Below are 57671 nucleotides of genomic sequence, written 5' to 3' on the forward strand. Positions count from 1 at the left end.
ACTCGTGGAGCGGCATCGAGATGCTGATGGCGCCGGTGATGTCGCCTCCCCGCTGCACGATCGGCGCAGCGACGCAGCAGAAGCCCATCACCGCCTCCTGCTCGTCGCAGGCGAAGCCGTCCCGCTTCGCCTGCTCCACCTGGCGCCTCAGCTCCTCGCGCGCCATTAGCGTGTACGGCGTTAGCTGGAGAAGCGGACTGCCCGGTGGATACAGCCGCTCCCAATCGGCTTCGCTCAACCCGGCCAGCAGGGACTTGCCAAGTCCCGTGGCATGCGCCGGAAAACGCGAGCCCGGCCCCGATACGACGCGGACCGGATTGGGCGCAGTTTCCTTGGCCAAATAGACGACCTCGCTGCCTTCCAATCGGGCGAGCTGTACCGACTCGCCGATTTCATTCATAATCGCGGGCGCTTCTTGTTTGAAACGCTCAATCACGTCAAACTGCTGGAAGTAGACGCTGCCGATCCACCCGAGATACCCGCCGAGCCCGTAGGCATCCGCCCGGTCCTTTTCGATCCAGCCCAGCTCCTCCATCGTTTGCAGCAGGGAGAACATCGTGCTTTTGCTTATTGCGGTTCGCTGGCACAAGTCGCTCAGCCGGAGCCGTCCGGGCTCTCCGGCAATGAGGCGCAGAACGTCATGCGCTCTCTCCAGCGCGGGAACCCAATACTTTTTATCCATCGGTCCGGATGCCTCCACCATATACTAGTTCCATATTTTGAACCATGTTCCAAATATTTTTTCCATATTTTATCACTGTTCGTTTCCGTCGGTCAACCGTTAACCGATCGCAAAAAAATCGACTATTTTTTCCAAATTGTTAACATAATATGTTTGTCAATATGAATTTGTTTTGGTATGATTGACAAAGTATTTAATGATGTGTAATGATAGGGATAGAAAATATCACTTTACCGCTTAAAAGCTAAAAAGCTTAAAAGCCAAAAAGTCATTTTTACCCGATACGGGTGCCGGCTATGTGTTAAACTGCCATATAGGAAAAAGGAGCACTGACTATGACAAGAGATACGAACCACAAAATTTTGGACTGCACGATTCGTGACGGAGGCCTCGTCAACAATTGGGATTTTAGCGTTAAAATGGTACAGGACATGTATGCGGGCTTAAGCGAAGCCGGCGTAGAATATATGGAAATCGGCTATAAAAACTCCGCCAAGCTGCTTAAAGGTGCCGATGCTGGCCCATGGCGCTTTTTGAACGAAGACTTCTTGAAAGAGGTTATCAACCGCAAAACCGATACGAAGCTTTCGGCGCTTGTAGATATCGGCCGTGTGGACGAGAACGACATTTTGCCGCGTGAGCAAAGCCAGCTTGACCTGATCCGCGTTGCGACCTACATCAAAGATGTAGACAAAGCTCTGGAGCTTGTGCGCAAATTCAACAGCTACGGCTATGAAACGAGCATCAACATTATGGCGCTGTCCCATGTTATGGAGAACGAGCTGACCGAAGCTTTCGTGGAAATTAACAAAAGCCCGGTTGACGTAGTGTACATCGTAGACTCCTACGGAAGCATGGATTACAGCGACGTCGACTACCTGGTTGCCAAATTCCAGCGTCTTCTTCCTGAGAAACAGCTTGGCTTGCATATGCACAACAATATGCAGCTTGCTTTCTCCAATACGATTATGGGAGCCAGCAAAGGAGTTCAATTCCTGGATACGTCCGTATACGGTATGGGCCGCGCTGCCGGCAACTGCCCTACGGAGCTGATCGTCAGCCATTTGAAGAACCCTAAATACGACGTACGTCCTGTACTCGATCTGATCGAGAGACACTTGATCCCTATGCGCGAGAAAGTGGAGTGGGGCTACATCATTCCTTACATGATTGCAGGCGTATTGAATGAGCATCCGCGTTCGGCTATGGCTCTTCGTGCCAGCGATAATAAAGACAAATTCGTCGACTTCTATGATCAGCTGACTTCTCCGGAAGTTATGCCTACTAACCATCACTCCGATTAATAAGCTATGACTTTAAGACGGTTGCCGTGCGCAGCCGTCTTTTTTGATATGCTGCCGCTGCCGCCCCCTCCTTCGTGCCGATACTCCCGCTCCCGCTTGCGATTGTTCTTCACAATTATGGGTATCCTATTGCAGGTAAGGAACATTTTGCATGCTGAACAGGCCCAAGGAGGATGCTTGATGAAGAACAAATGGTTACTGGCTGCGATGATTTTGCTGGCTGTGGAAGGAAGTACGGTACATACCGCTGCTCTCGCTTCTCATACCGTATATGCTGCTCCTGAAGACAGCGCGACGGGCGTCTATGAAGCGGAGCAGGCCGAGCTGGAGAAGCAGGTGAAAATTACGAAGGATCAGTGTATAGCCATCGCCATGCAAAAAGTACAGGGCATCGTGCAGGAGATCGAGCTCGGTACTGAAGACGGCACGATCGTGTACAACGTACTGATCGAGGATAAGAAAGAACGGCTTATGGAGGTTAAGGTGGATGCGGTCACCGGCCATATCATTGATGTAGGCCGCAGCGACGATGTGTTCGAGACTCCCGAGGATCCCGAGTGAGACTGCAGCTGGTTAAAAATTCTGTCGTAAAAGCCTTCCGTGCTCCATGGTCGCGGTAGGCTTTTTCCATTATGGCCATGAAGCGTTTCGATTCCCGTTTCTTCCGCTGGCAGCGTTTGGTATAATAGGGAATCAAACAGGAATTCGATCGGAAGAAGCTCCACTATGAGACCGAGGTGAACACTAACCATGAAACCGACCATCGTGCATAAGACGCCGAAAACGCTGCTGAATCCGGCAAGCGGCTATTTGACCGGCTACAGCCATACGTTGAATCCGTATACCGGCTGCGCTTTTTCCTGCACGTACTGCTACGTGCGCGAGATGCCCGTCGCCAAGTTCCGGGGCGAGCCGTGGGGCACCTGGGTCGACGTCAAGGAAGGCGCGGCGTCGATCCTCGCTAAGGAGCTCGTCAAAGCAAAGCGCAAAGGACGAGTGACGATCTTCATGTCTTCAAGTACAGACCCATACCAGCCCGCCGAGTATAACGAGCGGCTTACCCGGTCTTTGCTCGAAGCGATGGTTGCCGAGCAGCCGGACTTCCTGCTCGTGCAAACGCGCAGTCCGCTCGTGACTCGCGACATCGATTTGCTGCTCCGGCTGAAGGATCGCGTCCGGATCAGCGTGACGGTCGAGACCGACCTGGAGCCGGTCCGGCGGGCCTTCACCCCGGCTGCGCCTCCGATTGCGGCGCGGCTTGGGGCCTTGCAGCGGCTCACCGCGGCGGGGCTTGATACGCAGGCGGCGATCTCGCCGGTGCTGCCGTCCTCGCAGCGGTTCGCTGCGCGGTTGGCCGAAGTCGTCGGGCGCGTATGCATCGACGACTTCTTCATGGGCGACGGCAGCCTCGGGAAGCGCACGGAGCGGCTCGGCATCCGCCGCATTTACGAGCAGCTCGGCTTAAGCGACTGGTACGACCGCGAAGCGTATCAGCGGGTCGTCACCGAGCTCCGCCATCACTTCCCCGAGGACCGCTTGTTTATAAGCCAAGCCGGCTTTCTCCCATGAACGGCAGCGGCGGACTACCCGGTTGCGTGGCCCCTGTACCGCCTCTCCTTAGTCTCTGCCAAACGCCATAACACGCGAATCGGATTCGCCGCGCGCTGGAAAGGTTCATCACTGCTCGATCCGCAGGAAATATACCGGATCGGCCGTTCTCCCCAGCCGGTATTCGTTCGGGGTCGCCCCGACAAACGTCCGAAACACTTTGATAAAGTAGTTCGTGTATTCAAACCCGGCTTCTTTGGCAATCGCCTCCACGGTTTTGTCCGTATGCCGCAGCAGCCATGCGGCCTGCTCGATGCGGATTTTGCGCAAATACTGATTCGGCTTGAGGCCGGTTTTCTTCAAAAACTGCCGGCAGAAATGATATTTGCTAAGCCCCGCCGCCTCGGCGATCTGCTCCACGGACAAGTCCTGCGCGTACCGCGACTTCATGTATTTAATGGCGGCCCGAATCGCGGCGGGCATGTCCTCAGTCGCTTTGACACTCCCCCTCCCCTCTACATACCGGTGAAGCGCCATCAGCAGCTCATAAAGCCGGGCCGATATCGTATATTTATCCAGCTGCGGATCGTGATATACATCTGCATAAAGGCGGCTGAGCAGAACAAGCGGCTCTTTATAGTCGCGGAACGTCAGCACCGGTCCCGTCGTTTTCGCAATCGCTTTAAAATGGTTCAACGCATCCATCCCGTTCACGACAATGTATAGAAACTCCCACTCTTCGCCGTCCTCCGGAAAGTAGTACTCCTGATCGCTAGGAATGACCGTCATAAATCCGGTATCTTTAGTCAGCGGATATACTGTCTCCCCATCTCTCAGCAGCCCTTTTCCCGCCAACGTATATTGAAACACAACGAACCCGCCGCCTCTTTCCAGCCCGTTCCATCGATAGGCCGGGGAAGTTACCCGATCCCACCCGATATTAATAAGCCGAATCGGCTGCTCCGCCGGGCTTAAATATTTAAAGCCGAAGCTCGTACGCTCGCACATTTCATGAGGCATGAGCAATATAGTCTCATCCTTTCGAAAATATGTTATCATTGTAAGCCTTTTCCTTATGTTTTATTATGGAACTGTCCAAGAGGGAAGTCAATGGAGCTCAGGCGCGTCTGTACCTTGATCATTCAGCGAAAGGGGTATTTGTATTATGTTGAAAATCGCCATGATTGGCGCAGGAAGCATCGGTTTTACCCGCAGGCTCGTAATGGATATTTTGGCTGTTGAAGAATTTCGGAATGCGCAATTTCGTTTCATGGATATTGACGAGGAAAACCTTCGAATGGCGACGAATCTGTGCCGCCATATGATCGAGAGCCACTCGCTTCCGGCGACGATTGTTCCGACGACCAATCAGAGAGAAGCGATTGCCGGAGCGGACTACGTGTTCTGTACCGCCCGCGTAGGCGGACTTGAGGCGTTTCGCCACGACATTGAAATCCCGCTCCGCTACGGCGTCGACCAATGCGTAGGGGATACATTGGGACCTGGCGGCGTTTTCTTCGCGCTGCGCACGATCCCTGTGCTGCTCGACATCGCTCGCGACATGCGTGAGACAGCGCCCGATGCGCTGCTGCTCAACTACTCGAACCCGATGGCGATGAATACGTGGGCTGTCCGCCGCGCCGGCGGCATCCGCGTCGTAGGCTTGTGCCACGGCGTACAGCACAGCCATTCGCTGATCGCCAAGGCACTCGGCCTGCCTAAGGCAGAGGTCGATTATACGGCTGCGGGCATCAATCATCAAACCTGGTTCGTCCAAGTCTCGCATAAGGGACGCAGCGTGCTGCAGGATATTCTCCCTGCGATGGAGAAGCACACGGATATCGCTGCCAAGGAGCCGTGCCGTATCGATGTGCTTCGCCGTTTCGGTTATTTTTCTACCGAGTCGAACGGTCATTTAAGCGAATATTTACCATGGTACCGCAAGCTGCCGGAACAGACAGCAAAGTGGATTTATCCCAATACATGGATCGGCGGGGAGACCGGAGGCTACCTGAACCATTGCCTCAGCCGAGGAGATGAATACAAGGAGAACTATCCGAAGTGGTTGAACGGCGAACTTGAATCGATCCGGCTCGGTGAACGCTCCGAGGAGCACGGATCGTATATCTTGGAGGCGCTGGAAACCGGACGGGTGTACCGGGGGCATTTCAATATCGAAAATCGCGGCTTGATCACGAATCTGCCGGACGAGTGCACGATTGAGATCCCTTGCTACGTCGACCGCAACGGAATACAGCCGACCTTCGTCGGCGCGCTGCCGTTGGCTTGCGCCGCCACGTGCCGAGCCAGCATCAGCGTGCAGGAAATGGCTGTCGAGGCGGCGCTGACCGGCAATCGCGAGCTGGTGAAGCAAGCGATTTTACACGACCCTCTCACGGCCGCCGTCTGCACGACGGATCAGGTATGGCGCATGTGCGACGACATGTTCGAGGCTCTCAGCCCTTGGCTGCCGCAGTTCAACGGCGGCAGCCGGACGTGGAACGATATCCCGCAGCCTGTCTAATGCTGTAATTGCAGCTTCCAATGGAAATGGACGGCTCAAGGAAATACAACGACCGAAAGAAGGCTCCTCCGCAATGGTGCGGGAGAGCCTTCTTCCTCATGAACCCGTCCCTTCACCTGAAGCTGTGGGACAAGGCGATCATTGTCAGCAGACCGGCGATAAAAGCGAACGTGGCAGGTCTCTCATGCCCGTCGCCGTGACTCTCGGGAATAAGCTCTTTGTATACGATGAACAGCATCGCTCCCGCCGCAAAGGCAAGCCCGTACGGGACGATCCCGGAGACGCGGGAGGTGAAATGATAGCCGGCCATGCAAGCTATCAGCTCCACAAGCGCCGTACCGAAGGAGAACGCGATTGCCTTCCATCTCCCGACTCCATGAGAAAGGAGGAACAGAGCGATAAGAAACCCTTCCGGCACATTTTGCAGGCCGATGGCAAACGATACGAGCGGACCTAGATCCGGATGATCGCTTGCGTAGCTGACCCCGACCGACAAGCCTTCCGGCAGATTGTGCAGCCCCATCGCTATGAGAAAAAACAACGACTTCTCATTCATCCTGTCCGTTCTGGGAGTATGGGACGGCTCTGCGTGCGGAATCCACTTTTCCATGACGGTCAAGACGGCGGTTCCCGCCAATATCCCGATCGTTAGCACCGGCAAGCTGGACAGCTTCAAGGCGGATGGTATGAGGCTGTAGGTGGAAGCAGCCACCATAATGCCGGCAGTATAGGCAAGCAAGCTGTCGCGCCCCCGGTGCGATACATGCTTGAACAGCAGCGCCGGAATAGCCCCGAGCAGCGTGCATAACGATGCGATAAGACAACTAAAGGCTATGTCATTCATAGGACCTCCATAGGACTGAGAAGTATACGCCTCTTTACCATCCTATGTACAAGCCCGTAAAAAATGACCCTTCAGCAGCGGGCGACTCGGCTATCTGAGAGTCTGGAGTCGAACGTCAGTCGACAGTCTAGTTTCACGCATCAAAGCCGTCTTACTTCCACCGCGTGATCAGAAAGCCTCCGGCGATAACGGCAAGGCCGAGGAAGGTTTTCCATGTCGGAATTTCTTTCAAAAAAATATACCCTATCACCACGCACACCAGCATCTCCAAGCATTTGGACATCAGCAGCGTGATGGTCAAATTGCCGAGCGCACGGTAACCGTTCTGAATGCCGAAGCCGATCATAAGGTTAGCGGCGAATATTAATGGAAGCAGCTTCAGCTGATACCAGAATGTAGGCCAAAATACAGGCTCGATATATTTGCCTTGATAGGAAAATATCCCGTTGATAAGAAACAGTCCGCCAAGCAGCAGCCCTGCTGCATATACAGCTACCATCCCTACTCCTCCTTATGTCATCTGCATGTTTCCTTTCTTGCACATTAATGTTTCCCAAATCCAACTTTTTAAAAAGGCTCCGCTTACCGTTCACATGCACAATCCTCTTTTGTGGCTGTTCAAAGCCGAGCGTTTTTATGATAAAAAAAGGGACCGACCCGTTAAGGGCGATCCCATTGTAAGCAGCTATGAACATGTCTTTCATGCGAACCCGTAATACCGCAATCGGTATCCGAGACCGTTTCTTAACGGAAATCCGGTGGAATACGGCGGGCAACGTCCGTTGCGATAGCAGCCTCAATCACTGCATGGCGCACGTTTTTCACGACCTGATCGTTAAAAATACTCGGAATGATGTACGATTCGTTCAGCTCGGCGTCGGTAACTACCGATGCGATAGCCCGTGCAGCCGCGAGCTTCATCTCTTCGTTGATCCGGCGTGCCCGGCAATCCAGCGCTCCGCGGAAAATGCCCGGGAAGCACAGCACGTTGTTGATCTGGTTCGGGAAGTCGCTTCGTCCTGTCGCCATCACTCGAACGTACGGCTGAGCTACTTCCGGATCGATCTCCGGCTGCGGATTGGCAAGGGCGAACACGATAGGGTCTTCCGCCATCGCTTGAACATGATGCACCTTCAACAGTCCGGCACGGGATACGCCGATGAATACGTCCGCTCCGTGAATGACCGTATCCAGCGTCCCCGGCGTATCTTCCACTTGCGGCTGCTGAGCAAGCCATTGCCACATCGGCTGCTCGTAAGTTCCGCCGCGGACAATCGCTCCGTCACGGTCTACAGGTACAAGGCGGCCGACTCCTGCAGCAAGCAGCATTTTGCAGACGGATACTCCCGCAGCGCCAATGCCGTTTACGACAACGCGGATCGATTCGATCGGCTTGTTTACGACTTTCAGCGCGTTCAGCAAGCCTGCCATCATCACTACCGCGGTTCCGTGCTGGTCATCGTGGAATACCGGAATGTCGAGCTCCTTCTCCAGTCTCGTTTCAATCTCGAAGCAGCGAGGGGAGCTGATATCCTCCAGATTAATGCCTCCGAACACAGGGCTTATCGCCTTGATCGTACGAATAATTTCTTCCGTATCCTTCGTATCGAGGCAGATCGGGAAAGCATCGACATCCGCCAGCTGCTTGAACAGCATAGCCTTCCCTTCCATAACCGGTGCGGATGCCAAAGCGCCAATGTCGCCAAGGCCCAGTACAGCGGTTCCGTCCGATATAACTGCTACCGTGTTACGCTTAATTGTAAGGGAGTACGCTTTGTTCGGATTCTCATGAATCGCCGTGCACACGCGCGCAACACCCGGTGTATAGACGCGGGACAAGTCGTCCCGGTTTTTGATCGGCATGCTTGGAGTGACAGAGATTTTTCCTCCGAGATGGGCGAGGAACGTCCGGTCGGATACGTTGATCAGCTTGGTTCCCGCCAATTCCTTAATTCCTTCCACCACTTGCGCTTCGGCGGAATCCTGCACGTCGACGGTGATATCGCGGACAGACGTTTCCTTGCCGACGCGGATTACGTCGATGGAGGTAACATCCCCCCCGGCACGGCTGATAGCCGCCGCTACATCACCGAAAGTGACTTGTCCATTGGTCAATTCTACCCTGAGGATGATACTTGTATTTGCCATTGAATGAACCTCCTAATAAGTTCGATATGATGAACTTGTTTCCAAATTCTGAACCCCAATGTATTTCACATCATATCACGCACCGTTTTGCAATTGCAATAACGATTTTTTATCCGCTTTCATATACCTAACATGACAATCACATGCAATTCTTGGCGATTCGTCGCTAACGAATCGCCTTTTTTAACATTTCCTCGTCCATTGCACCTTGATGCTTTTTCCGAATAATTCCATTCTCATCCAACGTATAGGTGGCCGGATAGGCTGCTACTTGATAGGTTTTCCCGACCTGCCCATCCGCATCCAGTACAACAGGAAACGTGAGCCCCCAATGGTTCACGAACGATTCCACTATCGAACTGTTCAGCTCCGTATGAGTAGCGTCCACGGACAGAATGACCACATTGTTGTCCTTTTGCTGGCTGTAGAACTGCTGCATGATCGGCATTTCAATCCGGCATGGGGGACACCAGGTCGCCCAGAAGTTGATCAGCACTTTTTTGCCGCGGAAGTCCGACAGCTTCACCTTCTGTCCATCCAAGGTAAGCAATTCAAAGTCCGGAGCGCGCTGGCCGATCCCAATACCGACAGGAGTCCCTTCGGCATCCTGCGCCACCGCGCCGGCCGATTTCTCCCATGTACTCATCGCCAAGGAACTAAGCAGCGCATGCGCGATCACGAATGATATGAATACAGCGTGCATCGTTTTGCGTCCCGCCTGAGGCTCGCGGATCCACCAAAGCACTATCGTCGCAATACCGATGGCAACAGCGGCTCCATTGGTTACAGCATGACCGTCCTGAACGACAGCAGCGAGCAACCGATACGTTGTATAACCGGCTATTATAGAGATAAGCCATGCATCTATATAAACGGCTTTGTAAGGGGATTTGCGATCCTTATACCAGACATAGCCTGCCGCCAGCAGAACGGCAATCCAGGCTCCCTTGCTTCCGCCGCTATAATACAAGAGCGTCATCGGGTTATCGATAACCCCTTGCGGATTAAACAAGACTATACTAAGCTTCCAAACCAGCAGCCAGATCAGCACCACTTCAAATGCCCTGTCATAGCTTGACCCGGCGGGTAATGCATTTTGCAGACGAAATCTCATCACAGCGTATCCGACAGCGATTGCCGCCACGATAATTAGCATGCTGCTTGTCAAAACAAACGGACCGAACGTCCATGCATTCATGCGGTACCTCCTACCAACTATCTTATGTTTATTGTGAATCGGTTGCATGGACATGTCAAACTAAGATCTTTTTGCACACCAATAGAACAATCTTATAGGCCTCATAAGCCCGCTACACCTAACATATCGAGTAAGCTATACGCGTATTGTTCGAACTTCGCTCACGAGTATTCTATACCCATGTATGGTATAATGAATCATAATAAAGTTTTTTTCACGGAGGTATACCATGAAATTGCGTCTGGCCCCGCTATTCGGCCTTGTAGCTCTAACGGTTGTTGTTTCGGCCTGCAGCTCCCCTGCCAACCAAGCAGCGTCCTCCTCATCGCACGCAGCTCACCAGCAGCATGCTCCCAACGGCGATTTGCAAGAAACGACTGCAAGCATTACGAAGCTCCCTTCCTTCCTTGACAAGCAGCGTCCGGAGATCAAGCAAGCGTACCAGATCGCGGCATCGGTTGTCGATGTGCTTCAATGGGTTCCATGCTACTGCGGCTGCGGCGAGAGCGCCAATCATCTCAGCAACAAGAACTGTTTTATCAAAGAAGTCAAAGAAGACGGCTCCGTCGTATGGGACGATCATGGAACCCGGTGCGGCGTCTGTATGGAAATTGCGGTGACTGCAGCCAGAATGAAGAAAGACGGCAAATCGAATAAGGAAATTCGCGACTTTGTCGATCAAACCTACAAGAAAGGCTATGCCAAGCCCACCCTCACTCCGATGCCAGCTTGATACGGCTATAGCTTCAAACGACACAAGGCGATGGAAGCCGCTCCGGCTCTCATCGCCTTGTTCTTTTCTTCCCCTTGGCTGCAAGCCAAAGCTCACTCATCTCCCTGTTCATAGTAAGCTGGGCAGGACGATCGTACATACCGTCCCCTTGCCTTCCTCGCTCGTAACAGTAAGATCACCCTTATGCAGATCTACGATCTTCTTTACGATAGCCAAGCCTAGACCGCTGCCGCCTACTTTATCCGTTCTGGACCGGTCCGCTTTATAAAACTGGTGAAAAATCATCGACAGCTCCGCCGCCGGGATTCCAATCCCGGTGTCTTGAATCGTGACGATGACGCGGTTTACTTCCGCTTGCAGTCGGATCGCAATCGTTCCTCCATCCGGTGTGAATTTGATGCTGTTTCCGATCAAATTGACCCATACCTGACTTAGCAGATCCGTGTCGCCCTCTATCACCGTCTTGGGCAGCTCCAAATCCAGCTGCAGCTGCTTGGCGTTCCACTGCGGCTCGCATACGACAACGATATGTCGAATTTGTTCATCCAAACGATACGCTGTTTTACGAAACGGATGATGCTCCGATGTAAGCGAGGCCAGCTTCAGCAAATTATCGCTCAACCGGGACAGCCTTTCGCTTTCCGATTGAATGATGTCCAAATAGTACAGCCGCTCCGCCTCCGGCATCGAATCGGTTCTCAACGCTTTCGTGAAGCCGATGATCGAAGTGAGCGGCGTTTGAATTTCATGCGAGACGTTCGAGACAAAATCCTGCCTCATCTGCTCCAGCTGCTGCAGCTCCACTGTCATTTCATTAAAGCTTTGGGCCAAAATTCCGATCTCATCGTTGCGCTTCATATTCAGCCGAATGTCGAAGTTCCCTTTGGCCAGCTTTCGGGTCGCTTTGGTCAGCTGGTTCAGCGGATTAACCAGGTATCTCGCAGCCACTGCCATAACCAGACCGCCAATCAAAAGAACGACAGACAGATTTATCTGTATCGTGCGCCTGATCTCATTGCTGATTTCCAAATAGTTCGGCTGGATGAACAACGCATACGTGCGGTCTCCCTGTTTCATCGGATAGCCCATGAGCCAGGCGGGAAGCTCGTGATTGTCGTGCTGGACAAACACCTCGTACCGGCCTCCCGCAATGACAAGCGCGATGTTCTCTTGTGTCACCCCTGGAGGGATCAGCGAGCCGGATAGCCGTTGGCCGTCTGCACCGTACAAGCTGATATAAGACGATTTCATCTCGGCAAACCGCCGCAGCATCTCCCCCCACCGAGCCGGATCCGCCTCAGACAGCATAGCCGTTATATGCTCTGCCGAGCTGTTCGTATCCTGCTGCATCCAGTCCTGCATCTGCTGCTCGAACATCCGGTTCGTGAGGATCATTGCTCCCATTAAACCGATGAGAACTGCAAGAATGAAAGTGATTACGAGACGAACATAGAGCGATTTCATCTTGCTTCCTCCAGCCGATAGCCGAGTCCGCGGATTGTGCTGATCTTGAAGCCGGCGGAAGATTCCGGGAATCGTTCGCGAAGTCTTTTAATATGCACATCTACCGTCCGCTCGTCGCCCTCGTAATCGATGCCCCATATTTGCTGAATCAGCTGCTCCCTCGTAAAAATTTGCCCGGGATAGCTCGCCAGCTTGAACAGCAGCTCGAATTCCTTTAGCGGAACATAGACGGTCTCGTCATCCAGCTTCGCCTCATGCCCCGAATGATTCAAATGAACGTTCCCGATCTGCACAAGATGCGAGCTTGCGATCTTATACCGTTTGAGCAGCGCACGAACCCGAAGAACCAGCTCGACCGGATCGAATGGTTTCACCAAATAATCGTCGGTCCCGAGCTGATACCCTTTCACCTTCTGCCCCGTCTCTCCTTTAGCCGTCACCATCAGAACGGGAATATCGTAATGCTGCTTGATCGTCTGGCACAGCTCCCAGCCGTCCATCTCGGGCATCATAATATCGAGTACGACAAGGTCGATGTGGCCGGCCTCCAGCTTCCCCCATGCCTCCTTGCCGTTATAAGCTTCTTCAGTGGCGAAGCCTTCCTTTTGCAAAAATAACGTGATCAGCTTAACGATATGCTTATCGTCGTCTACGACCAGTATTTGGGCCAAGGCAGCAACCCCCTATCGTTTCCTGTCGTGCCTTAGTATACCCGGTTTTGGTAAAATACAGGTCCGATTGCCTTCCTCCCTACACAAAAAAGACTTCGTCTTAAGACGAAGTCTTGCTTGTCGAGAAACTCATATATTCAGATTTCCCATGAGGTCAGGTAGGGGTATCTCTCGGAGGAGCGTGAGCGTCCGCCTTTGAAAATCGTGAAAATACCACTAAATTTGATCAAAATTCACGAGTTTCAACAGCGGCCGGAGAGTGATCCCCTACCGGTGTATTATGGGAAATCTCTGACTCTGGGAGTTCCCCGACAATCTATCTCGGTCTTAAGACGAAGTCTTACAGCCCGAATATGGCATCTATCATAGGCTTTGTATCCCCGCCCGGATACATGATGTACAGCAGGACATAGACTACGACACCGGTTGGTGCCGTCAACAGCCACATCACCGCAGTCCAGCGCCCGATTTTCTTATGCTTCGCAAACCGCTTGTTAAAAGCGTGCAGCAAAGTAACGATCCCAAACACGCCGGCTACCGTTGCCAATGTGATATGGAAAAATAGAAAAATATGATAAGCCAGCTTCAGCGATTCCGGCCCGCCAAACGTCGTATTCCCTACAAAGATCGTCCTCGAAGCGTAAATCAGGAAAAACGCCAGAGCAAAGCCGGCTCCCCATAGCATCAGCTTCTCATGCCCTTTACGGTTCCCTTTCAAGATCTGAGCCCAACCGAAGGCTACAAAGATCGCACTGATGACGATAAAACTAGTGCTGATCGTAGGCAATATATGCATTGTTGCTCCACCCCATTATGAATAGTCAAGCCCGGTTTGCATTGATCTGCGAATGTGCATACTCCAATTCTTCTTCTTCGTCTTTCTTCCGTTCCATGCGATACCACCGGAAGAAGGTGTAAGCCAGTGCAGCACCGTAGACGATTTCTTGAACGATCTTCATGATAACCCCGCCCAGCTGCTGATCGTTCAATACCGACATAAACAAGTACGATTCGGGTACATCCATATAATTGGCGTACAGCGGTTTACCGGCAAAAATAATCAACGCACACGCCGGCGTCAGCAAAATACCGTTAATAAAGATGTAAGCCATCTTCCACAGCTCCGAAATTTTATTAAATTCCGGAAGCGGACAAAATACAGGGAACCACATCTGGAAAGCCGCTATCAGGAAGATGGTATTGTAGACCTCATGCAGCAGCGGGTTAGCCATCAGGGTATCCATAATCATCGGTATATGATAAAAGGAGAAAACCAGGTTAAATACGAACAACGAGCACATAGGAGCTGTCCATATTTTCATGAACATTTGGGCGGCTTTCCCCTTAAACAGCGGTCGGATAAGCCAACCCGGCGTTCCGAGCAGAAACAACGGCGGCATGATAAGATACAGTACCGATTGCTGAAACATATGGGCACTGAAGCTGTAATGGTGCGCGTAGTAGTAGAGAGGGCTTCCCTCCGCCACATAGAACAAAAACAACCCGGTGTAAAAATAAAACTGCTTCTTCAGAGATACAGGCGCCGATTCTGCAAATCGATGCCGATGGCGGTGTATTGCCGCTCCATACAACCACCCGACAACGATAAGAACAAGCACCAGACCCGGACTCCACAACGATGCGAAATCAGCGACTCCCCCGTGTCCCGAATGACCCAATGTTCCCGTTGGATCCGTATTCATGCTGATCTCTCCTTTCTTGGCTACATAAGAATCCTCTATTTGTTACTAATTTGTGAAAAATAGCGCATACATAGATAGACTAAATCCCTGACATTAAGCATAACCTACAATTCCATTCATTAAACAAGCTGTTCCCTTATGGTAAGAAAAAAGAGGGGCTTTCATCTAACAAAAGCCGCCCCTTCTCTCTCTATTACCACCAAACCCAATATACGGCTGCTGCGACTGCAGTCAGGGCGACTAACGCCCCGAAGATCAAACCAGCGATCGGGAAAAGATGACCTTTATCTTTCATGTGCATCCAATATGCAAGCTGGAAAATCGATTGTACCAATGCCAAACCGACCAGGAACATGATCAGGAACGCTCTGTCCAGACCGCCGTACAATACGGCAGCGAACGCCAGAATGGTCAAAAGAATCGAAACGATATAGGACAAGTAATGGTTCCTTGGGCCTTCAAGCTTGTGACGATTGCCCGCAGACGAAGTATGCTGTTGACTGCTCATTTACGGTCCCACCTTCCCCATCAAGTACACTACGGTGAAGATAAATACCCAAACTACGTCGATAAAGTGCCAATACAAACCGGCTACATAAAACTTCGGTGCCGTAACAACCGTGAGTCCTTTTTTCACAGAGCTGATCATCAGCAAGGTGATCCAGAGAACCCCGAACGCAACGTGCGCTCCGTGGAAACCGACTAACGTATAGAATGAAGTGGCAAATGCACTCTTCGAGAACACATGGCCTTCATGTACATACTCGAAAAACTCGTAAACCTCCAAGCCCAAGAAGCCCAAGCCTAGAACAACCGTAACACCCATCCACAAGAGAACCTTGTTAAGCTGGCCACGGTGCAATGCCATGGTTGCAAATACGCTCGTCAATGAGCTTGTGAGCAAGATAAGTGTAGCCAAGCCGACCATGCCAAGCTGGAAAATCTCTTGCCCTGTAGGTCCGTCAGGAACCTGATTGCGAAGGGCGATAAACGAAGCGAACAACGTTCCGAACAACACGCACTCTCCGCCAAGGAAGAGCCAGAAGCCCAAAACTTTATTTTTACCTTCCAGCGTTGCCGTTTCTGCGTGAGGTGGCAAGGCACCGCCTACTTCATGATGTGCACTCATGCCTTAACCCCCTTATCATTAAGCTCTTCCGGTTCGATATGGTAGCCTTTGTCGTCGTATACCGATCTAAGCAGCATACATACCAACATCGCACCCAAACCGATAGCAACTACTACGTACTTATGGTACATAAATCCGTAACCGGCAATGAAGAAGCCGAGGGACATAACAAACGGTAAAATCGATGGAGACGGCATGTGAATCGAACCAACCGGCTCGGCAGGGGTCATCTCCTTGTTGCCTGCCATCTTCTCTTTCCACAATGGATCCAAACCGCGAACCAGTGGAGTTTGTTTAAAGTTGTACTCTGGCGGAGGAGATGGGATAGCCCACTCCAATGTACGTCCATCCCACGGATCCGCAGGAGCAGTCTTAGGCGAACGCGCTGTAGCAATAATATTGATGATAAATACAATCGTACCGACACCCATCAGGAAAGCACCGATGGTACTGATAAAGTTACCTTCTTCCAGTCCAACGTTCGGCTGATATGTAAATACCCGGCGAGGCATCCCCATCAATCCCAAGAAGTGCTGCGGGAAGAATGTCATATGGAAACCGACAAAGAATGTCCAGAAGTGAATTTTACCCAAAGTTTCGTTCAGCATGCGGCCGAACATTTTTGGCCACCAGTAGTAAGCGCCTGCGAAAAGACCAAGTACCAGACCGCCTACGATAACGTAGTGGAAATGCGCAACGACGAAATACGTATCATGATATTGATAGTCCGCTGGAGGTACTGCAAGCATAACCCCTGTCGTACCACCCATAACGAACGTTGGAATAAACGCCGTTGCAAAGGTGTTTGCCGTGGAGAACGTAATTTGACCGCCCCAAAGCGTAAACAGCCAGTTAAAGATTTTAACCCCGGTAGGTACGGCAATCGCCATGGTGGCTATCGAGAATATCGCATTACCTACAGGACCGATACCTGTTGTAAACATGTGGTGAACCCAAACCATGAAGCCCAAGAAACCGATCAACGCTGTTGCAAATACCATGGAGCTGTAACCGAACAGACGCTTTTTGGAGAATGTACTTACAATCTCCGAGATAATACCGAAAGCCGGCAAAATCAAGATATATACTTCAGGGTGACCGAAGATCCAGAAGATGTGCTCCCACAGAACCGGGTTACCGCCTTTGGATACTTCAAAGAATGCCCCTTCGAACAAACGGTCGAACATCAATTGAACCAAACCTACCGTGATGGCAGGGAAAGCGAACAAAATCAATGCGGAAGTGATGAATGCAGTCCATGTAAAGAGCGGCATTCTCATGTAAGTCATACCAGGAGCACGCATGTTGATGATCGTAACCAGGAAGTTAATACCCCCGATCAGCGTACCCAAACCGGCGATCTGCAAGCCTAATACGTAGAAGTCAACTCCATGATACGCAGACGTAGAGTCAACGATCGAGGAAAGCGGTGCATAAGCCGTCCAGCCTGCTGCCGGAGCTCCGCCCAAGAACCAGCTCGTATTCAGGAGAACCCCCCCGAAGAAAAACAGCCAAAAGCCTAACGCATTCACGAAAGGGAATGCAACGTCGCGCGCTCCGATTTGAAGAGGAACAATCGCATTCATGAAAGCAAAGATAATCGGCATCGCCGCCAAGAAAATCATCGTTGTTCCATGCATTGTAGTCAAAGCGTTGAATGTATCGCCGATGAAAATTTTCGAATCAGGATACATCAATTGAATCCGGATCAGGATTGCTTCAAGACCGCCGAGCAGGAAGAACAAACCGCCTGCAAGCATATACAAAATACCGATCTTTTTGTGGTCAACGGTTGTCAACCAATCCATGATTCCACTGTAATGCTTTACTTTGTGAGAGTCAGCCAACGTATTTACCTCCTTGTTCCAAGATGTTCGTTACTTCAGTGCGTTCAAATATTTAATCAAATCGTTGATTTGATCATCTTTCAAAGGAACCTGCGGCATTTTGTTGCCCGGCTTCATCGCTTGCGGATCTTGGATCCATTTCTTCAAGCTTTCATTATCGTGCGGCAAAATACCCGCTACCATTTCACGCGACGCAAATCCGTTCAAGTTCGGCCCGAAACCAAGACCTTGTGCGTTAACCGCGTGACAGGACAGACAGTTTTCTTTAAAGATTTGCTCACCGTTCTTAGCATCTGCCGGAATTGCTGCAGGCGCCTTCATTTTATCTACCCACTTGGAGAAATCCGCTTCGGATTTAGATATTACTTTAAAGTCCATCAACGCATGGGACGCACCGCACAACTCGGCACACTTACCCATAAACGTATCGGCTTCATCAGCCTCAAGGTAGAACACGTTAGTCATACCAACGTTCGTATCTTGTTTACCGCCCAGGGAAGGAACCCAGAACGAGTGGATTACGTCTGCAGACGTAATTTCAAACGCAATCTTTTTACCCGTAGGAATAACCAGATCTTGCGCTGTGGAAATACCCAGGCTTGGATATTCGAACTGCCACCAGAATTGGTGAGCGGTTACTTTTACATGAATTGCATCTTTGTTTTCAATGTGGTTCTCAGACAGCTTGACTGTATAGCTAACGGTAGGAACCGCCAAAATGAGCAGCAATACAATCGGAATAACTGTCCAGATAACCTCCAGTGTGTGGCTGCCTTCCACTTGCTTCGGAATAATATCTTTATCGCCTTTTTTCTTCCGGAAGCGAAACAGTACGTAAATGTAGATTGCAAATACAACCACGACAACCAAGACCATGATTCCCAAGCTCAGCTTCATCAAGAACAGCTGATCTCTGGCAACCGGACCTCTTGGCCTTAAGGCGGAAATCGTATCGTCTCCACACCCCGTCAGAAGCAACATCATCAACCCGAAAAGAGGGATGAAACGCCACAGATTTTGCCATCGATTCATCTTATCAATCCCACCTCTAAAGCTAATATTTTTCGAACAAAAGGTCACATATTGTCAATGAACCTAATCACCATATTAACTATAATTTCGTACCACTTTTTTGTCAATGAATCTAGAGAAGTTCACAAATTGTTCTTAATCCTGTGATTTTATTGACTTTTCCCTTTTGTCTCTCTTGTTTTATTTCCATAAATCAGCGCTTTTATGCATGAAATCACCTTTTGTCGAATACGCATATTTCTTGCGATTTAACGGATTCTATATATATAGAAGAAACACGTCATTAACGACGTCTTATGTCTTTTCAGTTTTCTCAATTGAACCCCAAACTTATGCTTCGTCCGGAATTTTTCTTCAAATCCCTTACAGGGACGCTAGTCGGAAAGTCTAATGGTACCAATCAACAAGGAGGTCACGGCTATCATGGTCAAAATGAAAACTTCATGGGCGATCCTATGTACAAGCTCCATGCTGCTGCTTGGCGGATGCTTTCCTACGTACGATTACAACAGCGCCAATAACTACGGCAGTAAACGCGACGAGCCGAAGCAAGATACATCGAGAGCTTATCAAACGCAGCAGCAGTATGCGATCGTATCCCATAACCATTCGACGCTGGACATGAATCAGTTTTTGTCCGATCAGGTGGCGGCCATGGACGGGGTGAACAGCGCCATAGTCATGATGGCCGACAATACGGCTTATGTCGCGATAACAATTGATAAAACGGCCACAGGCACTAAAAGCGGTGCTGCAAGAAACGAAACGAACAATCAAGGTACGGTTCGCGGCTTGTACAGCCCTCATACGCCATTTACCGACTACAGAGATCCGAAGCAGCTGGCTACCGGAAGCAATTCTTACGACACGGTCATGAAGCACGAGCATATTAGTCACCTGTTCAAGCAAAAAATTGCCGAGAAAATCCGCTCGCTGCAGCCGACCGTGGTCGACGTATATATTTCCGCCAACCGCGTCTATATTAATGAAATGAACCGGTTCGCTCAGGAAGCGTGGAAAGGTCAGGATCTCAAGCAGTATTTGCCGCAGTTCGACGCCTTGTCGGAGCAGGTATTCGGTACTCAGCCGACCCACCCTACAAGCACCGAATAAATACCGTCAAAATGAACCCTGAGAATCGCTTCATATTATATATGAAGAAACTCGGGGTTTTTCTGTTGGTTGTACTGTTGAAACGGTTAGGAAAAATCGGTGCTTTGTTTCTTTTTCCTCCCGCATCCTGTAGAATGCAGGTAACAGCCAGAAGCTGAAACGATACATAATGATGAATGAACTGGAAGATAAGGAGACAATCTATAATGAATTCGAATTTGTTTGCCGCATTAGGCGTGAGTGATGAATTAGCGGAAGCCTTGAACAAGCACGGCTATACGGAACCTACTCCCATCCAGCAGCAGGCCATCCCCGTTGTCATCGCCGGTGAGGACGTCATTGCACAGGCACAAACGGGAACAGGCAAAACGCTGGCTTTTGTCCTGCCGATTTTGGAGCGAATTGATGCCCGGAAAAATTACACGCAAGCTCTCATCGTAACTCCGACCCGTGAGCTGGCTATCCAGATTGCCGGAGAAGTACAGAAATGGGCGCCGATCAAAGGTATCCGCGTTCTTGCCGCTTACGGCGGACAAGATGTGGAACGGCAGCTGAAAAAGCTTGAGGGTACCGTACATATGATCATTGCTACACCCGGCCGTCTTCTGGATCATCTGCGCAGGGAAACGGTACAGCTGCAACGATTGTCCACTCTCGTTCTCGATGAAGCCGATCAAATGCTGCACATGGGCTTTCTTAATGAAGTCGAGGAAATCATTATCCAGACTTCGCCCAAAAGACAAACGCTGCTCTTCTCAGCGACGATGCCGGGCCCGATTCGGAATTTGGCCAAAAGCTACATGAGGAACCCTCAAGAAATCAAGGTGAAATCCAAGCAAGTGACCTTGACGGAAATCGAGCAGATTGCCGTAAAAACAACCGACCGCGGGAAGCAGGATGCGTTGTGCCGGCTGATCGACGAGTATCGGCCGTATCTCGCCATGATCTTTTGCCGGACCAAGCTTCGCGCCTCGAAGCTGAACGAAGCTTTGCAGGATCGCGGTTATGCGTCCGATGAGCTGCACGGCGACTTGACGCAGGCGAAGCGCGAGCAAGTAATGAAAAAATTCCGCGAGGCCAAAATTCAGCTGCTCGTAGCTACGGACATTGCCGCGCGCGGGCTCGACGTTGAAGGAATCACCCATGTGTTCAATTATGATATTCCGCATGATGTCGAAAGCTATATTCACCGGATCGGCCGGACGGGAAGAGCCGGGCAGCGCGGGATGGCCGTCACGATGGTCGCCCAGCGGGATCAAGGCACTCTGGAAGCAATCGAGAGAGGCATTCATGCGGAGCTGCCGCGGAGAACGTTCCGGGCGGACGGCGAGCTGAGCGTAGCGAGAACAAGCGGGCGGAGCAGCGCACGAGATGACGAGCGCAGCCATGATCGCGAGGAACAAGGGCAACGGCAAGCGCGACGCGGAGAGCAGCGCGGTCGGCGTGGCGCCGGACGCGCGGACGTCAAGCAAGTGCGAGGACGTGGAACTGCAAACGCGACGCGGGATGGCGGCGACTGGACTCAAGGGCGTGCTGAGCGCGATGGCGTCAAGCAAGATCGCGGACGCGGTACTGCAAGCGCGACGCGGGATGGCGGCGAATGGACTCAAGGGCGTGCTGAGCGCGATGGCGTCAAGCAAATGCGAGGACGCGGTGCGGCGGGCGCTGCGCGGGATGGCGGCGAATGGACGCAAGAGCGTGCAGGGCGTGTTGGTGCCAAGCAAGATCGCGGGCGCGGTGCGGCTGGCGCTGCGCGGGATGGCGGCGACTGGACGCAAGAGCGTGCAGGACGGGATGGTGCCAAGCAAGTGCGAGGACGCGGTGCGGCGGGCGCTGCTCGGGAAGGCGGCGACTGGACGCAAGAGCGTGCAGGACGGGATGGTGCCAAGCAAGTACGAGGACGCGGTGCGGCGGGCGCTGCTCGAGAGACCGGCGACTGGACGCCGGGGCGTGCGGGACGCGATGCTGCCAAGCCAGCGCGTGGACGCGGTGCGGCGGGCGCTGCTCGGGAAGGCGGCGACTGGACGCCGGGGCGTGCAGGACGCGATGCTGCCAAGCCAGCGCGCGGGCGCAGTGCGGACGGCGCAAGTCGAAGCGGAGGCGGACGCGGCGGTCAGTCGCAGCCTGGCAATCGCAGCGGACGGACGGACAACCGTGCCAAAGGCAACGGGCGCAACGATACCGGCGGGCGCGGGCGGCGCGGGCGATAACATTGCCCGTCCCCTGAATATGGACAAAACAGCTATTACACCACCTGCATGGAGAATCCGTCATAGCTTGCTAGAATCCGGATAACCCTTTACCTCCGCATGGAAAACATGTAAAATAAGGTATACGGTCAACGGCAAGGAACTTCCAAAACCAAGGAGGGGTTTCCATGTACGAACTACGAGACAAGGATTACATATTTGTTTTTACAGGACCTAACGGTGCCGGACGCAAGACAGTAGCCCAAATGTCAGGCGAGACACTTGGAATGAAACAAGTCATATCGTACACGACTCGTCCTCCCCGCTCCGCTGAGTTTAACGGACAGGATTACCATTTCGTTAGCCGGGATACTTTTCTTGAGGCAGAGCGCAACAATGAATTTGTCGAAGTCATTGAAATCGACGGCAACCGTTACGGCGTGAAGGAGAAGGACGTCGCCCATATGCTGCAAAAGTACGGCGCGATCTACCTGGTCTTGAACCGCTTCGGCGCGGAGGCGTTGAAGAAGACTTACGGCAACAAAGCCGTTCGCATCTTTATTCACGCCGACCTGAAGACGATCGTTAAGCGGGAAGAAGACCGCGGTGATTCTCCGGAACTGATCCAACGCTATACTTCCCACTATGATGAGGAAATGGCCTATAAAGATCAGTGCGAGCACGTATTCGAGAATATCGATTTGGCGCACACCGTATTCGATTTAACCAAAACATTGGACGATCATTATTTGCACCGCAATTTGGTGGATAAAGACTAAGCTTTATTCAACTTATAATGAAGCCGGACTTTAATAGAAGCACAAAGAGACCGATCCTCAGCGAGCGCTGAGACGGTCTTTTTTTCACAGCCGCAGCCCATTTACAGCATACAGAAAGGTAAGGTGCCTCACCTATGCATATTGTATCCATCGAACCGACTCCAAGTCCCAACAGCATGAAAGTCAATCTGAGCGAACGGCTGCCGGAAGGCATCCGGACAACCTATACGAGCGCTCAGGCAGCGAAGGCTCCTGCATTCATCCGCGATATCCTCGGCATTGAAGGGGTAAAAAGCGTTTATCACGCAGCTGATTTCATAGCGGTGGATCGTTCGCCCAAAGCCGATTGGCAGCCAATATTGCAAAAAATCGGCGAGCTTCTCGGAGGAGCCCCCGCAGCCGGCGGTGAAGGCGCTGCGGCGGCGAATACAGCCGAAGACGCGGTTCATTTCGGCGAAGTTCAGGTGCTGCTGCAGCACTTCCGCGGCATTCCGCTGCAGGTGCGTGTGCAAGCCGGAACCGAGCAGCAGCGGGCCGCCATGCCGGACCGGTTCAACGAAGCGGCCGTCAGAGCCGCAGCCGCCTCCCCTAACCTGATCAAAGAGCGTTCGCTCGAGGATTGGGGGATCCGGTACGGCGAGCTGAAAGAGGTGCTGGAGGAGGTCGTTCAGGAAGTCGACGCCACCTACGATGCAGCCCGGCTGGAGCAGCTCGTGCAGCAAGCGCAGCAGATGACCGGCTCCGTCCAGGGAGCCGCAGCCGTTCGCACGGCGGGACGCATCGTCTTGTCGCCGGATGAGCTTCACCAGCAGCTGGCCGACCTCGATTGGAAGAAGCGGTATGCGGCGCTGCAGCAGGTTAAGCCGTCAGCCGAAACGATGCCGTTGCTGATTACAGCGCTTCGCGATGAGCAATCATCGGTGCGTCGGCTGGCTTGCGTATACATCGGCGATTTGAAGGAAGAAGCCGATGTGCTCCCTTACCTGTTCGAAGCGATGCAGGACCCGTCGGCCTCTGTCCGTCGAACAGCGGGCGATACGTTATCCGATATCGGCGATCCGCAGGCTACATCGGCTATGGCAAAAGCACTCAAGGATACGAACAAGCTCGTACGTTGGCGCGCAGCCCGTTTCCTCTACGAGGTAGGGCTGGACGAAGCGCTGCCGGAGCTGCGCGCTGCCGAGAACGATCCGGAATTTGAAGTACGGATGCAGATCAAAATGGCGATTGAGCGGATCGAAGGCGGCCATGCCGCCGAAGGCTCCGTCTGGCAGCAAATGACGCGGCGCTCCCAGCAATAACCGGGAGCAAGCGCTTAGTCAGCTCAGCGTCTCGCCGTGCTGCAAAATGCGGAGCGCCTGCTCCGGCAGCTGCCGCCGCGTCCACTCGGCGGTCAGCCGGTCCAGCGCCTCCTTCGGCGTATCGTCGGCGAGGCGGAACGCCCCGTAGTGCATGGGGATGAACATGTCCCCCTGCACGTCCAGGTATGCTTGCACCGCTTCCTCCGGCGTCACGTGCTGCGCGGACATGAACCATTCCGGCTCGTACGCGCCGATGGGCATCAAGGCATAGCGGATCGCGAACCGCTCGCCGATCCGCCGGAAGCCGGGGAAGTAGCCGCTATCCCCGGCAAAATAAACCGCCCAGCGCTCCTCTCCCTGCAGCGCGGGCTGAATAACCCAACCGCCCCAATGGGAGCGGTTGGTGTCAAGCAGCGTCCGGCGCGTCCAATGCTGCGCCGGGACAAAATGCAGCTCGAGTCCGCCGAGCTGCGCGTGCTCCCACCAGCTCAGCTCGGTCACGCGGGCGAAGCCTTTCGCCCGGAGCTTGCCGCTGAGCCCCGCGGGTACGAATAGCTGCGCTTGCCGGAAGGAGCGCAGCGTTCGCATGTCCATATGATCGTAATGACTGTGGGATAAGAGCACGGCATCAATCGGAGGCAGCTCCTCAAGGCGAAGGCCGGGAGCCGCCAGCCTTTTGGCAAAGCCCATCCGATCAGCCCAGACCGGGTCCGTCAGCAGGTTGATCCCGTTCATCTGAATCAGAAACGAGGAATGTCCGATCCATGTAATCGACGTCTCCGTCCGGTTACTGCGCAAAAAATCGATCCGTTTCGTTTCACAAGCCGGAACGGTGTACGATAAGTCCTTTATTTTTGCATTTCGTTCCTTCCTCCATTGGCGAAGCTGCTTGAAGCTTTTTAACGTCTTGACTCCGTCCATATTTTCGAACCTTTTATTGTCCATGCCGTCCCCCGCCTCCTTCCTTCCCTTACTAGACCAGTCACCTGTTCAGCTGGCTGTTCAGCGGTCCATCCATCAATCCATCAGCTATCCGTTCCACGATCCGGCCAGTACAAATCGCTCCCGACACTCAGACACGATCGGTCATAATGCGCTTGTACAGATTCATAGCAATATGCAGGAATCCTTCATCATTCGGGTGCAAATACGCATCGCCAAACAAAGAGGTCATATTCGGGATCAGCCGCTGACCGTCCACGAGCCTAGTATTAGGGTAAGCCGCACATACGTTTCGAATTGTATCGCTCAATGCTTCAAGCGAGCCCAACGGGCGGGACTGTATTTGATCCGCTCTCCAGAACGGCGTCAGAACATACATAGGAATATCAGAGTACAGCTTGTTCGCTTTGGCAAAAAACCGCGCGCACTGCTCCCGGAATGCTTCCATTGTCTGGTAGCGCCCCCAGTCGTTAGTGCCGTAGGCGACCGTAATGAGATCCGGCTTGTAAGGCAGCTCTTCATCCAAGCTGTCGGCGTCGAACACATACCCTCCTACCCCATGATTGAGCAGGTTCATCTCCAACGTCCGGGATAAGAGCACCGGATAAGTCGAGGATGGCTTTCTCGCATCCATTCCTTGCGTAATCGAATCGCCGATACAGAGCAGATTGCGGTCATACGGCTTTGCGGCCTCGACCACCGCTCCTTCAGACAATGTCAAGGAACGCAGAGTCAAGTTAGCGATTTGCGGCAAGTAAATCGTCCATCTCCGCTGCTTTACCGCGCCGTTCTGGTGGCCGTATTCCAAAGTCAGCTTGCCTTCGTCCTCCTCAAGCGATGGCGCGCCTTGGCTCGCGATCAGCACACCGTCGATAAACACGTCAAAAACAACCCATTTGCGGGCCGCCTCTCCCACTGTGTAACCCAGTTCTATCGATGCGGTATCCGATACAAAATCAAGACAAATCCCGGCCGGGCAGCCGCTGCGGATTTGATAGTTTTTTTGCCGCGCATACAGCTCCATTTGACGTTCGGTGAACCGGTGCACTGCGACGCCCTCTCCCGTTTGCTCCCATCGGATCGCGTTGCGAAACAGTTCTCCGTTCGACAGATCGATTGTACTCATTCAACCATTCCCCCAGGTTTCATTTGTGCTACAATAAATCTATTATACACACCATCAGGGAAGGAAAGGAAATGTACGATGGACGCTCCCTGCATTCTTATTTTTTCCGGCGGCAGCTTGGGGAAATGGTCTCTGGAAGCCATTAGCCCCGGAGATATTCTGGTAGGGGCCGACCGTGGGGCCTTGTTTTTGCTGCAGCACGGCTATATCCCTGACTTGGCGCTCGGCGATTTTGATTCGGTGACGGCCGACGAAGTGAAGCAGATTGAGAAAGGAAGCCGCAGCTTCATTAGCTGCGACCCGGTGATGAAGGATTGGACCGATACGGAGATGGCCTTCAACTGGGCGTTGGAGAGGAAGCCCTCAGAGATCGTCATGCTCGGAGTACTGGGATCGAGATGGGATCATTCGCTCGCTAACCTACATCTGCTGCGCAAAGGCTTGGAGGCCGGAGTTCCGTGCCGGATTGTCGATGCGCACAATCAAATCACCCTGCTCGACTCGAATTCGCCTCTAATGCTTGCGCGCAGCCGTTTCGCCAACGTATCGCTTCTGCCTTTAAGCCTGCAGGTGACGGGGATTACCCTCCAAGGCTTTCAATATCCGTTGAACGATGCTACCCTTACGCTAGGCCAATCCTTAGGGATTAGCAATGTGCTCCTTGAACCCCAAGGACGGATTGCGATAACGGACGGACTTTTGCTAGTGGTCCAGAGCAGCGATGCGGAGTAACATAGGTCCCTCATTTGAGGGGCTTTTTTTCATATGGAAAGTTTCCGTTTTATAAGCCCGAACCTTTTGTTAATATATGGTTATTGGTACATTCCAGTAATCGCTGTTAGGGAGGGAGCTTGTTGGAGCAATCAAAACAATCGATTTTAGGGTTATTGCGCGATCCCGTCTTTTTAAATTTTTTGAAATCGGTAAAAAAATACCGCTGGATCTACATCGGCGCCATCGCCACTCAGGTGACCATGACCGTCATCTCTCTGTTGTTTGCAGAGACAGGACGCCGTTTGTTCGACTATGCCCCGAATGTGCCCGCACAAGCTTTGATCCTCTTATTATCCTCTTTCGTCGGCCTCACTGCAGCGCGTATCGGGCTTCAATTCGGGAACGAATGGCTGCGCTCGTATTTGAACGAATCCGTCGTATACGAAATGCGCAGAAACATATTGAACCACCTGCAGCGCCTGCCTCTCGGCTTTCACGAGCAGAACCACAGCTCCAGCTCAGTCAATGTGATGCATCACGAGCTCGAAATTGTAAAGAACTTTCTCGTTGCCGACATCCAAAAGCTAATCGCCCTCCCCATATCGTTTATTATCGTGGGCGTGTACTTGTTGACGGTCCATCCGCTCCTTGGGTTGATAGCGTTTTCCATCGGTCCGCTTCAATTGATAAGCAATTTTGTATTAAAGCAAAAATTCATGGAAGCGACTCGTCTGCAAAACGAAGTGACCCGCAATGTGTTTTTTCAAATCGGCGAGACGCTGCAAGGGATCCGGGAAGTGAAGGCCAATCAATTGGAGCGGCATATTGATGACAGGATGGCGGATATCGAGCGAAAAGGCGTTGAGTACAACGTGTTGCTGACGAAGGTACGGTCAATCCGCAGCATTTGTAAAGATGCTCCCGGACAAATCGGTTATGTTCTCGGCCTTGGTGTCGGTGCCGTTATGATGGCTTCCGGGCATATCGGGGCGGGTGGACTGGTTGCGTTCATTTCCCTGCTCGATAAGGTCGCTGAGCCGTTCACGACGGTTGTTGAGGTCATTAATAATTTACAGCGCTTTATTTCGGGGGCTAGCCGGCTTCATCATGTCATGGGTTTACCTGAGGAGGATTTAGAGACGGGAATCCCTCTAGCGAAAAAGGCTCCGGAGATCACTTTCGACTCCGTCGATTTCTCGTATCAGGAGGAGCATCCGACCTTGCGGCAAATCTCCTTCACGATACCCGCCGGAGCGACCGTCGCCTTGGTAGGGCCGAGCGGTGCCGGGAAGAGCACCCTGCTGAAGCTGTTGTACCGGTTCTACGAGCCCTGGCAAGGTGTCATCAAGATCGACGGCATTCCTTTGCAGCAGTACTCCTTGACTTCTCTGCGCGATTCGATGGCACTCGTGTCACAAGACATCTATTTATTCGACTCCACAGCGGCTGACAATATATCGCTCGGAAGAGACGACATTCCGCGCGAACAGCTGGAACGGGCTGCCCGGCTGGCTCAAGCTCACGATTTTATTAGCAAAATGCCGGAAGGCTACGACACACGTTTGGGTGAGCGCGGCATCAAATTATCCCACGGACAAAAGCAGCGCGTCTCGATAGCTAGAGCCATTCTCCGGAACGCTCCCATCCTCATACTGGACGAACCGACATCCGCTCTCGACGTAGAGACCGAGGAATCGTTCCAGCGCGATTTGGGCGAGTGGGCCGAGCATTGTACGAAAATCATCATCGCCCACCGATTGTCCACCATACGCCAGGCGGATCTTGTTGTTTTTCTGGAGGATGGCACGATTCGGGAAATAGGCTCCCCCTCCGAGCTGCTCCGCCAAAACGGAAGATTCCGCAGCTATTGGGAGAAGCAATCACCGTACGAGTTTCAAGTCCGTTAAAAATAAAAAGCGGGACGGCATGTTATCACATGCTGCCCCGCTTTCTTGATATATCCGTCCCCGGTTGAAGCTCTTACGGACACTGGTTCCGTTATTACCACAAAAAGACCCAAAAACGTCTAGCGATCGGACCGTAGATCCGTTATTGTGGTATAATCCAAAGCTTTTACAGCAAAACGGCGCCAATAACGGACTCACGGTCCGATCAGTCCCTATTTTTGCAGGATTTCAAGCAAATAACGGATTTCCTGTCCGATCCGCCGCCATAGAGAGCAATCTGTTGCGCAGTCTGTTGGGCCGCCCTCTCTGCTGCTTCCTCAATCTCTTCCGAATTCCTTCTTCCATGGTTGGCGGGAATTTCTACGCTAGCATCCTATTATGCGCAGCTCCATATAGCTGCCGAACAGCGTCCAGTCCGTCATCATCCGAATCTTGGCCGTTCTCGCCTACCACGCGCTAATCCAATGAACCAAAGGAACTGCAATCGCAGCGATAAGCAGCGAAGGGAGCAAATTAGCGACGTTAATTTTGCGAAGCTCCAGCAGGTTGATGCCGATGCCCATAATCAAAATGCCGCCGACAGCGGTAATTTGCGTGATGATCTCGTTCAGCATGTCTTGCGCAAGCAAAGACGCGATTCCCGACGCCGCCAAGGCGATTGCCCCTTGATACAGGAATACGGCTACGGATGAGAACAGCACTCCGACCCCCATCGTCGAGGCAAAAATAATCGCGGTGAATCCGTCGAGCATCGCTTTCGTATACAAGATCTCGTGCTGGCCGCGCAGCCCGCCGTCCAAGGCGCCAAGGATTGCCATAGCGCCGACGCAGTAAATCAATGTCGTGTTGACGAAGCCGAACGCGATCCGGCCTTGCTTCTTCTCTCCACTCGCTTCTCCGCTGTCTGTATGGGAACGGTTCGCCGCTGCCGACTTCCCTGCACCGGTCAACGCATTTACGGCCCGCTCCAGCTGCTGTCCGAGCCGTTCCAGTCCTCGCTCTACCTGCAGCAGCTCGCCAAGAACGCCGCCCAATACCAAACTCGAAACGATCAGCAGAAAGTTGCTCGATTTCAATGTCATAGAAAAGCCGAGCGCAACCAACGCCATGCCGATCCCCTGCATCACCGTACTGCGAATGCCTTGACTCATTCGTTGAAGCACAAGCCCCAGCAGCCCTCCGATAATAATGGCCGCCGCATTAACAATAGTTCCCCACAATGCCATGCCGTCTATGAACCTCTCATTCTGTCATGTCGCTTTCCGTATCATATCATACCTGCTCTACTAGCGTGCAGTAGTCAATTTTGCCAGCAAAGCTCGTACATCCCTCTTAGGGAGAGCCCCATCTGTATCAAAAATTTTCCGATACAAAAAGCCTGCCCGCGAGCATACAGCTCGACAGGTCAGGCTTTTGCCAGGTTTACTTGTCACCGGTTCAATCCATCCGGCTCATCCGATTCGTACTTGCTTTGCATGATCCGCTACCATGCCCTACAAAACAGAACCTGCCCGCTGTTCGTTCCCACTCCACCGTGGTTCCTCACTTGGCCCCTAAGAATGAGCAGACCCTCCGGCCGTTAGCCCAACCCGGTCGATCATTTGCCTGCTCTCTTGATTCAGCCCCGTGAGCGTGACCTTTTTACCGAGAGCCGCGTATTTTTGCGTAGCTTTGGATATCGCCGTCACGGCGGAATGATCCCACACATGCGAAGCGCTCAGATCGATAACAACGTGCTCGGGATCTGCCGCATACTCGAACTGCTCGACGAAATGGGTCATCGTCCCAAAAAACAGCTGCCCCGATATTTCGTACACCTTGTGCCCCTTCTCGTTCATGAAGGAATGGCTGCGCAGCCGCGCCATTTTCCAGCCGAAGTTGAGCGCGCTCATAATGACACCGGAGACGACGCCGATCGCCAAGTCCGAGGTGGCTACGACGATAGCTACCGTCAGCACCATGACCACCGCGTCGCCGCGAGGGATTTTGCCGATGGTCCGGATCGAATTCCAGTCGAACGTCCCGATAGACACCATGAACATAACGCCGACCAAAGCGGCCATAGGAATCTGCTTCACGACATCGCCCAGCACAAGGATGAGGAACAGCAAAAAGATTCCCGCTACGAACGTAGACAATCGCGTGCGCCCCCCGGACTTCACATTGATGACCGTCTGTCCGATCATCGCGCAGCCGGCCATGCCCCCAAAAAATCCCGTGATCACGTTGGCAATGCCTTGTCCGCGTATCTCGAGGTTTTTGTTGCTTTTCGTATCCGTCATTTCGTCGACTATCGTTGCCGTCAGCAGCGTCTCGGTCATTCCTACTACGGCCAGCGCCAGGGAATATGGAAACAAAGCAAGCAAGGTGCCCAGCGTTAACGGCACTTGCGGAAGGTGGAACACCGGAAGCGCCTGAGTGATGCTTCCCATATCACCTACCGTACGCAGATCGGCGCCCGTCAGCATGGCGATGACGGTCATGACAATGATCGCCACCAGCGCCGACGGCACCGCCGTAGTCAGCCTTGGAAGCAAATAGATGATCGCGAGCGTACCAGCCACCATCAAGTACATAACCCAAGTGGCGCCTGCAAAATTAGGAAGCTGCGCCATGAAAATAATAATGGCCAGCGCATTGACGAACCCGACGATAACCGATTGCGGTACAAAGGTGATGAACTTCCCTACTTTCAAAGAGCCTAAAACCCATTGAATAATTCCGGTCAACACCGTAGCGGCAAACAAATAATCCAGTCCGTACTTGACGATAATCGGCCCCATCAACGAAGCCATTGCTCCGGTTGCCGCCGAAATCATCCCCGGCCGGCCGCCGACAATCGAGATCGTCACGGCAATGGTAAAGGAAGCATATAAGCCTACCATCGGATCGACGCCCGCCATGATGGAAAAGGCGATCGCTTCGGGAATTAACGCGAAAGCAACCGTCAAGCCCGACAGCAAATCGTTGCGGACATTGCCAAAGAAGCCTTGTTTTACCCGTTCAAAAAACAAGAAAGATCCTCTCCTATTCGATTATATCTATAGTTGGCGCTCCACTCTCAGGATTGCCGGGGCCGATGTTCACTGCCCTAGATTATAAACGGTAGGAATGAATCTTTCACCTTCGCCAATGGCGCTATATCCCGATAAACCGTCTTTCTTGCCGGAAAATAGACGATTTTCGCCGGATTGCTCTTTTTTACACGGACGGGCCGGACTATACCTCTTGTTTTATTTAAACCAGCCTTTGTACAAAAACCAGGAGAACATCCCCGCCCCAATACCGGTCATAACAACCAGCACGACATAGTAACCCCACTTCCACTCCAGCTCGGGCATATAATGAAAGTTCATGCCGTAAAGGCCGGCGATGAAGGTTAACGGCATAAATATCGTGGTTATGACCGTCAAGGTTTTCATAATATTGTTCATGCGGTTGGAATTCAGCGAAATGTAGCTGTCCCGCAAATCGGCCGTAACCTCGCGGTTGGACTCGAGTATTTCCGACAGCTTGAGCAAATGATCGTGAATATCGGTGAAATAAAACAGATGCTCCTTGAGCCCTTCGATACGGTCCGAATTGATGACCCGGTACAGCAGCTCGCGCATCGGAAAAATCGTTCTGCGCAGCTTCAGCAGCTTCGCACGGATTTCGAACGTTTGGCTCATCAGCTTCTCGATCGCCTTACCGGTCGTATTGCCTTCGATGGCATTGAGCTCGTCCTCGATTTGATAGACGCACGGGAAATACTGGTCCACCAGCTTGTCCATAATGAGATACGCGCAATATAGATGATTGATCTCCCCCGGCTCCTTATGCTCCCTGATCCGGTTCCATGCTTCATCTATCTCTTTTTGCTGCGCAAAATGGAAGGTGACGACGAAGCGTCCGCTGAGAAACATATCGACCTCTTCAGCGCCTAACGTCTCTTCATTTAAGGCATGCAGCACGAAAAACTGCACATCGTCATAGTAATCGACCTTGGGACGCTGCAGCAGATGATAGCAGTCTTCAATGGCAAGAGGATGAAAGTGAAAGTAGCTCTCCAGCCATTTCGCCTCTTCCTCCGTCGGCCGGTCGAAATCAACCCAGTACCATGCAATCTCGGGACGATGCAGCTCGTTAACCGGGATATTTTCCAAAACTCGCCCTTCTTCGGTCACCGCCAGAACTCTAATCAAACGTACTCACCCTCTATCCAGTTTCCTCGTCCGTCCCGCCGGAACGCGTCCTTGCCGCTCCTGCCTAATTACCATCATTACCCGTTTGGCCGAATTCAGACGAACAAGGCCGCAAAGGAAAAAAGGTACTCCAACTTAAACCGTTGAAATACCTCTAAGCTTCCGTTACTTCCGTCCGTAATCGGCTTTAATCTCGCCCCAAGCCTTCGTGTCCCATTTCAAAATTTTGTTGCTGTACGTATGGCTCCGCAGCCAGGACAAGGCGCGGTCCACCAGCGTCCATATTTCCTCTGTCGAGGCGTCGCGGGGCAAATTGGTGGCAACCTCTTTCTTGCGCACCCAGCTGATCGCCGTAACCGAGTCGCTGTATATCGTCATGGAGCTTCCTCGCTTGTTCAAGTAGGCGAGTGCATGGACGATAGCCAAAAATTCCCCCAGATTGTTCGTCCCCTTGGCAATCGGCGGATGCTGAAAGACGACCTCGCCGGTGCGCGTGTTTACGCCCTTGTACTCAACAATGCCCGGATTGCCTCGGCTGCCTACGTCCACAGACAAGCTGTCGAGGTCGGCCTGTGGAGGCGTGCCGCTGGCGGCAGCCGTCTTGCTGCGGCTTGCCGATGCCGTACCAGCCGTACTTCCCTTTGCGTTGGCCGCAGCGAACGACGCTTTCCAGCCGCGGGCCATCGCCGCCTTCGCCTCGGACTCGCTCTCATAAGCCTTGAAGCGCGCCTGCGGGTAGCCGTTCGTCTGCGCCTGGCATTCCGCCCACGTATTGTAAATGCCGGGAACCTTTCCTTCCCATACCACGTAATATTTTTGCTTCGCCACTATTAGCTAGCTCCTCTTACTCGTTCATATTTTTGAAAAATTCAATAAAATACGCTCCGTATTTGAAAAACTTCGCTTCGCCTACGCCCTTGATCTTCAGCATCGCCGCCGGATTGGTCGGCTTCACGCCGCACATTTCCCGCAAGGTGCTGTCCGGAAATACGATGTAAGGCGGAATGCCCTCCCGCTTCGCAATTTCCATGCGCAGGGTGCGCAGCTGATCGAACAAATCCGACTCGACGTCGCGTGCAACCGGAGCGGTTCGGATGCGCATTCTCTGAATGACCCGCTCCTCGCCGGACAGCACGGTCTGAGCCTTCGGCGCCAGCCGCAGCACAGGGTACTTGCCTTCGGTAATGATCAGGTAGCCTTCGGCCACGAGCAGCTGAATCAGGTCGACGATCTCCTTCTCGGTACGGTCCTTCAGCAGACCGTACGTCGTCAGCTCGTGGAAGCCCATCTCGATCACTTTTTTATTGCGCGAGCCTTTCAGCACCGAGGCGACGGTCGTCGCTCCGAACCGTTCCCGCATCCGGCGGACGCAGGAGAAAATCTTTTGCGCCTCAACCGTAATGTCGGTCAGCTCCCGCTCCGTACTGCAGCTGCTGCAGCGGCCGCAGTCCTCGCAATCGTCGCCGAAATAGCGCACGATATAGCGCTGCAAGCATTGCGACGTATGGCAGTAGTCGGCCATCTGCTGCAGCCGGCGGTATTCCTGCTGCTGTCGTCCGGGATCGCCGATCGACTGCTCGATCAAGAACTTTTGGATATGAATGTCCTGCGGACTGAACAGCAGCATGCATTCGCTCGGCTCGCCGTCCCGGCCCGCACGGCCGGCTTCCTGATAGTATGCCTCCATATTTTTCGGCATATTGTAGTGAATCACGTAACGAACGTTCGACTTGTCGATGCCCATGCCGAACGCGTTGCTCGCCACGATGACGCGCACTTCATCGTACAGGAACTGCTCCTGCGCCTCGGCGCGCTCCCTGTCGGTCATGCCGGCATGGTACTTGCCGACCGGCACCCTTTGCTTGCGCAGCAGCTCATACAGGTTGTCCACTTCCTTGCGTGTGGCGGCGTACACGATGCCGACCTCGTCGCTGTGCTCGCGGATGTAATCGAGCAGCACATCGCGTTTGTTCTCGCCTTTGATGACGGAGAAGGCGAGATTCTCCCTCGCGAAGCCGGTGACGTGCAGCTCCGGCTCTTGCAGCTGCAGGTGCCTGACGATGTCGTCGCGCACCTGATCGGTCGCTGTAGCCGTAAAGGCGGCTACGATGGGCCTCTGCGGCAGGCGGTCGATCAGCCTGCTGATGGCGAGATAGCTGGGGCGGAAGTCATGCCCCCACTGCGAGACGCAGTGGGCTTCGTCCACCGCCACCATCGGCACCTCCAGCTCCGTCATCAGCTCGATGAATCGTTCCGATTCCAGCCGTTCCGGAGCTACGTAGAGCATCTTGTATTCGCCGCGGCTCGCCTTGCGAATTCTCAGCTCCACCTGCGCATAGGTCAGCGAGCTGTTAATATAGGCGGCTGATATGCCGATGCTGTCGAGCCCGTCCACCTGATCCTTCATTAACGAGATTAACGGCGAAATGACAATCGTCGTCCCCTGCATCAGCATCGCCGGAACCTGATAGCAGATCGACTTCCCGCCGCCGGTAGGCATGATGCCGAGCGTATCCTTTTTATCCAATACGCTGCGGATCACCTTCTTCTGCCCGTCCCGAAACGTCGTATAGCCGTAATATGATTTGAGCACCCTTTCGGCCCGCTCCATGATGCCTGCCAAAGCTTGCTCCTCCCCTTTCTATATCAGCCTGTCATCTTGCGTTAGACAGGTAGTCCCATGATTCCTCATAGCCCCATGCTCGTTCGAGACGGTGCTCTCTCTTGATTGCTCTGCATGCTTATTGATCCACGCGGTCCGCTCCTCCAGCCGCCCTCCGCGAGACAATCGGCTCGCCGTCCCACAGCACTTCCGTCTCGGCCCGGCGCTCCCGCACCTCCGGCTCTTCCAGCAGCAGGAAGAAATTTTTGGTAGGCAAATACCCTAACCCATGCTTGGCGGACAACCGGTCCAAATACGGGCGCATATCCTCGTGCATTCCGGACATATTGCTGCCGTTCTGCGAAAAAGCGTACAAAGCGCTGGCTACCGGCACCCGCTTGACCACCGCATGGTCGGATGCCCTCAGAAACCAGTCCCAGTCCCAATAATGATACATATCCTCATCGAACAGCCCTATCCGCTCATGCAGGTCCTTGCGGTACAGGCAGCCGGAAGAAACGAAGGTCGAAAATTTCCGCATTGCCGCTGCATCGTGCTCGTAAGCAAACACAAACCGTTTGGTCGCCCTGCGGGTCGTGCCTTCCAGATCGTAATCGAATATTTCGACGTCGGAGTACACCATATCCGCATCGCCGATCTCTTGAAGCATCCGCTCGACGTGGGTCGGCAGCAGAAGATCGTCATCGTCGCACAGCAAGACGAACTCCCCCCGCGCATACGAAAGACCGCGGTTTCGGGCCCGCACATGCCCTCCGTTCGTCTCCATATCCACGATCGTTATATCCAGCTCAGGGTACAGCTCCTTCATGCTGCCGACCGATTCTCCCGCGTCGTTAACAATAATCAGCTGCAGCCGCCGGTACGTTTGTCTCCACAGCGATTCCAGCAGCTCGCTCAGGCTGTCCAGTCTGTTATATGTCGGAATAATAACCGATACTAACGGAAGCTCCATTGTTCGGTTCCCCTCTCTCATTTTCCTTTTATAGCGACGCGTTCTGCCATTTTCAATCTGCTATTGTCAAGATACCAAAAAAACGGCCAAAGGGAAACCGCCTCGAGTACCTTTTCTATCGTTTCTGCCTTTGGAAGCTTATGGGGCGGGGTAAAGAATGGCCTGCAAAAAAACAAACGCCTCCCCCGCAGCTTCCCTGCGGAAAAGACGTTGCCGAGCTGGTCTTCGCGTAGCGCCGTATAGCCGAAGCAGATGAACGGCATGTCGCCGCAGCAGTACATCGTCAAGCTGAAATTGGAGAAGGCCCGAACGATGCTGCTCGAAAGCACCCGCTCCGTGACGCGGATCGCCGAACAACCCGGCTACCCGTCGATTCATTACTTTTCTAATCAATTCGGGATGGTGGGAATCTCTACCGAAGCCTCCATCCCGGGCTTCAAGCTCAGCTTAGCGCCTTTTAGAGCAATCTTCACTTTCGTAGCCACATGGTCGTCGTTGGCCGACTGCTGATCCTTCGGCGTATACTCATGCTTCAAAGCAATATATTGGACTCGGCCCGCCAATACCTCATTGCCGACCTTCACATTCACGGTTTGATTATAGTTGACCCGGTCGAGATAGGCATCCGGCACATAGCATACCGCATACAAATCATGGGCAACGGCGATGTCCGCCAGGTTGCTGCCGGCGTTAACCACATCCCCCAGCTCGAAATGCTTGCTGATGATGATCCCGTCCTCCAGGGCTACAATCCGGTAATTGTCCAGCTGGCTCTTGGCCTGGTTGAGCTGCGCTGCGGCTTGATCCAAATCGGCTTGTGCCGCCGCCACGGCCTGCTTGGTGCTGCCCGCCTTAAGCAAAGCCAGCTGCGCATCGGCCGCTTCATAATTCGCCCGGGCCGCCGAAATCTCTTCGGCCGTCGCGCCGTTCTTCAGCAGGGCCAGCTGCTGCTTGCTCGCTTCCAGCTGGTGCTTCGCCGCAGCCTGCTGTTTAGCGGCGGTATCCGTTTTGTACTTGGCATTGTCCAGCTCGTCCTTGGACAGCTGCCCCAGGTCGTACAAATTCGCCGCCTTGTTTTGCTGTATTCGCAAATAGTCGAGCGTAATTCCGGCATTGCTTAGCGCCTCTTCCGCCATAAGCACCTGGCTCTGCGCTTGCTCGATCTGCTCTGGCCGGCTGCCGGAAAGCAGCAGGTCCAGCTTCGCCTTGGCGGCTTCAGCCTGAGCTTCCGCCTGTCTTATTTGCTCGGGCCGGGAACCGGCTTCGACCTCTTCGAGCCGCGCTTTCTTCGCTTGAACAACCGCCTGCCATTGATCTACGACATACGTTGGATTCGCGTTATCGATCACGGCAAGCACATCGCCTTTGTTCACCGGTTCTCCCTGCTGCTTGTTCAGCTTTATAATTTTACCGGACACCGTGCTGACCGCGGAAATTTGGTTGTATTCAATCGTTGCCTTCACCGTGACAGGCGAGCTGCCGGATTTAAGGGAGCAGCCCGTCATCATTCCCGTTATTAGAACTGCGACTGCGGCGGCGAATCCCAGCTTAACCATTCTTCCCTCTCCCCCTTCGCCAATGAACTAGATGCTGCGATATTTTTTAAGCACAAGCGTGTTTGCAATGATAAAGACCAGACAAATGGCAGCCAAAACGAATACATCGAAAGCAATATCCTCCCACCCTTTGCCGCGGATCATCACATTCCGGAGCGCATCGGCGGCATACTTCAGCGGCATGAACTTTCCGAACGCCTGAAGCCAGGGCGCCATCGTACTAATATCAAACAAGCCGGAGAAAAACACTTGCGGTACCAAAACAACCGGAATAAATTGAATCATTTGCAGCTCATTGTTGGCGAACGCCGAGATGAAAGTGCCTATCGTCAATGCCACCATGGCCGTCAAAATCGTAATAAGCAGCACGAGAAAAAAGGACCCGACCATCATGACTTTCAGCACGTGTATAGAATATAAAGCGATCAAGGTCGCTTGAATCATCGTAAAAGCACCGTATCCCAGCACATATCCCGTTACAATCTCCCACCTTCTGAGAGGAGTGGCCAGAAGCCTCTCCAGCGTTCCGGAGGTGCGTTCGCCGAGAAAGGATACGCCTGCAATCAAAAACACGAAGAAAAACACGAAAAAACCGATAAGTATCGGTCCGAAATTATCGAACGATACCATGTCCTTATAACCGTATATGTACGTTGTTTCTATCGGAAGCGCTGAACGCGACGGCTGGACCGTTTGCTGTACGAGCGCCAGGACGGCCTTATTTTTACTCGGATCACTGCCCTCCAGATCAATATGAGGAACCCCGCTTTGAAAATCGATCGTTGCATCGACTTTCGATTGTTTCAGCGCTTCATAGGCCGCACTCTCGTCATATCGGATGACAACGGCATCTTTATCCTCCAGAGCTTGAATAAATCCCATCGGAGCATTGATTACGCCGATCCTCGGGTGATAGTCCCCTCCGCCAAAAATCAGCGACATGAAGGTCAGCACGAGCATCGGAGCCAATACCATCATGGCCATCGTCCGCTTATCGTGGCGAAGCTGCTGCAGGATCCGGATCATTACGGCTCTAATTCTCATTTGGCTGCCCCTCCGTAATACAGGAACGCCTCTTCAATCGTCCGGGACGAAGTCGCTTGCTTCAGCTCCTCCGGCGATCCGGAAGCAATCAGCATGCCTTCCCGAATCATACCGAGATAATCGCACTTTTCCACCTCATCCATAACATGCGTTGTTACGATGATAGTGGTTCCTCCTGCCTTCAATTGATTTAGCTCATGCCAAATCGATTTTCGCAGCACGGGGTCTATTCCTACCGTCGGTTCGTCCAGAATCAGGATCGGCGGTTCATGAATGAGTGCTATCGCGAGCGACAATCTTCTTTTCATTCCTCCCGAGTACTGCTTGACTTGCTTCTTCAAATGCTCCGTCAGCTGGACAAGCTCCATGACCTCGTGCATTCTTTGCTTCTGCTTCGATTTGTTCATGCCGTACATAGAAGAGAAAAAGATTATATTTTCCGCCGCCGTCAGGTCGCCATACAGCGCATCGGACTGAGCCATATAGCCGTGCTTATGCATCATCGCCAGCTTAGGCATTTTTTGACCGAGGACATACACTTCTCCTTGAGTTGCGGTGTCAATTCCGGCAATCATTTTCACCAATGTCGACTTCCCGGAGCCGGAAGGACCTAGCAGGCCCAAAATTTGTCCGTAAGGAACCTGAAGGCTGATATTATTCAAAACTTGCTTCTTCCCAAACCGTTTATAAACTTGATCTACCTGAATACACGGATGCTGACCGGCAATTTCAGACTTGGCCCCGGTCATAGAGCATACACTCGCTTGCATGCAGAACTACCCGCCATCCTTCGATACAGGTACATGTAAAGTTCATCTCCTCTCCTCTTTAGATTAAAATGCAGCCCTGCAATAAACAATCATCACTATTAGACATAATGTTCATATCTCAACATAAGTAAGAAACGTGTTGATTAATTTGAAAAAAGTTATCCGGATAAGACAGCGAAATATCCATTACAGAAGCATGTTTGGGGAGAGTCGGGACGAATCCGTTGTTGCTTAGCGGGGATAAGAGAATGGTGCAGATGGTGCGGCTTCAGACCACAAGCCTTCGGGAAAGGCGGCCATAATCGGTCCTTTATACATAATCCGTGCAATTATTATTGCCACTTTTTCCTCCGGAAGGCTCATCCCTGACTGGATCCAATGAGTAAGCAGACCAAGCTGGGCGGATGTAATAAAAGCAACCAAGTAGTCTCGGGGAACGAGCGCGCTGTCGTCATTCGGAATATGGACCAAAACCTGATTGTGCATTTGCTTGGCCATGAACATTCTTATTTGATAAGGAAAAGCGATATCGCCGTTCGGTCCCAATATCACTCTAAAAAAATCGTACTGCTTGCGAAAATATTGGAGCAAATGAACTGCCGGAGGGTACGGCACTTGTTTATCCGCATATTTGGCTATGTCCGAGACGACGATTTTGGACATTTCTGCAGCCAGTCCGTCAAAAATCTCCTTCTTGATCTGATCCATCAAATCGTAAATATCCTTGTAATGCAAATAAAAGGTACCCCGGTTCACTTCGGCCCGTTCCGTCAAATCGCGCACGGTCACTTTGTCCAGCCCTTTCTCGTCCATCAGCTCCAAAAGCGCCTTTCTCAGCAATCGTTTCGTTCGTATTTTCCGGCGATCGGTCGTTTTATCCATTGGTATCGCTCCCTGGCGGTCATTTTGCTCTCATTATAATAGACATCAAGATCATTAAACAACAGTTTGTTCATTAATTGCGAATGCAGCTTTTTCAACGGACAGGTGTTCTGAGTAGGAGTTGTACCAATTTGGACGCTTTTAACAAAAGGATTTCGGCCGCCTCTGTGGAAGTCCTATAGATGAATCATTCCGGGTCGCTTTCGAGCCGGTCCATTTTGACGTAAAACAGACAGTCATCCCGAACTCATATAGAATCAGTGCTTCGTAATAACAGCTTAGAGCTAGGAGGAATTTCAATGCCTCGATTTAAAAAAAGCGTATGGCCGCAATTCGCCCTCGCCGTATCGATGCTTTTGCCTTTTGATTCGATCCTTGCCAGCGCTCAGGACGCACCTCCCGTGCAGGTCTACCTGCAGCAGGAGCGGCTCCAATGGGAGCAGCCGCCATACATCGAGCAGGGGAATACGATGGTGCCTATGCGGGCCTTGTTCGAAAAGCTTGGCTTCACGGTAACCTGGGAGCAGGAGACCCAGACGGCCAAAGCCAAAAAAGGCGACCTGGCTTTGTCGCTCTCGATTAACAAGGCGACGGCGGACGTCAACCAAACGCTGTTTTACCTGGAAGTGGCTCCCCAAATCAAGAACGGAAGCACGTTTATTCCGCTCCGGTTTGTCAGTGAAGCGGCAGGAGCCAATGTAAGCTGGGAAGAGGCAACGCGAACCGTCCGCATTGACACTACTGCAGCCGATGCTAAGCAAATGATACAGCGGCTGATTGAGAATATGACGCAGAGCAGCACGTTTACACAGAAGGCTACGTCCATTACCGGAGCCGACGGCATCAAGAAAAACGACGTCCATGTTACGAATGTTGCGATGAATTCGGATTCTTCCTCCGCTACGGTAACGTTCCAGGCCGGCTTTACCGTCTCCAAGGCGATCAAGAACGGCAACGGCATCACGATCTCTCCTTCGGAAACGGTGCTTTACGAATTTACCGGCGAGGTATATAAAGACTCGGCCGGTCAATGGCTGCTCCGTACGTCGCCGTCGGCCATGACTTATGTATTGAAGGAAAAGAAGCCGTTCATGGATTCGAACTGACCTGTTAAGGTGTGAAACAAGCCTTGGCCTTCTGCCGGGCTTATGAGACCTTGGTGTACAATATACGTTGTGCGTGCGGAGGGAATTGGGTATGGGATTCCGGCCGCTGTTGAAGTCGTGTTCCTTTGAATGATAGGCTTGCCGCGGGAGGAACACGAGCTTCAAAGGCGGACGCTAACGCCCTCTACCCACACCCATTCTCTCTACTGTTCTACTCTGAGCTTTTATGCTGCTTTGTCGATTATGTGCAAAAGCCCCTTGCCTGCTGGCAAGGGGCTTCATTGATTAGTCCGAAATTACAGCGGAATCAAGCTCACATGCGCCCGCTGCTTCAGCGCGGCGACCATGTCGTACCATGCCGCCGGCTTGTTAGGCAGCACCGCGTAATAGCGCTCCAGGAAGCCGCTGATAAGCGAAGCCGGGATGGCTTCCACGGTGTCGGCATCGTCGCCGAACGGCATGAAGCCGAGATCCAGCTCCTGCACCGCGGCACCGTCATTGTGCCATGACGGGTGCACATACGCGAGGTCCAGCTTCCGGTAGCCCAGATGGGCGAGCACCTCGCGGCGCACGAACGGGTCCATCGGCTTCACACCGCCGAAGCTGTGATCCTGCGCCAAATACGGGTTGTAAATTTCGGCGAACATGCCGAGCAGCCGACTGCCCTGCTCCCGAACGAGTGACAGCAGATCGTTCGTGCGGTGCTTCACGAGAAACGGGCCGATGCCCAGCCCCTCGCGGCCGATGATCGTGAAATCCGTCATCGCTACCTGCATATCCTCGTAGTACCGGTATTCGGTGGCTCCGACTACCTGTCCCTCGTAGACGGCGACGAATACCCGGATGCCCGGGTCCTGCAGCGGCTCCGCCCACAGCTCGTACTCCAGCACTTCCTCCGGCGGAAACACCGTCTGCATCAGCTCGTGCATTTGTTTAAAGTAAGGGTCCGTTATATTCGTAATTCGATGGTATTCCATGTACCAGCACTCCTCTCCATTCTTACTTGCTAGTATAGCAATTGGAACAACTGAATGCCATGACAGGACCGATATTGATCAACGACACCTGTCAGTTCTTGGCGTCAATGACTGCTATAACGTCCACTTCGACATGAAAGCCGATATCGCTGATGACACGCGTAATGGCTTTCTACGCGTCTAATTACGGCCAACATGCATTCTTTGCCAGTGATCCGGCCATACTATCTCTGTTATTTTTCAATCCGAGACAGGAGGCAGCATGATATGCCAAGCAGCAGAGGACATCAAGGTGCACAAGGCATTGGACAAGCGGAGGAGCAGTTGAACGCTCAAGCGCAAGCCGCAGCCGAGATCCAAGGCGCCAACGAGACCGACCAGGAAGTATTGGCCGCAGCGAATCAGCAGGACAGCGAGCTGGATGAGATCATCCCGTCGGATCAGGAATAGCCGCATTACTGAGATCAGCAGCACTGCCATTAGGCAGCGAAAACAGACACGAAGCATCTCGTGTCTGTTTTTTATCTTTAATCCGCCCGTCACACCTCCGGTAAAATCGCGAATACCTCCGGCTCGCCAAGCGAAGCCTTCGCTTGTTCCAACGGCATTGCGTGCGCTTCGTCCTGCTTCCCTGCAGCGCTCGTCCTCCAAAAAAAGAACCCTCCTGCACCGGCAGGAGAGCTCTCCACTTTCTCAATTCGTATTATGATTCCGATCCCACTAGCAGGGGTACAACTTGTCCGCGATTGACATCGATCAGGCCGAAATCGGTGATCTTCAGCGCCGGGCTGACCGGCAGTGAATGCGTACTGATTGACATGATCGGATTGTAGTGGTTATATCCGAGCGACTCCATCGCCTCGCGGAGGCTCTGCACGGCCGCAGCCGCCTCCTCCAGCGGCTCCTCCGTCAGGATGCCGCCTACCGGCAGGCGGAGCATCGCGAGCACCTTGCCGTCTTCGACAACGCAGAAGCCGCCTTGGCTGCGGATTACTTCGTTGGCCGCGAGCATCATATCCTCGGGGCTATGCCCTACCACGAGCAGGTTATGGTTGTCGTGGGAGTACGTCGTTGCCACCGCCCCGCGCCGGATCGTGTCGCCCCCGATCAAGCCGTGAGCTCGTGCTCCACTCTTGCCGTAACGCTCGAAGGTGGCGATAAGGCCGTACGGGCTGTCCTCCCAGCGAACCTCGCCGTCACGAACCTCCACTTCACCGTGATGCTCCTCCGTAAACGTCGAGCCGTTCTTCACCAGCATGACACGGCTGTGGTACATCCCATCCTTCGCATCGGTCCGGATAGCGAAGTCGGCTTCCGTCAGCAGAGGAAGCTGTACACTTTGGTAAAAATGGGCAGGGAACGCATGCCGATACCCTTCCGGCTTGTACTCCTCACCGGCATCAAATACTTTCTTACCATTCTTGAATACTTGACCTATGGTCAATTCTTTGGCATCCGATACCAAAATAAAATCCGCAATCTTGCCCGGCGCGATCGCACCTCGGTCGCTCAGCTTCATCCGGCGGGCCGGAGTGAAGGTTGCGGCGTAGATTGCCTTTTCTGGCGACATCCCCATGCCGATCGCTTTGCGGACAATATGATTCAGATGCCCTCTCCGCTGGAACGAATCCGGCATGACATCGTCTGTGACAAAGCAGAAATGCTCCGAAACGTCATGCTCGATCAAATAGTTCATGACCTCTTCGGTCATCGACTTCTCCTGAATCTCGATGAACATGCCGGCAGCGATGCGTGCTTCCATCCCTTCGATCGATTGATGCGTATGGTCGGAATCGATTCCCGCATAAATCACCCGCTGCAAATCGAGATCAAGCAGCTTCGGCACATGGCCTTCTATAATCAGGTCCGGATATTGGGACCGTATATGCCTCAGGATTTGATTCGTCTTGCAATCCGGGGCGTTAATGACATCGACATAGTTCATAATTTCGCCAAGGCAAGCGATCCGCTCCGTCTGCATCAGCCGGTCCATATCTTCAATCTCAATGGAGCCGCCCGACGTTTCGAGCGACGTTGCCGGCACCGAGCTCGGAATCGCATAAATCATATCCGCTACGCAATGCTTGCTCGCACGGATCATTTCCGTAACGCCAGGCAGCCCGAACACATTCGCCATCTCATGAGGCTCCGGCACGATCGTCGTGACGCCGTTCTTGATCAAGCCATAGGAGAACGTATCCGGCGTCACCATCGTGCTCTCGATATGCAGATGGATATCGACCAGGCCGGGAACCATATAGCGCCCCTGCCCGTCGACGATTTGGTCCGCTTCGAAGCTGTCCGCTCCGCGCGGACCGATGTATAAGAACCTGCCATCCAGGACGGCGGCATTGCCTGGAATGAACCTTTTGAAGTAACTGTTATAGATGTTTACATTCTGGATGAATAAATCGACTCGCATGCCTGTACCTCCCAAGTAGCTCGTTACTCCACCAAAACCAGCTTTTCGCCGGGGAACAGCAATCGAACTTCACGGCCGTTCACATAAGGAAACTCCATTTCTTTATTGACGGTAAAATCGCCCAGCGCCGTCTCGACGACATACTGGTAGCTTCTGCCGAGGAAAGTGCTTACTTTGATACGGCCTGCCAGCGTGTTCGGACCTTTGTCCGTCACTTCCTCCGCCGTACCCATCACGACATCGTCAGGACGGATGGCGCCCTTCTTGCTCTCCAGCGCGCCCGTACCCGGATGCTTGACGACACGGAAAGGAATATCGCCCGCCTTCAGCTCGATTTCATGGTCATTCTCACGCCGTTCGGTGAAATGGATGAAATTGTTGAATCCGATGAATCTCGCTACAAATTCGGTCTTCGGATATTTAAAGATCGTCGCCGGGTTATCCAGCTGCTCGATAATCCCTTTGTTCATAATCGCGACCTGGTCCGAGATGGAGAAGCATTCCTCCTGGTCATGGGATACATAGACCGTTGTAATGCCCAGTTCCTGCTGAATGCGGCGGATTTCCACCCGCATGTTGATCCGCAGGTTCGCATCGAGGTTGCTGAGCGGCTCGTCGAACAGAAGAAGATCGGGCTCGATCACGAGCGCACGGGCGATAGCGACCCGCTGCTTTTGTCCTCCGGACAGCGCCTTTGGATACCGCTTCTCGAAGCCCGCCAAACTCACGACCTCCAGAATCCGGTGCACCCGCTTGCTGATTTCCGCTTCCGCGACCTTTCTCAGACGAAGGCCGAAGGCGACGTTCTCATATACCGACAAATGCGGGAACAGTGCATAGCTTTGGAACACGAAGCCGAAATTCCGCTTGTTGACCGGAACCCGGGTGTAGTCTTTGCCGTTCAGCAGAAACTTGCCGTCTCTAGCTTCGAGAAATCCGGCGATCAGACGCAGCGTCGTCGTTTTCCCGCAGCCGCTCGGCCCGAGCAGCGAAATCAGCTTACCTTTTTCAATATTTAAGTTAAAATCCTTCAAGATATAATTTTGCTCGTAAGCTACCGACACGTTTTCCAGGGATAGCAATGCCATGGACGAAATCCTCCGTTATCGTTTTGTAAAGTAGGACAATCCCATAATTCTTTCAATAATGAACATGAGCACTGCCGTAAAGATCATCAGAAGCACCGAAATTGCGGCGATCGTAGGGTCAAAATGGTTTTCTACATACGTCAGCATTTGGATCGGCAGCGTACTGATGCCCGGACCGGTCATAAAGACCGAAATGTCGACGTTATTGAACGACTCCAGGAAAGCGATCAGCACCGCAGCGATAATCCCCGACTTAATGTTCGGCAGCACGACCTTGAAAAAGGTTTGCAAATGCCCTGCGCCCAAGCTGAGCGCCGCCTCCTCGATGGCAAAGTCGAAGTTCGACAAGCTGGAGGCTATGACGCGGATAATGAACGGCAGCATGATCACCGTATGACCGATCAAGAGAGAAGCGTAAATCGGCAGGTTATACGTAATAATCAAGTATTTCAGCATGGTGAAGCCAAGCACGATTCCCGGAATGAGCACCGGGGAGATGAAGATCGCATTCAGCGCGTCCTTGCCTTTGAACTGGAACCGGCTTAAGGCATAAGCGGCCGGAACCCCCAGAATCAAGGCGAACAAGTTGCCGAGCAGCGATACGACGATCGACGTCTTGAACGTTTCCATGAACATTTTCACTTTGAAAATATTTTCATACCACTTGAACGAAATGCCTGTCGGCGGAAATTTCAGCACAGCTCCCGGCTCGAACGAAGCGGCGGCGATAATAATAAGCGGGCCCAGCAAAAACGCATAGACTAGAAGCGTAAACAGGCCCAGTCCTCGATTGTTCTCCTGCATACGGTTCTACTCCTTCGGGGTAAATTTGTTGGCCAGTTTGTTCATAATGCCGATGACGATGAACGTAATGGCGATCATGATCGTTGCAATGACCGAGGCCATATGCCAGTCGTTAAGCGTAATCGCATTTTGGTACAGGAAGGTCGAAATAACCCTCTGCTTGCCTCCCAACAGCGCCGGCGTCGTATAAGCCGTCAAGCTTCCGACGAACACGAGAATGCTCCCAATAATAAGACCCGGGATGGAGAGCGGCACGATGACCTTGCGGAATGCCGTAAAACGCGGAGCGCCGAGGCTTTCTGCGGCCTTGATCAAATCGGGATCGATATTTTCCATAACCCCGACAAGCGTAATGATAATGAGCGGCAGGAACAAATGGATGAGGCCGATCATCATGGCCGTCGGCGTGTACAATATGTCGAGCGGCTCCTGTATGAGCCCTATCGCAATGAGCGCATTGTTCAGCAGCCCTTTTTTCCCGAGTACGATCATCCAGCTGAACGAGCGTACGACCGAGCTGGTCAACAGCGGGAAGATCGCCAGGGCGAGCAGGATGCCTTTTTTCCGCAGTCCCTGCTTCGAAATATAGTAAGCTACCGGAAAGCCGAGCAAAATGCAGATGAGCGTCGTTACAATGCTGACCTGCAGCGTCGTCCCTACGATTTTGAGAAAATACGGATCTTTAAAGAAATGCAAATAACCGTCAAAGCTTAGGCGGCCCTCCTGGAAAAAGGTGGACCCTATCGTCAGCACAATCGGGACGAGCATAAAAATGCACAAAAACAGAAGTCCCGGCAGCAGCAGTAAATAGGTATACGTTTTTTTCATGTAGCTATTGGCTCCTGTTCTTGTAAGGCTAGACACGCAACGCTTGCGTAAACAGCTGAATAAAAGCGTCCGTATCGACGTCCACGCAAACATGCACGTTCGGCTGTCGGGACAAGCGGTTCTGGAAGTCGCATACGGTTTGCCCGTCGCACAGCTCGCTTCTTGTTTCTACGTCCACATAATAGGGACGGGTCGTTACGATGCCGCGATCCAGCGCGACACCCACGGCTAGCGGGTCGTGCATCACGCAGGCATGGATGCCGTTGCGCTCATAGTAGCGCTTCATGTAATCCGAAGTACTCTCCAGAACATAACGGGCGATATCGGAATCGCCTAGCTGGAGCATCTGCTCCTCCGTGAGCAGCGCTTTGCGGGTCACATCCAGCCCGACCATCGTAAGGCTCGGAAAGCCTGCGTGGAACACCACTTTGGCCGCTTCCGGATCGACGTACATGTTGTACTCGGCGGTCGGAGTCACGTTGCCGTAGCTGCTGACCGCGCCGCCCATGACGACGACCTCCTTGACAAGCTGCACCAGTTCCGGAGCTTTGCGCACGGCGAGCGCCAGGTTCGTCAGCGGCCCGGTCATGACGAGCGTCAGCTCTCCGGGCTCGCGGCGCGCCGCTTCGACGATGAAGTCCGGCCCGAAGCCGGCTTCCGGCTGCTTGTGCACCGGCATATCGCGGAGCGCTCCGCCGATGCCGTCCTTGCCGTGCACCCGGTGCTCGAAGAACGATTCCCTCAGCAGCGGCCGGTCCGCACCCTTGTAGACGGGAATCGCATCCTCCGCGCCAGCAAGCTGGAGGATCTTGCACGTGTTCTCCGTCGCCTGCTCCATCGAGACGTTGCCGTTTACCGTCGTAATGCCGAGCACGTCGAATTGGCCGCTGCGAATCGCGAGCAATATGCCCAGCGCGTCATCGACTCCCGTATCGACATCCAGGATCACTTTCTTCCTCATCAACGAACCTCCTTGGCAAAAAAATGGGGTACATGCCATGGTCATGTCATATACCCTGATTCCTTGTTTCTAGAACGGTTGCTTCTGTTCCGTCTGCGCTTGCTACGTTCTCTTATTGCGTTACTTCTTTATTGAAACGGTCGATCCATTTTTTCAAGTTTTGGTTGACGAATTTCATGTCCAGCTTGCGCAGCTTGTCAACGACATCCGCACCGTAAGTGATCCCTTGAGCTTCTTCCGCTGTCAGCTGCAGCGTTTTGTTAACAGGGGAGTCAACTTTCGCTTTTGCCGATTTCTCTTGAGCTTCCTTGCTCAAATGCCAGTTGATGAAGTCTTCGGCCAGCTGCTTGTTTTTGCTGCCTTTTACGACGTTAACGGTGTTCATGATAGCGTAGGCGCCTTCTGTTGGCGTTACGAATTTCACATCCGGCGTACCGGCCTTCAAATCTTTTACGTACATTTCCATGATCGGACCGGCGGCGATTTCGCCTTGCGCCATCATGTTGACGAATTCGGACGTTTGTCCGTAGTACTTAACGACGGATTTGTTCAGCTCTTTCAGCTTCGCAAACGCCTGGTCCTCGTTAAACGTGCTGCCGCCCGCAACGATCGAAGCCGCGTCCACAATCATCGGACCGCTGGTTGCCGTAATGTTCGGAATCGTCAGCTTCTTCGCCAATTCCGGCTTCCACAGGTCGGCCCACGATTTGATTTCTTTACCGCCAAGCGCTTTCGGGTTGTAGGCGATGCCCAATTGGCCGATGGTATAAGCAGGGCCGTAGTCTTCGCCAAGCGGCGCTTTCGCCACGTCGTAAATATTGTTCAGGTTCGTCAGGCGGCTGCGGTCGATTTTCTCGAACAGACCCGCTTCGATCCCTTGCTGCGCGTAATAGTCGGACAAGTAAATCAGGTCGACGTTGGAGCTGCCTTGCTTCACTTTGTTCAAGCGCTCGGCGTTGTTGCCGATTTCCAGCACGATTTTGACATTATGCTCTTTCTCGAACGGCGCATAAATTTCTTTGCGGAAGAAGTCCTCCGAGAAGCCCCAGGTGGAAATGACGAGCTGTGTCGGCTCTCCTTTGCCTGCAGCTTTGTTGTCTGCTGCTGCTCCGCCTTGTTCTTTCGGCGCCCCGCATCCTGTAAGTGCAAGTCCTAGTACGGATAAAGATAGAATCCCGGAAACCCATTGCTTTTTCATCTGTCATAACCCTCCAATTTTTGGTCTGAATCGTGTCAGGATCGGTCCAAGAAATATTTACTAGTATTTTTCAAACGCGGCAATCTAATGCATTCGCCCGCGCCGAATTCCCGGCTTCTATTTCTTCCGATGCCCCCCTGTTGCGGTTTTATGAAATGAGTGTTTAAAAAGTCCGGTTTCAGAACCGAGAAGGTTGGACGAAAGTCGAGGAAGGAGGAACGGAGCGTAGGCGTAACCTACGTGAGTACCTCAGAGCTTTCCGAAGGAAAGCTTGCATCGTAAGCATATCTTCCCGGCTTTGTTCAAGATTCGATGTCGAACTTCTTCTCGATTCGCTTCGTTATCAAAGTGGACTTTTTAAATTTCCTCATAAGAAAAAAAAGAAAAGTACCCTTGGTAGAAATAAATCTTCTAACAAGAGCACTTTCCATTGTAAACAATGTCCAGCGGCATCCGTTGATGTTACGTGGGTTCGGTTTCCTCTTAAGATAAATCAAAAGAGAAACGGCCGATCTATTCGGTTGTTCTTTCGTTATCCGCCACAATGATGTTCGTGATAGCCCACTGCGTGTGCGGATCGTAATCTCTTAAAACCGCCTCGATAGCCAGTCCCATATCTTGTTCGAGCTTTTCCCGGATTCGCTTCTTGTAAATCGACGACATGTAGAAATCGACCTCGTACTTCAGCGACGGCGCTTCGCCCTCTAACGCGGTAGACCGCGGTGAGCGGCGGTGCCTTGCTTGAAAGGTGACCATATTGTTGTCGATCGTTGCTTTTAGCAGAATCGTGCCGAAACCGAACAATTCCTTCGAAACTTCATTGTAGATGTGACACAGCTTCTTCTTAAACTCATTCGAATCGGTTAGGGGCATATGTTCACCTTCTAAAACCATCATCGGATTCGGTAACACTCATAGATTCATAATACTGAAAAACGACTCTTTTTTCAAGACAATCGTTCGGGTTTCTTTACTAGAATCGACTTCCAGCCCTAATTTTTGACAGAAAACAGGGAATTTCCCGAATGAAAACAAGCGAGCGTTAGGCAAAAAGCGCCCTTGTCCTTGCCCATGCCCATTCAACGTCTCCTCTATGAAATGCGTCTCTCGTAAAATGTAATCAGGTTGCCGTCCGGGTCCAGGACATCAAACTCCCTCACACCCCATGGCCGGTCCCCAAGCTTGGTGTTAGGATGCATTATGCCGAACGGCATGAGACGCGAATGCAGCTCATCCACTCCCTCGACCCGTATGCGGAAGCTTGCCGTACCCGCAATGAACGATTCGGCACCGGAGATAATCGGTCGCTTGTCCTCCCGCGTACGCCAGCTTTCATCGCCCGAGTGCCACAAGTGCACCTCCACCCCGCCGCATTCCAGCACAGCGAAGCCGCCTTCCCAGTGGCGTACGGTAAACCCGAGCAGGTCGCGGTAAAAGCCCACGCTCCGCTCCATCTCCCGAACCGGCATGGCCGGAATAGCTTGCAGCATGTTCATCCGTATCTTCTCCCTTGCCTTTAGCTTTGTACGGCTGCTTTGCGAAATTCCGTCGGCGTACAGCCGTTCCATTTCTTGAACGTGTTGCTGAAATAAGCGACATCCGCATAGCCCACCCGGTCGGCAACTTCACTGATGCGCAGCGAGGTGACCTGCAGCAGGCGCTTGGCCTCGTCCATTCTCGCTTCGACGATGAAGTCGACGAAATTGCGGTTCAGCTGCTGCTTGAACAGCTGGCTCAAATAGCTCGGGTTCAGATGCACCCTCGCCGCCGCTTCGGTTAGCGTCAGATCGCCGGCAAGGTTGGCGCGAATATAATCGATCACTTGCTCAACGGGAGACAGCGCCGCAGAATCGGAAGGAACCGCAGCATTCGCTTGCATGGACCGGCGCTGCGCTTCCCGCTCCATCCACTTGCCCAAGCATTGCGCCATGTCCTCGGTCTCTACCGGCTTAAGCAAATAATCATACACACCGGAGCGCAGCGCCTGTTGAACATAATGAAAATCGTCATAGCCGCTAATAACAATGATGTGCTGCTCGCGGCTTCGCTCGCGGATTTCGCGGACGAACTGCAGCCCTTCCATCACCGGCATTTTCACATCGGTTATGATTAGGTCGGCCTCATGCTCCTTCAGCCAGTCCAAACCTTCCAGGCCGTGCGAGGCCTCCTTGACTACCGTAAAAGGCAATTCCGTCTTCTCGATCACCCGCTTCAGCGACGTGCGGACCCACCGCTCATCGTCAATCAGCAAGATTCGATACGCCATTCGCCTCCTCCTTCCTCAATGGCAGGCTCGCCCTTTTCCTTGTATGGCAGCCGGATATGAACCATCGTGCCCTCCCCTCTCTTGCTCTGCAGCAGCAAACCATAGACAGTGCCATACAAATAAGCGATTCTCCGGTGCACGTTGGCAATACCGATATGTGCTCCGCCAGCCAATACGTCCTTCCCTTTCAAATCTTGATGGATGCTGTGCAGCTGCTCCTCCGACATCCCGACTCCCGTATCTTGAACCGACACGTGAAAGGAATGCTCCGTATCCCTAGACGCAGTTATATGAATGCGCATGAGGCCGATTCCCGGCTCGATGCCGTGAATCATGCTATTCTCCACGATCGGCTGCAGCGAAAACTTCGCGATTTCCTGATCCATCGCCCACTCGGGCACACTCAGCTCGTATTCGAGCTTATCGTCGAACCGGTACTTCTGAATGCGCAAGTACAGCTCGCAAAAGCGCAATTCCTCCCGCAGCGTGACGATGGGCGAATCGTTCTTCAAATGATACCGCAGCAGCTTTGCGAGCGACGCCGTCATACCGGCCATATCGTCCATATCCTGATCCAGCGCCATTCCTCGTAGCGTTTCAAGAGAGTTGTACAGGAAATGCGGATTCATCTGCGATTGCAGCGCTTTGAGCTCCGTTTCCTTTTGCCGGAGCAGCGCTTCCGTTTCCCGCAGCCGAGTGAAGTAGATTTCCTCCAGAAGCTCCTCGAGCTTCTCCACCATTTTGTTGAAGCCGTGCGTCAGCAGCCCCAGCTCATCCTTGGAGCGAACCTCCAGCTTGCCCGAAAAGTCGCCGACCTCGACCTTTTTCATAAACCGGTGCAGCCGGCGAATCGGACGAAGCAGGCTTGCTGCGAACCCGATGCCGAGCACATACGCAGCGACCAAAGTGACGGCAAGCGTCCCAAATATCGTCCGCCCGATATACCCCGTCCCGCTCGTCAATTCCGAATAGGGAATCGATGTGACGAGGCGCCAGCCTAAATAGTGCGATAAGCTGAACGTGAGAAAATGGCTGCCCTGCTCATCCTCCATCATGGAACCGCTTTCGGTCCGCTTCAAGGTTTCGAAGTTCCGCGCATTGGCAGGCTTGCCGACCTGCTGCAAATCCGGGTGGTACACATAATGGTTTTGTGAATCGATCATGTACAGGAAGCCGGTTCGTCCGATGGCAACCTTCTCGGCGATTTCCTGAATGCGCTTGAAATTGACGTCCATGATCATGATCCCGACCGGCTCCAGCGTATTCGGGCTAATAAGCCGGCGAACGATCGAGATGACCTGCTCCGGGTGGTCCTTCCACCGGATCACGCGGCTGATCAGCTTCGGCGTGCTGTCCTCCGGAATCGTCTCGTACCAATATTCCTGCTCCAGCTGCCGTGCCGAATAAGGGCTGTCGAAATCTATCGCGTCGATCACCTGCTCGTCATGCAGAACGACCGTAATGTTCGAAATGTCCGAACGCGAATAGGCCGCATTTTTCAGCACCTGCTCGATATCCGTCCGGATGCCGCTTTGCCGGATCTCATCCGTCGTCCGCATTTTCAGAAACCGGTTCATATCCGGATGGTTAATTATGCGCAGCGTATCGATCTCGAAATCCTGCACGTAGTATTCGACGTGCGTCTTCACCTGCTCGATAATTTGCCAGCTGTACTGCCCCGCCTCCTGCTCCAGCACCTCCGACGACCGTTGGTACGAGATCGCACCGACGAGCAGCAGCGGGAAGACGACGATCAATGCGGAGTAAAAAAACATTTTGACCGTCAAAGGCCGGTTTCGCAGCAAAATATACCGTTGAAACCTATCCAAGAAACGTGTCCATGATAGCAAGCTTGGCAGCAGCTCCTTTCCGTTTCAAACGTGCAGCTTGAGGCTTGCCTAGGTCTGCATGTGCTTCTGCATCTGCATGTGCATCTGCATCGGCCGCCTGCTTCAGCCTTCCGGCTTTTCGGCTCCCGATTTTCTTCCCAGAAGGGTCATGTCGCTCCAGCCCAATGCCGTTTCCATCAACGTGCCGGAGCCGATTTTTATAGGTTTCTCACTTATGAATTGCCCGCCCAGCCGCCTATAAAACCCGATAGAAGGAGTGTCCGTCAGCACCCAAACCATCATCGAACGGTAGCCTCTCGCCATCAGCTCTTCCGCCAGCGCAGTACATAGACGCCTCCCGCATCCGCTTACTTGAGCCTCCTCCAACAAATAGAGGGCATAAATCTCCGCTTCGTACGGCATATCGGATTCTCTGCACGCGCCGCCGGTAACGAATCCGGCAATTTTCCCGTTGGAGCCAGCCGCTACATAAATGATTTGATCCCGATAAGGATGCTCGAAGGTCCGCTGCCAGCGCCGTATTCCTTGCTCCACCGTCAGTCCGGATAAATGCTTCTCATCGATAATCCCCTTGTATGTGCTTTGCCAGCTTGCCACATGGACCTTCGAGATCGCCTGAATGTCCGTCGGCTCTCCTATCCTTATATGCATTTCGATGCACCTCCCAACCACTTTATTTGGAAAATGAAGGGATGATTTCCGCTTCAGCGTCTTGTAGTGCAGTAACTATAGAAGGGATGGAAATAAAATGGTAAAAAAGACAATCGTTCGGCTGATCGTTTCCTTGCTGGCCTTTGTGCTTCTGTATTATGTCGTCACGCAGTACGGGCTTTCGGATCCGACGAGCAAGGGGCTCCTGCATGTTAAGCTCTCCGAGCCCGACTTCAGTCTCTCTCCGTGGATCTATGTGCTGTATGCCCATATCGTTACGGCCTGTCTAGCGGTAGCCATAGGACCTTTTCAATTGTTCATCAAGCCCAAAAGAAGAGGTGTCCGCCTTCACCGCGTATTAGGCTATATTTATGTGGCGTCAATCTATATTAGCGGACTCGTCAGCATTTATTTATGTATATTCGCGACAGGCGGCTGGAAAGCCGGTTTAGGCTTTTTCTCGCTGGATATTTTATGGATGGCCTCGACATGGATCGCAATACGCCAAGCCGTAAAAAAGAACATAACGGCTCACCGAGAGTGGATGCTGCGCAGCTACGCGCTGACGTTGGCGGCGGTTTCTTTTCGGGTATGGCTCATGCTGGCGACTCCGCTGTTCGGAGACCAATTCCTGTCGGCGTATCAGCTGTCGGCATGGCTGTGCTGGGTTGGCAATCTAGTGTTCATGGAGCTATTCATTGTCATGACGCGTAAGAAAAAAGGCATCCAAACCGGCAGCGGCTTAAACTTGAGGTAAAAGAGCGGCCCTGGACTAAAAGGACTGCTCCGCGCCTAAGCTGCAATAGTGGAATGGGCGGCTACAGCCTTTGCCCTTGCTCCGACTTCTCGATCAGCTGCGCAAGCCGCTTGAGCCGCGTCTCTTCCTTTTTAGCGCTGCCAATCCAGTGGATGGACACCTTCCGGTAGTAGGGAGGCTGCGACTGAAAAAACTCCCATGCCTTCGGATGAGCGCGAAACTGCTTCTCAAGCGCTTCATCCAACTCGGCCGGACCTTCCTGCTCATACGAATAGACGGCGGACTTGTCCTCCTTGCGCTGCTCGAATGCCCGCAATCCTGCCGGATGCATGAGACCCAGCCGGCTCAGCTCCTCCACCCGCGCTATATTGACGGCACTCCAAGTGCTGCCCGGCTTGCGCGGCGTGAACCGGATCGAGTAGCTGGCATCGTCGATTCTTCGGCGGACGCCGTCGATCCAGCCGAAGCACAGCGCCTCGTCTACCGATTCGGGCCATGTAATGCTTGGCCGTCCGCTGTCTTTTTTATAAAATCCGACCAGCAGCTCCGCAGCCTTTTCGTGATTCTGCTCCAGCCATGCACGGAACTCGGAAGGGGTTGCAAAAAATTCGGCACTCATAGCTTACGCCTCCTTAAAGTGCTGTTGGATATTTTCCCTTAATTAATAATTTCCATTTCCAGAGGTTGTTTTCCTTTCCGGCTTCCCTGTCTCGGAACAAAAAGAAAAGGAAGGGCTGCCCCTTCCTTTCCTCCGGTTTCATTACCAGCAATATTGTGCATCGTAAATGTTAGCACTGTACTCGGGATACATGTACAAGTATTCGTCTGCAGCCGCCTGAGCGTCGGCATAGTCCTCGAACGGGCCCATAGTCGTGATTTCCGTCGTCCCGGAAGAATTTACAAGATCAATGTCTACAAAATATTTGTAAAGATTGCAGGTACATCCGTGACACTGGTATCGTCCGTCTGCAAAAGCAGTCGAAACCGATGCCGTAAACATGGTAAAAGCGAATAATATCGTTGCGAGCTTTTTCATTCTCATCAACATCACCCCCTTTCCATTATTTAGTATATAGAACGGGAATTTGATTTAATATACTAATTTAACATAATTATTAAATATTTCTATAAATTGGTTTAAGCAAAGATAAACCTTCATACCAACCTCGCTTCCCGAGCCTGATAAGCCTGACTGCCTCCACATAGCTGGAATGGTCTGCAATAGGCCTGACTGCCGCTAATTGACAATGAGAATCTTTATCAAATACAATGTTTTGTGTAAAATGTATCCATTTATTCTAGGGGGCGTACTGATTCATGATCATAGAAACGTTAACCATCGTCGTCAAAGAGGGCTTCGCCGATCAGGTCGTTCACGGCTTCAGCCAAGAGGCTGCGGTAGAAAAGTCCCCGGGCTTTATCGACCTGAGCGTCATGGTGAAAAGAGCGAGCAAAGGCGAGGAGGAAGTCATTGTCATGATCCGCTGGGAAAACGAGGAGCGCTGGAAGCAGTGGGAGCTGAGCGAGGCTCACCTCGAAGGCCATCGCAGAGAACGCGAGCGCGGCAAGCCGGATTTTGTGCTCAGCTCCAAAAGCAGCATTTATGAAGTGAAAGCCGTTAAGCTGCCGGGCTAGGGGGATTAGCTCATTCCCCTCATTTCCCGTCCATCATCGAATTGTTATGGATCAGCCATTGTCTGGATTCCTTATGTTGGGTATGCTTGATCTCGTTCCCCATCCCGTTTTCGGGACGCTGACGCATTTTTCACATCCGTTGGAGGCATGATCATGAACCTTTTGAAGCGAAAACGACTATGGCTGGCGCTCCTGCTGCTTGCTATTGTGTACATAACG

56 protein-coding genes (2 of these 56 only partly in view) are annotated in these 57671 nt (G+C 52.7%); 16 read left to right on the plus strand and 40 right to left on the minus strand.

Features of this window, described 5'->3' with window-relative positions; all coding sequences use genetic code 11:
- Positions 1–682: the 5' portion of an IclR family transcriptional regulator gene (locus ACFQ88_RS28575; protein ID WP_379459529.1), read on the minus strand. The gene continues 74 nt to the left of window position 1, outside the view; the window shows 682 of its 756 coding nt (coding positions 1–682); it begins with the start codon at positions 680–682; its stop codon lies off the left edge, out of view.
- 335 nt (positions 683–1017) lie between these two features.
- On the opposite strand from ACFQ88_RS28575, the gene ACFQ88_RS28580 reads away from it, so the two are divergent.
- The 3 genes from ACFQ88_RS28580 (at position 1018) to ACFQ88_RS28590 (ending at position 3555) form a co-directional block, all read left to right on the plus strand.
- Positions 1018–1986 (plus strand): aldolase catalytic domain-containing protein, encoded by a 969-nt coding sequence (locus ACFQ88_RS28580; RefSeq protein ID WP_239630165.1) that lies wholly within the window; start codon positions 1018–1020, stop codon positions 1984–1986.
- 180 nt (positions 1987–2166) lie between these two features.
- On the plus strand, positions 2167–2547 hold the full coding sequence (locus ACFQ88_RS28585) for a PepSY domain-containing protein (RefSeq protein WP_239630166.1): 381 nt from the start codon (positions 2167–2169) through the stop codon (positions 2545–2547).
- Between the two features lie 189 nt (positions 2548–2736).
- Positions 2737–3555, plus strand: coding sequence for an SPL family radical SAM protein (locus ACFQ88_RS28590; protein ID WP_379459532.1), 819 nt, complete (start codon positions 2737–2739; stop codon positions 3553–3555).
- A gap of 108 nt (positions 3556–3663) precedes the next feature.
- Here ACFQ88_RS28590 and ACFQ88_RS28595 read toward each other — a convergent pair whose 3' ends face one another.
- Positions 3664–4593, minus strand: coding sequence for a helix-turn-helix domain-containing protein (locus tag ACFQ88_RS28595; RefSeq protein ID WP_379459534.1), 930 nt, complete (start codon positions 4591–4593; stop codon positions 3664–3666).
- 106 nt (positions 4594–4699) lie between these two features.
- Here ACFQ88_RS28595 and melA point away from each other — a divergent pair, with 106 nt between their 5' ends.
- Positions 4700–6058: an alpha-glucosidase/alpha-galactosidase gene (melA, locus tag ACFQ88_RS28600; RefSeq protein WP_379459536.1), complete on the plus strand. Its 1359-nt coding sequence runs from the start codon at positions 4700–4702 to the stop codon at positions 6056–6058.
- Positions 6059–6170: 112 nt separating this feature from the next.
- Here melA and ACFQ88_RS28605 read toward each other — a convergent pair whose 3' ends face one another.
- The 4 genes from ACFQ88_RS28605 to ACFQ88_RS28620 form a co-directional block, all read right to left on the minus strand.
- Positions 6171–6902, minus strand: a complete 732-nt coding sequence (locus ACFQ88_RS28605; RefSeq protein ID WP_379459538.1) for a ZIP family metal transporter — start codon at positions 6900–6902, stop codon at positions 6171–6173.
- Positions 6903–7053: 151 nt separating this feature from the next.
- Positions 7054–7401 carry a hypothetical protein gene (locus ACFQ88_RS28610; protein ID WP_239630171.1) on the minus strand — a complete coding sequence of 116 codons (348 nt, stop codon included), beginning with the start codon at positions 7399–7401 and terminating at the stop codon, positions 7054–7056.
- Positions 7402–7646: 245 nt separating this feature from the next.
- A complete protein-coding gene (locus ACFQ88_RS28615; protein ID WP_379459540.1) occupies positions 7647–9050 on the minus strand; it encodes an NAD-dependent malic enzyme in 1404 nt (467 codons plus the stop codon).
- Between the two features lie 166 nt (positions 9051–9216).
- The gene (locus ACFQ88_RS28620; protein WP_379459542.1) at positions 9217–10248 is read right to left on the minus strand and encodes a redoxin domain-containing protein; all 1032 of its coding nucleotides are present in this window, start codon (positions 10246–10248) and stop codon (positions 9217–9219) included.
- A gap of 229 nt (positions 10249–10477) precedes the next feature.
- Between ACFQ88_RS28620 and ACFQ88_RS28625 the strand changes: the two genes are divergently transcribed.
- Positions 10478–10981, plus strand: coding sequence for a PCYCGC motif-containing (lipo)protein (locus ACFQ88_RS28625; protein ID WP_379459544.1), 504 nt, complete (start codon positions 10478–10480; stop codon positions 10979–10981).
- Between the two features lie 108 nt (positions 10982–11089).
- Here ACFQ88_RS28625 and ACFQ88_RS28630 read toward each other — a convergent pair whose 3' ends face one another.
- The 8 genes from ACFQ88_RS28630 to coxB form a co-directional block, all read right to left on the minus strand.
- Entirely contained in the window at positions 11090–12445 is a 1356-nt protein-coding gene (locus ACFQ88_RS28630) for a sensor histidine kinase (protein ID WP_379459546.1), read from the minus strand.
- The gene (locus ACFQ88_RS28635; RefSeq protein ID WP_379459548.1) at positions 12442–13116 is read right to left on the minus strand and encodes a response regulator transcription factor; all 675 of its coding nucleotides are present in this window, start codon (positions 13114–13116) and stop codon (positions 12442–12444) included. Before ACFQ88_RS28635 ends, ACFQ88_RS28630 begins: the two co-directional genes overlap by 4 nt.
- Before the next feature lie 340 nt (positions 13117–13456).
- On the minus strand, positions 13457–13912 hold the full coding sequence (locus ACFQ88_RS28640) for a DUF420 domain-containing protein (RefSeq protein WP_379459550.1): 456 nt from the start codon (positions 13910–13912) through the stop codon (positions 13457–13459).
- Positions 13913–13937: 25 nt separating this feature from the next.
- Positions 13938–14819, minus strand: a complete 882-nt coding sequence (locus ACFQ88_RS28645; protein WP_379459552.1) for a cytochrome c oxidase assembly protein — start codon at positions 14817–14819, stop codon at positions 13938–13940.
- 193 nt (positions 14820–15012) lie between these two features.
- The gene (locus ACFQ88_RS28650) at positions 15013–15327 is read right to left on the minus strand and encodes a cytochrome C oxidase subunit IV family protein (protein WP_239630179.1); all 315 of its coding nucleotides are present in this window, start codon (positions 15325–15327) and stop codon (positions 15013–15015) included.
- A complete protein-coding gene (locus ACFQ88_RS28655; RefSeq protein WP_239630180.1) occupies positions 15328–15948 on the minus strand; it encodes a cytochrome (ubi)quinol oxidase subunit III in 621 nt (206 codons plus the stop codon).
- Positions 15945–17756 (minus strand): cytochrome c oxidase subunit I, encoded by a 1812-nt coding sequence (gene ctaD / locus ACFQ88_RS28660; protein ID WP_239635591.1) that lies wholly within the window; start codon positions 17754–17756, stop codon positions 15945–15947. Before ctaD ends, ACFQ88_RS28655 begins: the two co-directional genes overlap by 4 nt.
- A gap of 69 nt (positions 17757–17825) precedes the next feature.
- Positions 17826–18827, minus strand: coding sequence for a cytochrome c oxidase subunit II (gene coxB / locus ACFQ88_RS28665; protein WP_239630181.1), 1002 nt, complete (start codon positions 18825–18827; stop codon positions 17826–17828).
- Positions 18828–19250: 423 nt separating this feature from the next.
- Between coxB and ACFQ88_RS28670 the strand changes: the two genes are divergently transcribed.
- The 4 genes from ACFQ88_RS28670 to ACFQ88_RS28685 all read left to right on the plus strand — a co-directional run bounded on the left by ACFQ88_RS28670 (position 19251) and on the right by ACFQ88_RS28685 (position 24209).
- Positions 19251–19940, plus strand: coding sequence for a hypothetical protein (locus tag ACFQ88_RS28670; RefSeq protein WP_379459555.1), 690 nt, complete (start codon positions 19251–19253; stop codon positions 19938–19940).
- Positions 19941–20146: 206 nt separating this feature from the next.
- Positions 20147–22150, plus strand: coding sequence for a DEAD/DEAH box helicase (locus ACFQ88_RS28675; protein WP_379459557.1), 2004 nt, complete (start codon positions 20147–20149; stop codon positions 22148–22150).
- A gap of 167 nt (positions 22151–22317) precedes the next feature.
- Positions 22318–22908 (plus strand): guanylate kinase, encoded by a 591-nt coding sequence (locus tag ACFQ88_RS28680; protein ID WP_239630183.1) that lies wholly within the window; start codon positions 22318–22320, stop codon positions 22906–22908.
- 134 nt (positions 22909–23042) lie between these two features.
- Entirely contained in the window at positions 23043–24209 is a 1167-nt protein-coding gene (locus ACFQ88_RS28685) for a virulence factor (protein WP_379459560.1), read from the plus strand.
- An 18-nt stretch (positions 24210–24227) separates the two neighbouring features.
- Here ACFQ88_RS28685 and ACFQ88_RS28690 read toward each other — a convergent pair whose 3' ends face one another.
- A complete protein-coding gene (locus ACFQ88_RS28690) occupies positions 24228–25154 on the minus strand; it encodes an MBL fold metallo-hydrolase (protein WP_379459562.1) in 927 nt (308 codons plus the stop codon).
- A 127-nt stretch (positions 25155–25281) separates the two neighbouring features.
- Entirely contained in the window at positions 25282–26277 is a 996-nt protein-coding gene (locus ACFQ88_RS28695) for an SGNH/GDSL hydrolase family protein (RefSeq protein ID WP_379459565.1), read from the minus strand.
- 78 nt (positions 26278–26355) lie between these two features.
- Here ACFQ88_RS28695 and ACFQ88_RS28700 point away from each other — a divergent pair, with 78 nt between their 5' ends.
- Positions 26356–27009: a thiamine diphosphokinase gene (locus ACFQ88_RS28700; RefSeq protein ID WP_379459567.1), complete on the plus strand. Its 654-nt coding sequence runs from the start codon at positions 26356–26358 to the stop codon at positions 27007–27009.
- A 122-nt stretch (positions 27010–27131) separates the two neighbouring features.
- Positions 27132–28898: an ABC transporter ATP-binding protein gene (locus ACFQ88_RS28705; protein ID WP_379459569.1), complete on the plus strand. Its 1767-nt coding sequence runs from the start codon at positions 27132–27134 to the stop codon at positions 28896–28898.
- A 446-nt stretch (positions 28899–29344) separates the two neighbouring features.
- Here ACFQ88_RS28705 and ACFQ88_RS28710 read toward each other — a convergent pair whose 3' ends face one another.
- From ACFQ88_RS28710 to ACFQ88_RS28755, 10 genes are all read right to left on the minus strand, one after another.
- Positions 29345–30124: a DUF554 domain-containing protein gene (locus ACFQ88_RS28710; RefSeq protein WP_379459571.1), complete on the minus strand. Its 780-nt coding sequence runs from the start codon at positions 30122–30124 to the stop codon at positions 29345–29347.
- 327 nt (positions 30125–30451) lie between these two features.
- A complete protein-coding gene (locus tag ACFQ88_RS28715; RefSeq protein ID WP_379459573.1) occupies positions 30452–31912 on the minus strand; it encodes a SulP family inorganic anion transporter in 1461 nt (486 codons plus the stop codon).
- Positions 31913–32131: 219 nt separating this feature from the next.
- A complete protein-coding gene (corA, locus tag ACFQ88_RS28720) occupies positions 32132–33082 on the minus strand; it encodes a magnesium/cobalt transporter CorA (RefSeq protein ID WP_239630191.1) in 951 nt (316 codons plus the stop codon).
- A 165-nt stretch (positions 33083–33247) separates the two neighbouring features.
- Positions 33248–33910, minus strand: coding sequence for a ribonuclease H (gene rnhA, locus ACFQ88_RS28725; protein WP_379459575.1), 663 nt, complete (start codon positions 33908–33910; stop codon positions 33248–33250).
- Between the two features lie 16 nt (positions 33911–33926).
- Positions 33927–35693 (minus strand): DNA helicase RecQ, encoded by a 1767-nt coding sequence (recQ, locus tag ACFQ88_RS28730; protein ID WP_275590490.1) that lies wholly within the window; start codon positions 35691–35693, stop codon positions 33927–33929.
- A 130-nt stretch (positions 35694–35823) separates the two neighbouring features.
- Entirely contained in the window at positions 35824–36657 is an 834-nt protein-coding gene (locus tag ACFQ88_RS28735) for a glycosyltransferase family 2 protein (protein ID WP_379459577.1), read from the minus strand.
- A 389-nt stretch (positions 36658–37046) separates the two neighbouring features.
- Positions 37047–38213 (minus strand): HlyD family secretion protein, encoded by a 1167-nt coding sequence (locus tag ACFQ88_RS28740; protein WP_379459579.1) that lies wholly within the window; start codon positions 38211–38213, stop codon positions 37047–37049.
- A gap of 27 nt (positions 38214–38240) precedes the next feature.
- A complete protein-coding gene (locus tag ACFQ88_RS28745; RefSeq protein WP_379459581.1) occupies positions 38241–39257 on the minus strand; it encodes an ABC transporter permease in 1017 nt (338 codons plus the stop codon).
- A complete protein-coding gene (locus ACFQ88_RS28750; protein ID WP_379460061.1) occupies positions 39254–40006 on the minus strand; it encodes an ABC transporter ATP-binding protein in 753 nt (250 codons plus the stop codon). The genes ACFQ88_RS28745 and ACFQ88_RS28750 overlap by 4 nt, the downstream gene beginning before the upstream one ends.
- Positions 40007–40258: 252 nt before the next feature.
- On the minus strand, positions 40259–40909 hold the full coding sequence (locus tag ACFQ88_RS28755) for a TetR/AcrR family transcriptional regulator (RefSeq protein ID WP_379459583.1): 651 nt from the start codon (positions 40907–40909) through the stop codon (positions 40259–40261).
- A 299-nt stretch (positions 40910–41208) separates the two neighbouring features.
- Here ACFQ88_RS28755 and ACFQ88_RS28760 point away from each other — a divergent pair, with 299 nt between their 5' ends.
- The gene (locus ACFQ88_RS28760) at positions 41209–42015 is read left to right on the plus strand and encodes a copper amine oxidase N-terminal domain-containing protein (RefSeq protein ID WP_379459585.1); all 807 of its coding nucleotides are present in this window, start codon (positions 41209–41211) and stop codon (positions 42013–42015) included.
- 296 nt (positions 42016–42311) lie between these two features.
- On the opposite strand, the gene ACFQ88_RS28765 is transcribed toward ACFQ88_RS28760, so the two are convergent.
- Positions 42312–42992: a GNAT family N-acetyltransferase gene (locus ACFQ88_RS28765; protein WP_379459587.1), complete on the minus strand. Its 681-nt coding sequence runs from the start codon at positions 42990–42992 to the stop codon at positions 42312–42314.
- Positions 42993–43259: 267 nt separating this feature from the next.
- On the opposite strand from ACFQ88_RS28765, the gene ACFQ88_RS28770 reads away from it, so the two are divergent.
- Positions 43260–43442 carry a hypothetical protein gene (locus ACFQ88_RS28770; protein ID WP_239630199.1) on the plus strand — a complete coding sequence of 61 codons (183 nt, stop codon included), beginning with the start codon at positions 43260–43262 and terminating at the stop codon, positions 43440–43442.
- 253 nt (positions 43443–43695) lie between these two features.
- On the opposite strand, the gene ACFQ88_RS28775 is transcribed toward ACFQ88_RS28770, so the two are convergent.
- The 11 genes from ACFQ88_RS28775 to ACFQ88_RS28825 form a co-directional block, all read right to left on the minus strand.
- The gene (locus ACFQ88_RS28775) at positions 43696–45414 is read right to left on the minus strand and encodes an adenine deaminase (RefSeq protein WP_379459590.1); all 1719 of its coding nucleotides are present in this window, start codon (positions 45412–45414) and stop codon (positions 43696–43698) included.
- A gap of 23 nt (positions 45415–45437) precedes the next feature.
- The gene (locus ACFQ88_RS28780; protein ID WP_379459592.1) at positions 45438–46502 is read right to left on the minus strand and encodes an ABC transporter ATP-binding protein; all 1065 of its coding nucleotides are present in this window, start codon (positions 46500–46502) and stop codon (positions 45438–45440) included.
- Between the two features lie 15 nt (positions 46503–46517).
- Positions 46518–47306, minus strand: coding sequence for an ABC transporter permease (locus ACFQ88_RS28785; protein WP_239630203.1), 789 nt, complete (start codon positions 47304–47306; stop codon positions 46518–46520).
- A gap of 6 nt (positions 47307–47312) precedes the next feature.
- Positions 47313–48134: an ABC transporter permease gene (locus ACFQ88_RS28790; RefSeq protein ID WP_239630204.1), complete on the minus strand. Its 822-nt coding sequence runs from the start codon at positions 48132–48134 to the stop codon at positions 47313–47315.
- Between the two features lie 28 nt (positions 48135–48162).
- Positions 48163–49095 (minus strand): nucleoside hydrolase, encoded by a 933-nt coding sequence (locus ACFQ88_RS28795; RefSeq protein WP_239630205.1) that lies wholly within the window; start codon positions 49093–49095, stop codon positions 48163–48165.
- A 112-nt stretch (positions 49096–49207) separates the two neighbouring features.
- Positions 49208–50293, minus strand: coding sequence for an ABC transporter substrate-binding protein (locus ACFQ88_RS28800; RefSeq protein WP_239630206.1), 1086 nt, complete (start codon positions 50291–50293; stop codon positions 49208–49210).
- Between the two features lie 513 nt (positions 50294–50806).
- Positions 50807–51166: a DUF2294 domain-containing protein gene (locus tag ACFQ88_RS28805; RefSeq protein WP_379459596.1), complete on the minus strand. Its 360-nt coding sequence runs from the start codon at positions 51164–51166 to the stop codon at positions 50807–50809.
- A gap of 218 nt (positions 51167–51384) precedes the next feature.
- Positions 51385–51789 carry a bleomycin resistance protein gene (locus tag ACFQ88_RS28810; RefSeq protein WP_239630208.1) on the minus strand — a complete coding sequence of 135 codons (405 nt, stop codon included), beginning with the start codon at positions 51787–51789 and terminating at the stop codon, positions 51385–51387.
- 20 nt (positions 51790–51809) lie between these two features.
- On the minus strand, positions 51810–52559 hold the full coding sequence (locus ACFQ88_RS28815; RefSeq protein ID WP_239630209.1) for a response regulator transcription factor: 750 nt from the start codon (positions 52557–52559) through the stop codon (positions 51810–51812).
- Positions 52538–54409, minus strand: coding sequence for a sensor histidine kinase (locus tag ACFQ88_RS28820; RefSeq protein WP_379459621.1), 1872 nt, complete (start codon positions 54407–54409; stop codon positions 52538–52540). The genes ACFQ88_RS28815 and ACFQ88_RS28820 overlap by 22 nt, the downstream gene beginning before the upstream one ends.
- A gap of 102 nt (positions 54410–54511) precedes the next feature.
- Positions 54512–55060, minus strand: coding sequence for a GNAT family N-acetyltransferase (locus ACFQ88_RS28825; protein ID WP_379459623.1), 549 nt, complete (start codon positions 55058–55060; stop codon positions 54512–54514).
- 97 nt (positions 55061–55157) lie between these two features.
- On the opposite strand from ACFQ88_RS28825, the gene ACFQ88_RS28830 reads away from it, so the two are divergent.
- A complete protein-coding gene (locus ACFQ88_RS28830; protein WP_379459625.1) occupies positions 55158–55817 on the plus strand; it encodes a DUF2306 domain-containing protein in 660 nt (219 codons plus the stop codon).
- Positions 55818–55878: 61 nt separating this feature from the next.
- Here the strand turns inward: ACFQ88_RS28830 and ACFQ88_RS28835 are convergent, their stop codons facing one another.
- Both ACFQ88_RS28835 and ACFQ88_RS28840 read right to left on the minus strand, forming a co-directional pair.
- Complete coding sequence (locus ACFQ88_RS28835) at positions 55879–56436, minus strand: YdeI/OmpD-associated family protein (protein ID WP_379459627.1); 558 nt, start codon at positions 56434–56436, stop codon at positions 55879–55881.
- A 141-nt stretch (positions 56437–56577) separates the two neighbouring features.
- The gene (locus tag ACFQ88_RS28840) at positions 56578–56859 is read right to left on the minus strand and encodes a hypothetical protein (protein WP_239630214.1); all 282 of its coding nucleotides are present in this window, start codon (positions 56857–56859) and stop codon (positions 56578–56580) included.
- A 275-nt stretch (positions 56860–57134) separates the two neighbouring features.
- Between ACFQ88_RS28840 and ACFQ88_RS28845 the strand changes: the two genes are divergently transcribed.
- Positions 57135–57452, plus strand: a complete 318-nt coding sequence (locus tag ACFQ88_RS28845) for an antibiotic biosynthesis monooxygenase (RefSeq protein ID WP_379459629.1) — start codon at positions 57135–57137, stop codon at positions 57450–57452.
- Between the two features lie 147 nt (positions 57453–57599).
- Positions 57600–57671, plus strand: the 5' portion of a protein-coding gene (locus ACFQ88_RS28850) for a glycerophosphodiester phosphodiesterase family protein (protein ID WP_379459631.1). Its footprint extends 912 nt past the window's final position; the window shows 72 of its 984 coding nt (coding positions 1–72); its start codon is at positions 57600–57602; the stop codon falls past the right edge of the window.

It is taken from the genome of Paenibacillus sp. NPDC056579, assembly GCF_042793215.1.
Lineage (GTDB): Bacteria > Bacillota > Bacilli > Paenibacillales > NBRC-103111 > Paenibacillus_S.

What these genes read in the sequence shown, in the direction of transcription:
- ACFQ88_RS28580 (WP_239630165.1), top strand. Translation starts at nt 1,018, where the DNA reads ATGACAAGAGATACGAACCACAAAATTTTGGACTGCACGATTCGTGAC.
- ACFQ88_RS28585 (WP_239630166.1), top strand. Translation starts at nt 2,167, where the DNA reads ATGAAGAACAAATGGTTACTGGCTGCGATGATTTTGCTGGCTGTGGAA.
- ACFQ88_RS28590 (WP_379459532.1), top strand. Translation starts at nt 2,737, where the DNA reads ATGAAACCGACCATCGTGCATAAGACGCCGAAAACGCTGCTGAATCCG.
- ACFQ88_RS28595 (WP_379459534.1), bottom strand. Translation starts at nt 4,593, where the DNA reads ATGATAACATATTTTCGAAAGGATGAGACTATATTGCTCATGCCTCAT.
- melA (WP_379459536.1), top strand. Translation starts at nt 4,700, where the DNA reads ATGTTGAAAATCGCCATGATTGGCGCAGGAAGCATCGGTTTTACCCGC.
- ACFQ88_RS28605 (WP_379459538.1), bottom strand. Translation starts at nt 6,902, where the DNA reads ATGAATGACATAGCCTTTAGTTGTCTTATCGCATCGTTATGCACGCTG.
- ACFQ88_RS28610 (WP_239630171.1), bottom strand. Translation starts at nt 7,401, where the DNA reads ATGGTAGCTGTATATGCAGCAGGGCTGCTGCTTGGCGGACTGTTTCTT.
- ACFQ88_RS28615 (WP_379459540.1), bottom strand. Translation starts at nt 9,050, where the DNA reads ATGGCAAATACAAGTATCATCCTCAGGGTAGAATTGACCAATGGACAA.
- ACFQ88_RS28620 (WP_379459542.1), bottom strand. Translation starts at nt 10,248, where the DNA reads ATGAATGCATGGACGTTCGGTCCGTTTGTTTTGACAAGCAGCATGCTA.
- ACFQ88_RS28625 (WP_379459544.1), top strand. Translation starts at nt 10,478, where the DNA reads ATGAAATTGCGTCTGGCCCCGCTATTCGGCCTTGTAGCTCTAACGGTT.
- ACFQ88_RS28630 (WP_379459546.1), bottom strand. Translation starts at nt 12,445, where the DNA reads ATGAAATCGCTCTATGTTCGTCTCGTAATCACTTTCATTCTTGCAGTT.
- ACFQ88_RS28640 (WP_379459550.1), bottom strand. Translation starts at nt 13,912, where the DNA reads ATGCATATATTGCCTACGATCAGCACTAGTTTTATCGTCATCAGTGCG.
- ACFQ88_RS28645 (WP_379459552.1), bottom strand. Translation starts at nt 14,819, where the DNA reads ATGAATACGGATCCAACGGGAACATTGGGTCATTCGGGACACGGGGGA.
- ACFQ88_RS28650 (WP_239630179.1), bottom strand. Translation starts at nt 15,327, where the DNA reads ATGAGCAGTCAACAGCATACTTCGTCTGCGGGCAATCGTCACAAGCTT.
- ACFQ88_RS28655 (WP_239630180.1), bottom strand. Translation starts at nt 15,948, where the DNA reads ATGAGTGCACATCATGAAGTAGGCGGTGCCTTGCCACCTCACGCAGAA.
- ctaD (WP_239635591.1), bottom strand. Translation starts at nt 17,756, where the DNA reads ATGGATTGGTTGACAACCGTTGACCACAAAAAGATCGGTATTTTGTAT.
- coxB (WP_239630181.1), bottom strand. Translation starts at nt 18,827, where the DNA reads ATGAATCGATGGCAAAATCTGTGGCGTTTCATCCCTCTTTTCGGGTTG.
- ACFQ88_RS28670 (WP_379459555.1), top strand. Translation starts at nt 19,251, where the DNA reads ATGGTCAAAATGAAAACTTCATGGGCGATCCTATGTACAAGCTCCATG.
- ACFQ88_RS28675 (WP_379459557.1), top strand. Translation starts at nt 20,147, where the DNA reads ATGAATTCGAATTTGTTTGCCGCATTAGGCGTGAGTGATGAATTAGCG.
- ACFQ88_RS28680 (WP_239630183.1), top strand. Translation starts at nt 22,318, where the DNA reads ATGTACGAACTACGAGACAAGGATTACATATTTGTTTTTACAGGACCT.
- ACFQ88_RS28685 (WP_379459560.1), top strand. Translation starts at nt 23,043, where the DNA reads ATGCATATTGTATCCATCGAACCGACTCCAAGTCCCAACAGCATGAAA.
- ACFQ88_RS28690 (WP_379459562.1), bottom strand. Translation starts at nt 25,154, where the DNA reads ATGGACAATAAAAGGTTCGAAAATATGGACGGAGTCAAGACGTTAAAA.
- ACFQ88_RS28695 (WP_379459565.1), bottom strand. Translation starts at nt 26,277, where the DNA reads ATGAGTACAATCGATCTGTCGAACGGAGAACTGTTTCGCAACGCGATC.
- ACFQ88_RS28700 (WP_379459567.1), top strand. Translation starts at nt 26,356, where the DNA reads ATGGACGCTCCCTGCATTCTTATTTTTTCCGGCGGCAGCTTGGGGAAA.
- ACFQ88_RS28710 (WP_379459571.1), bottom strand. Translation starts at nt 30,124, where the DNA reads ATGGCATTGTGGGGAACTATTGTTAATGCGGCGGCCATTATTATCGGA.
- recQ (WP_275590490.1), bottom strand. Translation starts at nt 35,693, where the DNA reads ATGGAGCGGGCCGAAAGGGTGCTCAAATCATATTACGGCTATACGACG.
- ACFQ88_RS28735 (WP_379459577.1), bottom strand. Translation starts at nt 36,657, where the DNA reads ATGGAGCTTCCGTTAGTATCGGTTATTATTCCGACATATAACAGACTG.
- ACFQ88_RS28740 (WP_379459579.1), bottom strand. Translation starts at nt 38,213, where the DNA reads ATGGTTAAGCTGGGATTCGCCGCCGCAGTCGCAGTTCTAATAACGGGA.
- ACFQ88_RS28745 (WP_379459581.1), bottom strand. Translation starts at nt 39,257, where the DNA reads ATGAGAATTAGAGCCGTAATGATCCGGATCCTGCAGCAGCTTCGCCAC.
- ACFQ88_RS28750 (WP_379460061.1), bottom strand. Translation starts at nt 40,006, where the DNA reads ATGACCGGGGCCAAGTCTGAAATTGCCGGTCAGCATCCGTGTATTCAG.
- ACFQ88_RS28755 (WP_379459583.1), bottom strand. Translation starts at nt 40,909, where the DNA reads ATGGATAAAACGACCGATCGCCGGAAAATACGAACGAAACGATTGCTG.
- ACFQ88_RS28760 (WP_379459585.1), top strand. Translation starts at nt 41,209, where the DNA reads ATGCCTCGATTTAAAAAAAGCGTATGGCCGCAATTCGCCCTCGCCGTA.
- ACFQ88_RS28765 (WP_379459587.1), bottom strand. Translation starts at nt 42,992, where the DNA reads ATGGAATACCATCGAATTACGAATATAACGGACCCTTACTTTAAACAA.
- ACFQ88_RS28770 (WP_239630199.1), top strand. Translation starts at nt 43,260, where the DNA reads ATGCCAAGCAGCAGAGGACATCAAGGTGCACAAGGCATTGGACAAGCG.
- ACFQ88_RS28775 (WP_379459590.1), bottom strand. Translation starts at nt 45,414, where the DNA reads ATGCGAGTCGATTTATTCATCCAGAATGTAAACATCTATAACAGTTAC.
- ACFQ88_RS28780 (WP_379459592.1), bottom strand. Translation starts at nt 46,502, where the DNA reads ATGGCATTGCTATCCCTGGAAAACGTGTCGGTAGCTTACGAGCAAAAT.
- ACFQ88_RS28785 (WP_239630203.1), bottom strand. Translation starts at nt 47,306, where the DNA reads ATGCAGGAGAACAATCGAGGACTGGGCCTGTTTACGCTTCTAGTCTAT.
- ACFQ88_RS28790 (WP_239630204.1), bottom strand. Translation starts at nt 48,134, where the DNA reads ATGAAAAAAACGTATACCTATTTACTGCTGCTGCCGGGACTTCTGTTT.
- ACFQ88_RS28795 (WP_239630205.1), bottom strand. Translation starts at nt 49,095, where the DNA reads ATGAGGAAGAAAGTGATCCTGGATGTCGATACGGGAGTCGATGACGCG.
- ACFQ88_RS28800 (WP_239630206.1), bottom strand. Translation starts at nt 50,293, where the DNA reads ATGAAAAAGCAATGGGTTTCCGGGATTCTATCTTTATCCGTACTAGGA.
- ACFQ88_RS28805 (WP_379459596.1), bottom strand. Translation starts at nt 51,166, where the DNA reads ATGCCCCTAACCGATTCGAATGAGTTTAAGAAGAAGCTGTGTCACATC.
- ACFQ88_RS28810 (WP_239630208.1), bottom strand. Translation starts at nt 51,789, where the DNA reads ATGAACATGCTGCAAGCTATTCCGGCCATGCCGGTTCGGGAGATGGAG.
- ACFQ88_RS28815 (WP_239630209.1), bottom strand. Translation starts at nt 52,559, where the DNA reads ATGGCGTATCGAATCTTGCTGATTGACGATGAGCGGTGGGTCCGCACG.
- ACFQ88_RS28825 (WP_379459623.1), bottom strand. Translation starts at nt 55,060, where the DNA reads ATGCATATAAGGATAGGAGAGCCGACGGACATTCAGGCGATCTCGAAG.
- ACFQ88_RS28830 (WP_379459625.1), top strand. Translation starts at nt 55,158, where the DNA reads ATGGTAAAAAAGACAATCGTTCGGCTGATCGTTTCCTTGCTGGCCTTT.
- ACFQ88_RS28835 (WP_379459627.1), bottom strand. Translation starts at nt 56,436, where the DNA reads ATGAGTGCCGAATTTTTTGCAACCCCTTCCGAGTTCCGTGCATGGCTG.
- ACFQ88_RS28840 (WP_239630214.1), bottom strand. Translation starts at nt 56,859, where the DNA reads ATGAGAATGAAAAAGCTCGCAACGATATTATTCGCTTTTACCATGTTT.
- ACFQ88_RS28845 (WP_379459629.1), top strand. Translation starts at nt 57,135, where the DNA reads ATGATCATAGAAACGTTAACCATCGTCGTCAAAGAGGGCTTCGCCGAT.